The 56,837-nt window shown below is 61.9% G+C and carries 53 protein-coding genes and 1 pseudogene (2 of these 54 only partly in view); 33 read left to right on the top strand and 21 right to left on the bottom strand.

Features of this window, described 5'->3' with window-relative positions; genetic code table 11:
* Together NMB39_RS10945 and NMB39_RS10940 are read right to left on the bottom strand one after the other, a co-directional pair.
* Positions 1–1,040 carry the 5' portion of an NAD(P)/FAD-dependent oxidoreductase gene (locus tag NMB39_RS10945; protein ID WP_494339255.1) on the bottom strand. The gene continues 205 nt to the left of window position 1, outside the view, so the window shows 1,040 of its 1,245 coding nt (coding positions 1–1,040); the start codon lies at positions 1,038–1,040; its stop codon lies beyond the left edge, outside the window.
* Between the two features lie 51 nt (positions 1,041–1,091).
* A complete protein-coding gene (locus tag NMB39_RS10940; RefSeq protein WP_043048744.1) occupies positions 1,092–1,427 on the bottom strand; it encodes an ArsR/SmtB family transcription factor in 336 nt (111 codons plus the stop codon).
* A gap of 94 nt (positions 1,428–1,521) precedes the next feature.
* On the opposite strand from NMB39_RS10940, the gene NMB39_RS10935 reads away from it, so the two are divergent.
* Entirely contained in the window at positions 1,522–2,385 is an 864-nt protein-coding gene (locus NMB39_RS10935; protein WP_043048745.1) for an MBL fold metallo-hydrolase, read from the top strand.
* A 121-nt stretch (positions 2,386–2,506) separates the two neighbouring features.
* Here NMB39_RS10935 and bkdR read toward each other — a convergent pair whose 3' ends face one another.
* Entirely contained in the window at positions 2,507–2,995 is a 489-nt protein-coding gene (bkdR, locus tag NMB39_RS10930; protein ID WP_003174877.1) for a Bkd operon transcriptional regulator BkdR, read from the bottom strand.
* 195 nt (positions 2,996–3,190) lie between these two features.
* Between bkdR and NMB39_RS10925 the strand changes: the two genes are divergently transcribed.
* The 5 genes from NMB39_RS10925 (at position 3,191) to NMB39_RS10905 (ending at position 9,358) form a co-directional block, all read left to right on the top strand.
* Entirely contained in the window at positions 3,191–4,426 is a 1,236-nt protein-coding gene (locus NMB39_RS10925; RefSeq protein ID WP_494339256.1) for a 3-methyl-2-oxobutanoate dehydrogenase (2-methylpropanoyl-transferring) subunit alpha, read from the top strand.
* A 1-nt stretch (position 4,427) separates the two neighbouring features.
* Positions 4,428–5,486, top strand: coding sequence for an alpha-ketoacid dehydrogenase subunit beta (locus tag NMB39_RS10920; protein ID WP_005789444.1), 1,059 nt, complete (start codon positions 4,428–4,430; stop codon positions 5,484–5,486).
* On the top strand, positions 5,487–6,749 hold the full coding sequence (locus NMB39_RS10915) for a dihydrolipoamide acetyltransferase family protein (RefSeq protein ID WP_494339257.1): 1,263 nt from the start codon (positions 5,487–5,489) through the stop codon (positions 6,747–6,749).
* A 4-nt stretch (positions 6,750–6,753) separates the two neighbouring features.
* Complete coding sequence (gene lpdA / locus NMB39_RS10910; RefSeq protein WP_494339258.1) at positions 6,754–8,133, top strand: dihydrolipoyl dehydrogenase; 1,380 nt, start codon at positions 6,754–6,756, stop codon at positions 8,131–8,133.
* A 205-nt stretch (positions 8,134–8,338) separates the two neighbouring features.
* Positions 8,339–9,358: a branched-chain amino acid aminotransferase gene (locus tag NMB39_RS10905; protein WP_046068748.1), complete on the top strand. Its 1,020-nt coding sequence runs from the start codon at positions 8,339–8,341 to the stop codon at positions 9,356–9,358.
* A 128-nt stretch (positions 9,359–9,486) separates the two neighbouring features.
* Here NMB39_RS10905 and NMB39_RS10900 read toward each other — a convergent pair.
* Positions 9,487–9,633 (bottom strand): annotated as a pseudogene (locus NMB39_RS10900) (GNAT family acetyltransferase); the annotation flags it as partial.
* A gap of 226 nt (positions 9,634–9,859) precedes the next feature.
* Here NMB39_RS10900 and NMB39_RS10895 point away from each other — a divergent pair.
* Positions 9,860–10,138, top strand: a complete 279-nt coding sequence (locus NMB39_RS10895) for a hypothetical protein (RefSeq protein ID WP_057025199.1) — start codon at positions 9,860–9,862, stop codon at positions 10,136–10,138.
* A 43-nt stretch (positions 10,139–10,181) separates the two neighbouring features.
* Here the strand turns inward: NMB39_RS10895 and NMB39_RS10890 are convergent, their stop codons facing one another.
* A complete protein-coding gene (locus NMB39_RS10890) occupies positions 10,182–11,078 on the bottom strand; it encodes a GNAT family acetyltransferase (protein WP_082636725.1) in 897 nt (298 codons plus the stop codon).
* Positions 11,079–11,362: 284 nt separating this feature from the next.
* On the opposite strand from NMB39_RS10890, the gene ctlX reads away from it, so the two are divergent.
* The 8 genes from ctlX (at position 11,363) to NMB39_RS10850 (ending at position 17,890) form a co-directional block, all read left to right on the top strand.
* Entirely contained in the window at positions 11,363–12,289 is a 927-nt protein-coding gene (gene ctlX, locus NMB39_RS10885) for a citrulline utilization hydrolase CtlX (protein ID WP_198720774.1), read from the top strand.
* An 11-nt stretch (positions 12,290–12,300) separates the two neighbouring features.
* A complete protein-coding gene (gene ocd / locus NMB39_RS10880; RefSeq protein WP_046068750.1) occupies positions 12,301–13,347 on the top strand; it encodes an ornithine cyclodeaminase in 1,047 nt (348 codons plus the stop codon).
* A 226-nt stretch (positions 13,348–13,573) separates the two neighbouring features.
* Entirely contained in the window at positions 13,574–14,353 is a 780-nt protein-coding gene (locus tag NMB39_RS10875; protein WP_056846633.1) for an ABC transporter substrate-binding protein, read from the top strand.
* Between the two features lie 173 nt (positions 14,354–14,526).
* A complete protein-coding gene (locus NMB39_RS10870) occupies positions 14,527–15,228 on the top strand; it encodes an ABC transporter permease (RefSeq protein ID WP_046068752.1) in 702 nt (233 codons plus the stop codon).
* Entirely contained in the window at positions 15,225–15,938 is a 714-nt protein-coding gene (locus tag NMB39_RS10865) for an ABC transporter permease (protein ID WP_046068753.1), read from the top strand. The genes NMB39_RS10870 and NMB39_RS10865 overlap by 4 nt, the downstream gene beginning before the upstream one ends.
* A 3-nt stretch (positions 15,939–15,941) precedes the next feature.
* A complete protein-coding gene (locus tag NMB39_RS10860; protein WP_231989019.1) occupies positions 15,942–16,772 on the top strand; it encodes an ABC transporter ATP-binding protein in 831 nt (276 codons plus the stop codon).
* 4 nt (positions 16,773–16,776) lie between these two features.
* Complete coding sequence (locus NMB39_RS10855; protein WP_043048767.1) at positions 16,777–17,274, top strand: Lrp/AsnC family transcriptional regulator; 498 nt, start codon at positions 16,777–16,779, stop codon at positions 17,272–17,274.
* A 388-nt stretch (positions 17,275–17,662) separates the two neighbouring features.
* Positions 17,663–17,890 carry a hypothetical protein gene (locus NMB39_RS10850; RefSeq protein WP_494339259.1) on the top strand — a complete coding sequence of 76 codons (228 nt, stop codon included), beginning with the start codon at positions 17,663–17,665 and terminating at the stop codon, positions 17,888–17,890.
* A gap of 381 nt (positions 17,891–18,271) precedes the next feature.
* Here NMB39_RS10850 and NMB39_RS10845 read toward each other — a convergent pair whose 3' ends face one another.
* The 4 genes from NMB39_RS10845 to NMB39_RS10830 form a co-directional block, all read right to left on the bottom strand.
* Positions 18,272–19,105 (bottom strand): TIGR03915 family putative DNA repair protein, encoded by an 834-nt coding sequence (locus NMB39_RS10845; protein ID WP_124401169.1) that lies wholly within the window; start codon positions 19,103–19,105, stop codon positions 18,272–18,274.
* Complete coding sequence (locus tag NMB39_RS10840; RefSeq protein WP_043048769.1) at positions 19,102–20,322, bottom strand: putative DNA modification/repair radical SAM protein; 1,221 nt, start codon at positions 20,320–20,322, stop codon at positions 19,102–19,104. Before NMB39_RS10840 ends, NMB39_RS10845 begins: the two co-directional genes overlap by 4 nt.
* Before the next feature lie 76 nt (positions 20,323–20,398).
* Positions 20,399–21,736, bottom strand: a complete 1,338-nt coding sequence (locus NMB39_RS10835) for a lysine N(6)-hydroxylase/L-ornithine N(5)-oxygenase family protein (RefSeq protein ID WP_306958313.1) — start codon at positions 21,734–21,736, stop codon at positions 20,399–20,401.
* A 121-nt stretch (positions 21,737–21,857) separates the two neighbouring features.
* A complete protein-coding gene (locus NMB39_RS10830) occupies positions 21,858–22,340 on the bottom strand; it encodes a sigma-70 family RNA polymerase sigma factor (protein WP_057024905.1) in 483 nt (160 codons plus the stop codon).
* Positions 22,341–22,595: 255 nt separating this feature from the next.
* On the opposite strand from NMB39_RS10830, the gene NMB39_RS10825 reads away from it, so the two are divergent.
* The 14 genes from NMB39_RS10825 to NMB39_RS10760 all read left to right on the top strand — a co-directional run bounded on the left by NMB39_RS10825 (position 22,596) and on the right by NMB39_RS10760 (position 38,436).
* A complete protein-coding gene (locus NMB39_RS10825; RefSeq protein ID WP_198720098.1) occupies positions 22,596–23,765 on the top strand; it encodes an efflux RND transporter periplasmic adaptor subunit in 1,170 nt (389 codons plus the stop codon).
* A gap of 1 nt (position 23,766) precedes the next feature.
* Positions 23,767–25,737, top strand: a complete 1,971-nt coding sequence (locus NMB39_RS10820; protein ID WP_057024998.1) for a MacB family efflux pump subunit — start codon at positions 23,767–23,769, stop codon at positions 25,735–25,737.
* The gene (locus NMB39_RS10815; RefSeq protein ID WP_494339260.1) at positions 25,730–27,142 is read left to right on the top strand and encodes an efflux transporter outer membrane subunit; all 1,413 of its coding nucleotides are present in this window, start codon (positions 25,730–25,732) and stop codon (positions 27,140–27,142) included. The genes NMB39_RS10820 and NMB39_RS10815 overlap by 8 nt, the downstream gene beginning before the upstream one ends.
* Before the next feature lie 106 nt (positions 27,143–27,248).
* On the top strand, positions 27,249–27,995 hold the full coding sequence (locus NMB39_RS10810; protein ID WP_057024908.1) for an alpha/beta hydrolase family protein: 747 nt from the start codon (positions 27,249–27,251) through the stop codon (positions 27,993–27,995).
* Between the two features lie 108 nt (positions 27,996–28,103).
* Positions 28,104–28,871 carry a FadR/GntR family transcriptional regulator gene (locus NMB39_RS10805; RefSeq protein ID WP_217882454.1) on the top strand — a complete coding sequence of 256 codons (768 nt, stop codon included), beginning with the start codon at positions 28,104–28,106 and terminating at the stop codon, positions 28,869–28,871.
* 226 nt (positions 28,872–29,097) lie between these two features.
* Positions 29,098–30,300 (top strand): ABC transporter substrate-binding protein, encoded by a 1,203-nt coding sequence (locus NMB39_RS10800; RefSeq protein ID WP_057024910.1) that lies wholly within the window; start codon positions 29,098–29,100, stop codon positions 30,298–30,300.
* Positions 30,301–30,356: 56 nt separating this feature from the next.
* Positions 30,357–31,217: a branched-chain amino acid ABC transporter permease gene (locus NMB39_RS10795; protein ID WP_003215751.1), complete on the top strand. Its 861-nt coding sequence runs from the start codon at positions 30,357–30,359 to the stop codon at positions 31,215–31,217.
* A gap of 1 nt (position 31,218) precedes the next feature.
* Positions 31,219–32,229, top strand: a complete 1,011-nt coding sequence (locus tag NMB39_RS10790) for a branched-chain amino acid ABC transporter permease (protein ID WP_494339261.1) — start codon at positions 31,219–31,221, stop codon at positions 32,227–32,229.
* Positions 32,226–32,975: an ABC transporter ATP-binding protein gene (locus NMB39_RS10785; protein WP_494339262.1), complete on the top strand. Its 750-nt coding sequence runs from the start codon at positions 32,226–32,228 to the stop codon at positions 32,973–32,975. The genes NMB39_RS10790 and NMB39_RS10785 overlap by 4 nt, the downstream gene beginning before the upstream one ends.
* Positions 32,975–33,670: an ABC transporter ATP-binding protein gene (locus NMB39_RS10780; protein ID WP_032876431.1), complete on the top strand. Its 696-nt coding sequence runs from the start codon at positions 32,975–32,977 to the stop codon at positions 33,668–33,670. Before NMB39_RS10785 ends, NMB39_RS10780 begins: the two co-directional genes overlap by 1 nt.
* Positions 33,671–33,683: 13 nt before the next feature.
* On the top strand, positions 33,684–34,952 hold the full coding sequence (locus tag NMB39_RS10775) for a Zn-dependent hydrolase (protein WP_464005814.1): 1,269 nt from the start codon (positions 33,684–33,686) through the stop codon (positions 34,950–34,952).
* Positions 34,949–36,352 (top strand): amidase, encoded by a 1,404-nt coding sequence (locus NMB39_RS10770; protein WP_494339263.1) that lies wholly within the window; start codon positions 34,949–34,951, stop codon positions 36,350–36,352. The genes NMB39_RS10775 and NMB39_RS10770 overlap by 4 nt, the downstream gene beginning before the upstream one ends.
* A gap of 157 nt (positions 36,353–36,509) precedes the next feature.
* Positions 36,510–37,373: a LysR family transcriptional regulator gene (locus tag NMB39_RS10765; RefSeq protein WP_494339264.1), complete on the top strand. Its 864-nt coding sequence runs from the start codon at positions 36,510–36,512 to the stop codon at positions 37,371–37,373.
* A gap of 58 nt (positions 37,374–37,431) precedes the next feature.
* The gene (locus NMB39_RS10760; protein WP_124412622.1) at positions 37,432–38,436 is read left to right on the top strand and encodes a LacI family DNA-binding transcriptional regulator; all 1,005 of its coding nucleotides are present in this window, start codon (positions 37,432–37,434) and stop codon (positions 38,434–38,436) included.
* Here the strand turns inward: NMB39_RS10760 and NMB39_RS10755 are convergent.
* From NMB39_RS10755 to NMB39_RS10730, 6 genes are all read right to left on the bottom strand, one after another.
* The gene (locus tag NMB39_RS10755) at positions 38,433–39,158 is read right to left on the bottom strand and encodes an SDR family oxidoreductase (RefSeq protein WP_367236211.1); all 726 of its coding nucleotides are present in this window, start codon (positions 39,156–39,158) and stop codon (positions 38,433–38,435) included. The two genes, NMB39_RS10760 and NMB39_RS10755, sit on opposite strands and share 4 nt — an antisense overlap.
* A gap of 76 nt (positions 39,159–39,234) precedes the next feature.
* A complete protein-coding gene (locus NMB39_RS10750) occupies positions 39,235–40,767 on the bottom strand; it encodes an FGGY-family carbohydrate kinase (RefSeq protein ID WP_494339265.1) in 1,533 nt (510 codons plus the stop codon).
* Between the two features lie 4 nt (positions 40,768–40,771).
* Positions 40,772–41,863: an alcohol dehydrogenase catalytic domain-containing protein gene (locus NMB39_RS10745; RefSeq protein ID WP_494339266.1), complete on the bottom strand. Its 1,092-nt coding sequence runs from the start codon at positions 41,861–41,863 to the stop codon at positions 40,772–40,774.
* A 27-nt stretch (positions 41,864–41,890) separates the two neighbouring features.
* The gene (locus NMB39_RS10740) at positions 41,891–42,883 is read right to left on the bottom strand and encodes an ABC transporter permease (RefSeq protein WP_046068775.1); all 993 of its coding nucleotides are present in this window, start codon (positions 42,881–42,883) and stop codon (positions 41,891–41,893) included.
* Positions 42,849–44,357, bottom strand: a complete 1,509-nt coding sequence (locus NMB39_RS10735) for a sugar ABC transporter ATP-binding protein (RefSeq protein ID WP_494339267.1) — start codon at positions 44,355–44,357, stop codon at positions 42,849–42,851. The genes NMB39_RS10740 and NMB39_RS10735 overlap by 35 nt, the downstream gene beginning before the upstream one ends.
* Positions 44,358–44,420: 63 nt before the next feature.
* On the bottom strand, positions 44,421–45,341 hold the full coding sequence (locus NMB39_RS10730; RefSeq protein WP_046068777.1) for a substrate-binding domain-containing protein: 921 nt from the start codon (positions 45,339–45,341) through the stop codon (positions 44,421–44,423).
* 303 nt (positions 45,342–45,644) lie between these two features.
* On the opposite strand from NMB39_RS10730, the gene NMB39_RS10725 reads away from it, so the two are divergent.
* The gene (locus NMB39_RS10725; protein WP_494339268.1) at positions 45,645–46,346 is read left to right on the top strand and encodes a sterol desaturase family protein; all 702 of its coding nucleotides are present in this window, start codon (positions 45,645–45,647) and stop codon (positions 46,344–46,346) included.
* 5 nt (positions 46,347–46,351) lie between these two features.
* On the opposite strand, the gene NMB39_RS10720 is transcribed toward NMB39_RS10725, so the two are convergent.
* The 6 genes from NMB39_RS10720 to NMB39_RS10695 all read right to left on the bottom strand — a co-directional run bounded on the left by NMB39_RS10720 (position 46,352) and on the right by NMB39_RS10695 (position 53,610).
* The gene (locus tag NMB39_RS10720) at positions 46,352–47,797 is read right to left on the bottom strand and encodes a hypothetical protein (protein ID WP_306958324.1); all 1,446 of its coding nucleotides are present in this window, start codon (positions 47,795–47,797) and stop codon (positions 46,352–46,354) included.
* Between the two features lie 135 nt (positions 47,798–47,932).
* Complete coding sequence (locus tag NMB39_RS10715; protein WP_046068780.1) at positions 47,933–48,289, bottom strand: hypothetical protein; 357 nt, start codon at positions 48,287–48,289, stop codon at positions 47,933–47,935.
* A 2-nt stretch (positions 48,290–48,291) separates the two neighbouring features.
* A complete protein-coding gene (locus tag NMB39_RS10710) occupies positions 48,292–49,284 on the bottom strand; it encodes a hypothetical protein (RefSeq protein ID WP_494339269.1) in 993 nt (330 codons plus the stop codon).
* Between the two features lie 139 nt (positions 49,285–49,423).
* The gene (locus tag NMB39_RS10705) at positions 49,424–50,488 is read right to left on the bottom strand and encodes a lipocalin-like domain-containing protein (protein ID WP_494339270.1); all 1,065 of its coding nucleotides are present in this window, start codon (positions 50,486–50,488) and stop codon (positions 49,424–49,426) included.
* A complete protein-coding gene (locus NMB39_RS10700) occupies positions 50,478–52,940 on the bottom strand; it encodes an ABC transporter permease (RefSeq protein ID WP_494339271.1) in 2,463 nt (820 codons plus the stop codon). Before NMB39_RS10700 ends, NMB39_RS10705 begins: the two co-directional genes overlap by 11 nt.
* 1 nt (position 52,941) lies before the next feature.
* The gene (locus NMB39_RS10695) at positions 52,942–53,610 is read right to left on the bottom strand and encodes an ABC transporter ATP-binding protein (RefSeq protein WP_057024927.1); all 669 of its coding nucleotides are present in this window, start codon (positions 53,608–53,610) and stop codon (positions 52,942–52,944) included.
* A gap of 275 nt (positions 53,611–53,885) precedes the next feature.
* On the opposite strand from NMB39_RS10695, the gene pmrG reads away from it, so the two are divergent.
* The 3 genes from pmrG to NMB39_RS10680 all read left to right on the top strand — a co-directional run.
* Entirely contained in the window at positions 53,886–54,566 is a 681-nt protein-coding gene (gene pmrG / locus NMB39_RS10690) for a lipopolysaccharide core heptose(II)-phosphate phosphatase PmrG (protein WP_494339272.1), read from the top strand.
* A 182-nt stretch (positions 54,567–54,748) separates the two neighbouring features.
* The gene (gene arnT, locus NMB39_RS10685) at positions 54,749–56,404 is read left to right on the top strand and encodes a lipid IV(A) 4-amino-4-deoxy-L-arabinosyltransferase (protein WP_057024929.1); all 1,656 of its coding nucleotides are present in this window, start codon (positions 54,749–54,751) and stop codon (positions 56,402–56,404) included.
* Positions 56,405–56,430: 26 nt separating this feature from the next.
* Positions 56,431–56,837 carry the 5' portion of an ArnT family glycosyltransferase gene (locus NMB39_RS10680; protein ID WP_494339273.1) on the top strand. Its footprint extends 1,111 nt past the window's final position, so the window shows 407 of its 1,518 coding nt (coding positions 1–407); the start codon lies at positions 56,431–56,433; its stop codon lies beyond the right edge, outside the window.

The raw sequence follows: 56,837 nt of genomic DNA, 5'->3' as shown, positions 1-56,837 counted from the left end.
CCATAGCCGTCGTACTCGAGCGGCAGCGGCGCCTGTTTGCGCAGGGCCAGCAGGTTCTCGGCCACCACCACGATCTGCTTTCGCACGGCGGCGGCGGTCTTGGCGTTGCTGGTGCCGCACACATCGCCCAGGCCGAAGATGTGCGGGTAGCGCAGGTGCTGCAGGCTTTGGGGGTTCACTTCGCACCAGCCGGCGGCATCGGCCAGCGGGCTCTGGCGGATAAAATCCGGGGCCAGCTGCGGCGGCACGACGTGCAACATATCGAAGGTTTTCTCTTCGACGTTCACGTTGCCTTCGGCGTCCTTCACTTCGAACCAGGCCTTGCGCGCCGGGCCATCGACTTTCACCAGGTTGGAATTGAACGCCAGGCACGCGTTGTATTTCTCGACGTATTTCATCAACGGCGGCACAAAGGTCGGCACGCCGAACAGCGCGGCGCCGGCCAGGTTGAATTCGACGTCGATGTTGTTGAGATTGCCCTGCTTGAGCCAGTGGTCGCACGACAGATACATGGCTTTCTGCGGCGCGCCGGCGCATTTGATCGGCATGGCCGGCTGGGTGAACAGCGCCTTGCCGCCCTTGAGTTGCTGCACCAGTTGCCAGGTATAGGCGGCGTGCTCATAGCTGTAGTTGGAGGTCACGCCGTGGCGGCCGAGGGTGTCCTGCAGGCCCTCGATTTTCTCCCAGGCCAGGCGCAGGCCGGGGCAGACGATCAGGTTGTTCCAGGTCACGCGCTGGCCGCTGTCGAGCACCAGGGTTTGTTCGTCGGGCAGCAGCTCGCTGACGGCGGCCTGTACCCAACTGACGCCGTTGGGCAACACGTCGGCCAGCGGGCGGCGGGTCTTTGCCAGGTCGTAGGCGCCACCGCCCACCAGGGTCCAGGCCGGCTGGTAACAGTGGTAGTCGTTGGGTTCGATCAGGGTGATGTTCAGGTGCGGGTCGCGCTTGAGCAGGCTGGCCACCAGGCCGATGCCTGCCGAGCCGGCGCCGATAACGACGATATCGCCACTGATGGTGGGTCCCCAGTGTTGTTCGGTCATTGTCTACTGCCTTTTTGAGTCAATGCACACAAGGGTCGCTGCCGGATGGCGTCACGCCCAGCTTTTTATGACCGCGCCGCAATACAGGCCGGACAGGGTCTTCATTACTTGAATCACTTCGTGGCTGGCCAGGCCGTAGAAAATGTATTTGCCTTCACGACGGGTTGCGACCAGCCCTTCATCGCGCAGGATGCCCAACTGTTGGGACAGGGTGGGCTGGCGCACGCCAGTCAAGGCTTCGAGCTCGCCGACGTTGCGCTCGCCCTGGGTCAACTGGCACAGGATCAACAGCCGGTCTTCATTGGCCAGGGCCTTGAGCAGGCAGCAGGCCTTGGACGCCGACGCACGCAACTGGGCGACTTCGCCCTCACTCAAGGTAGATTCCATTTGCTTCGGGTCCTTTATGTCACTTAAGCTCAAGACATTATGTTTAAACATAAACTGATTGTAACCACTTTTTTCTTCATCGGGGACAGCCGCCATGCCAGCGTTGATTCAAGCCTTTCTGGATGACGCATCGTCGACCTACACCTATATCGTCTATGAAGCGGATGGCGGCCCCTGCGCCATCGTCGACTCGGTGCTCAATTACGACCCGGCGTCCGGGCGTACCGACACCGCCCAGGCTGACAAGGTCATTGCCTTTGTGCGCGAGCACGGCTTGCAGGTGCAGTGGTTGCTCGAAACCCACGCCCATGCCGACCACCTGTCCGCCGCGCCCTACCTTCGTCGCACGTTGGGCGGCAAGATCGCGATCGGCGAGTCGATCAGCAAGGTACAGGGTGTGTTCAAGCACCTGTTCAACCTGGAGCCGGAATTTCGCGTCGACGGTTCACAGTTCGATCACCTGTTTGCGCCGGATGAAATCTTTCATATCGGCGGTTTGAAAGCCCAGGCCCTGCATGTGCCGGGACACACCCCGGCCGACATGGCCTACTTGATCGACGGCCGCTTGATCCTGGTGGGCGACACGCTGTTCATGCCCGACGTCGGCACCGCCCGCTGCGACTTTCCCGGCGGTGATGCGCGGCAGTTGTACGCATCGATGCGCAAGCTGCTGGCGTTCCCTTCGGATACCAAGCTGTATGTGTGCCATGACTATCCACCTGAGGGGCGTGAGGCCAAGTGCCTGACGACGGTGGCGGAACAACGGGCGGGGAATATCCACGTGCATGACGGGGTGGATGAAGCGACGTTTGTAGAGATGCGCACCACCCGTGATGCCGGGCTGGGCATGCCGACGCTGTTGTTGCCGGCAATCCAGGTGAATGTGCGGGCGGGGAACATGCCGCCAGCGGAAGAGAATGGCGTGACCTACCTGAAGATCCCCCTCAACCAACTTTGAAATGCGGTAAAAAAATGTGGGAGGGGGCTTGCTCCCGATAGCAGTGGATCAGCTACACATAAGTTGACTGACACACCGCTATCGGGAGCAAGCCCCCTCCCACATTTTGTCCTGTGTTGAATCAGGAACCGAGGCTGATGCCGTTGGCCGGCAATGGCAGTGCGGTTTTGTAGCGCACTTGCTTCAAGGCAAAGCTGGAGCGAATGTTCGCCACCCCCGGCACCTTGGTCAAAAAGTCCATCATGAAGCGCTCCAGCGACTGGATCGTCGGCACCAGCACGCGGATCAGATAATCCGGATCACCCGCCATCAGATAGCACTCCATCACTTCCGGCCGGTCGGAGATCGCCCCTTCGAATTGCTGCAATGCCAGCTCATTTTGCTTTTCCAGGCTCACATGGATGAACACATTGACGTGCAGCCCCAACAGGTCGGCATCCAGCAGCGTGACCTGCTCACGAATCAGGCCCAGCTCTTCCATGGCCTTGACCCGATTGAAACACGGCGTCGGCGACAAGTTGACCGAGCGGGCCAGGTCGGCGTTGGTGATCCGTGCATTCTCCTGCAGGGCGTTGAGAATGCCGATATCGGTACGGTCCAGTTTGCGCATGAGACAAAATCACCTGTTTATTATGTTTATGCAGTTTTTTTATCCGCAAATGGTCCCGGGCGCAATGAAACACAGATAAATATTCTTCTACGCCACGCCTATGATTGTTGTAGGACAGGATTTCTTCTACCCGAAGACTGACTGTCAGCTAGCGCGCCCACTACAAGAAATTCACAAGATAGAGCGTAGAAAGCCATGACCCAGCCGTATGCACCGCTGCGCCTGCACGTTCCCGAACCCTCGGGCCGCCCGGGCTGCAAGACCGATTTCACCTACCTGCGCCTGACCGACGCCGGCCTGGTACGCAAACCCGCCATCGACGTAGAACCCGCCGACACCGCCGACCTGGCCAAGGGCCTGATCCGTGTGCTCGACGACCAGGGCCAGGCCCTTGGCCCGTGGGCCGAAGGCGTGCCTGTCGAGATCATGCGCCGCGGTATGCGCGCCATGCTCAAGACGCGCATCTTCGACAACCGCATGGTGGTCGCCCAACGTCAGAAAAAGATGTCGTTCTATATGCAAAGCCTTGGCGAAGAAGCCATCGGCAGCGCCCAGGCCCTGGCCTTGAATATCGACGACATGTGCTTCCCTACCTATCGCCAGCAAAGCATCCTGATGGCCCGCGATGTGCCGCTGATAGACCTGATCTGCCAACTGCTGTCCAACGAGCGCGACCCGCTCAAGGGCCGCCAGTTGCCGATCATGTATTCGGTCAAGGATGCGGGTTTCTTCACCATTTCCGGCAACCTCGCCACCCAATTCGTCCAGGGCGTGGGCTGGGGCATGGCCTCGGCGATCAAGGGCGATACCAAGATCGCCTCGGCCTGGATCGGCGACGGCGCCACGGCTGAATCAGACTTCCACACCGCCCTCACCTTCGCCCACGTCTACCGCGCGCCGGTGATACTCAACGTGGTCAACAACCAATGGGCCATCTCTACTTTCCAAGCCATCGCCGGCGGTGAAGCCACCACCTTCGCCGGACGCGGCGTCGGTTGCGGCATCGCCTCCCTGCGGGTGGACGGCAACGATTTTATCGCGGTGTACGCCGCCTCGGCCTGGGCTGCCGAGCGTGCGCGCCGCAACCTTGGGCCAACCCTGATCGAATGGGTCACCTACCGCGCCGGTCCGCATTCCACCTCCGATGACCCATCCAAATACCGCCCCGCCGACGACTGGAGCCACTTCCCCCTGGGCGACCCGATTGCCCGCCTCAAGCAGCACCTGATCAAGATTGGCCAGTGGTCCGAAGAGGAACACGCGGCGGTCAGTGCCGAGCTGGAAGCCGAAGTGGTCAAGGCGCAGAAGGAAGCCGAGCAGTACGGCACCCTGCCCGGCGGCCAGATCCCAAGCGCCGCGACCATGTTCGAGGACGTCTATAAAGAGATGCCGGAGCATTTGAAGCGCCAGCGTCAAGAGTTGGGGGTGTGACATGAACGACCACAACAACAGCATCGAACTGGAAACCGCCATGACCACCACCACCATGACCATGATCCAGGCCCTGCGCTCGGCCATGGATGTGATGCTTGAACGTGACGACAATGTGGTGGTGTTCGGCCAGGACGTCGGCTACTTTGGCGGCGTGTTCCGTTGCACCGAAGGTCTGCAGACCAAGTACGGCAGCTCGCGGGTATTCGACGCACCGATCTCGGAAAGCGGCATTGTCGGCGTGGCCGTGGGCATGGGTGCCTACGGCTTGCGCCCGGTGGCTGAAATCCAGTTCGCCGACTACGTCTACCCGGCCACCGACCAGATCATCTCCGAAGCGGCACGCCTGCGCTATCGTTCGGCCGGCCAGTTCACTGCGCCCCTGACCATGCGCATGCCCTGCGGCGGCGGCATCTACGGTGGCCAGACCCACAGCCAGAGTATCGAAGCGGTGTTCACCCAGGTCTGTGGCCTGCGTACAGTGATGCCGTCCAACCCCTATGACGCCAAGGGCCTGCTGATCGCCTCCATCGAGAACGATGACCCGGTGATCTTCCTTGAGCCCAAGCGCCTGTACAACGGCCCGTTCGACGGCCACCACGACCGCCCGGTAACGCCGTGGTCGAAACACCCGCAAGCCCAGGTTCCGGACGGTTACTACACCGTGCCGCTGGACGTGGCCGCCATCGTGCGCCCAGGTTCGGCCGTGACCGTGCTGACCTACGGCACCACCGTGTACGTCTCCCAAGTCGCCGCCGAAGAAACCGGCATTGACGCCGAAGTCATCGACCTGCGCAGCCTGTGGCCGCTGGACCTGGAAACCATCGTCAAGTCGGTGAAAAAGACCGGCCGTTGCGTGGTGGTGCATGAAGCCACCCGCACCTGCGGCTTTGGTGCCGAGCTGGTGTCGCTGGTGCAAGAGCATTGCTTCCACCACCTGGAAGCGCCAATCGAGCGCGTCACCGGTTGGGACACCCCCTACCCGCACGCGCAGGAATGGGCGTATTTCCCAGGCCCGTCCCGAGTGGGCGCGGCGTTGAAACGGGTCATGGAGGTCTGAATGGGTACGCACGTTATCAAGATGCCGGACATCGGCGAAGGCATCGCGGAAGTTGAATTGTCGCAATGGCATGTGAAGGTCGGCGACCTGGTGGTTGAAGACCAGGTGCTGGCGGATGTAATGACCGACAAGGCGATGGTGGATATTCCCTCGCCGGTCCACGGCAAGGTGATTTCCCTCGGCGGCGAGCCGGGTGAAGTCATGGCGGTGGGCAGTATTTTGATCAGCATTGAAGTGGAAGGCGCGGGCAATACCAGGGATGTGCCGGCGGCCGCCGAACCGGTAAAGGCCGCGCCTGTGGCCGAAGCCAAACCTGCACCGGCACCGGTGGAAAGCAAACCCGCGCCTGCCGTGAAAGCGCCGCAAGCCCCCGTGGCCCGTGAAGCCAGTGAGCGCCCCCTGGCCTCCCCCGCCGTGCGCAAGCACGCGCTGGATGCGGGGATTCAACTGCGCCTGGTCCAGGGCACGGGCCCGGCGGGCCGGATTCTTCACGAAGATCTGGAGGCGTACCTGCAGCAGGGTCCGGCCGCCGGTACGAGTGCAGTCAACCCTTACACCGAGCGCAATGACGAACACCAGATCCCGGTGATCGGCATGCGTCGCAAGATCGCCCAGCGCATGCAGGACGCCACCCGTCGCGCCGCGCATTTCAGCTACGTGGAAGAAATCGACGTCACCGCCCTCGACGAGTTGCGCGTGCACCTCAATGAGAAGCACGCTGCCACACGCGGCAAGCTGACCCTGCTGCCGTTCATCGTGCGCGCCATGGTGGTGGCGCTGCGCGAGTTCCCGCAGATCAACGCCCGCTATGACGACGAAGCCCAGGTCATCACCCGTCTCGGCGCGGTGCATGTGGGCGTCGCCACCCAGAGCGACGTTGGCCTGATGGTGCCAGTGGTACGCCACGCCGAAGCCCGCAGCCTGTGGGGCACTGCCGAGGAAATCGCACGCCTGGCCAACGCTGCACGCACGGGCAAGGCCAGCCGTGATGAACTGTCCGGTTCGACCATCACCCTGACCAGCCTTGGCGCCTTGGGCGGCATTGTCAGCACGCCGGTATTGAACCTGCCGGAAGTGGCCATCGTCGGTGTCAACCGCATCGTCGAACGGCCCATGGTGATCAGGGGCCAGATCGTGGTACGCAAGATGATGAACCTCTCCAGCTCCTTCGATCACCGCGTGGTCGATGGCATGGACGCGGCGCAATTCATCCAGGCCATCCGCGGCCTGCTCGAACAACCCGCCAGCCTGTTCCTGGAGTAAAGGCATGACTCAGACATTGCACACTACGCTGCTGATTATCGGCGGCGGCCCGGGCGGTTATGTGGCGGCGATTCGCGCCGGTCAATTGGGTATCCCCACCATCCTGGTGGAAGGCCAGGCACTGGGCGGCACCTGCCTGAACATCGGCTGCATTCCGTCCAAGGCCCTGATTCATGTGGCCGAACAGTTCCAGCAAACCGTGCACCACAGCCAGGGCTCGCAACTGGGTATCGAAGTGGATGTGCCGACCCTGGACATCCGCAAAAGCGTGGAATGGAAAGACGGTATCGTCGACCGCCTGACCACCGGCGTCGCAGCGCTGCTGAAAAAACACAAGGTGCAGGTGATCCACGGTTGGGCCAAGGTGGTCGACGGCAAGACCGTCGAGGTGGGCGACCAGCGCATCCAGTGCGAGCACCTGCTGCTGGCCACCGGTTCGAAAAGCGTCAACCTGCCGATGCTGCCGATTGGCGGGCCGATCATCTCCTCCACCGAAGCCCTGGCGCCAACCCGCGTGCCCAGGCGCCTGATCGTGGTGGGCGGCGGTTATATCGGCCTGGAACTGGGCATTGCCTATCGCAAGCTCGGTGCCGAAGTGAGTGTGGTCGAGGCTCAGGAACATATCCTGCCCGCCTACGATGCCGAGCTGACCTTACCGGTGGCCGAGTCCCTGAAGAAACTCGGGGTGAAGCTGTACCTCGGGCACAGTGTCACCGGCTTTGCCGACAACAAACTGCAAGTGCGCACGCCCGACGGCGACTCTCTCGCGCTGGACACCGACCAGGTGCTGGTGGCCGTGGGCCGCAAGCCCAACACCCAGGGCTGGAATCTCGAAGCGCTGAACCTGGACATGAACGGCGCAGCGATCAAGATCGACAGCCGCTGCCAGACCAGCATGCGCAATGTGTACGCCATCGGCGACCTCAGCGGCGAACCGATGCTGGCGCACCGGGCCATGGCCCAGGGTGAGATGGTTGCCGAGCTGATCAGCGGTAAAGCCCGCGAATTCAACCCGGCTGCGATTCCGGCGGTGTGCTTTACCGACCCGGAGCTGGTGGTAGTCGGCAAGACCCCGGACGACGCCAAGGCCGCCGGCCTGGACTGCATCGTGTCGAGCTTCCCGTTCGCCGCCAATGGCCGGGCCATGACCCTGGAGTCCAAAGCCGGCTTCGTGCGGGTGGTGGCGCGACGTGACAATCACCTGATTGTCGGTTGGCAAGCCGTGGGTGCCGGGGTCTCCGAGCTGTCCGCCGCTTTTGGCCTGAGCCTGGAAATGGGCGCGCGCCTGGAGGATGTGGCCGGCACCATTCATGCCCACCCGACCCTGGGTGAAGCGGTACAGGAAGCGGCGTTGCGGGCATTGGGGCATGCGTTGCATATGTAAAACCGTGGCGTGGCCATCGGGGGCAAGCCCACCTCCCACAGGGAAATGCATTCCAAATGTGGGAGGGGGCTTGCCCCCGATAGCGGTGGATCGGTCAATACAGAGGCTGAAGGCGTCCACTCAGTGGCTCCCACACAAGCCAAGAATGCAGTATTGTTGCTCCCATCCAGAAAAAAATCCGACTTGACCAGAGATAGAGGGTGTCATGGGTAACGAAAGCATCAATTGGGACAAGCTGGGTTTTGACTACATCAAGACCGACAAGCGGTTTCTCCAGGTCTGGAAAAACGGCGAATGGCAGGAAGGCACCCTGACCGACGACAACGTGCTGCACATCAGCGAGGGCTCCACCGCCCTGCACTATGGGCAGCAGTGCTTCGAGGGCTTGAAGGCCTATCGTTGCAAGGACGGTTCGATCAACCTGTTCCGCCCGGACCAGAACGCTGCGCGCATGCAGCGCAGCTGCGGCCGCCTGCTGATGCCGCAAGTACCGACCGAAGCCTTCATCGACGCCTGTAGACAAGTGGTCAAGGCCAACGAGCGCTTCATCCCGCCGTACGGCAGCGGCGGCGCGCTGTACCTGCGTCCGTTCGTGATCGGTACCGGTGACAACATCGGCGTGCGCACTGCGCCGGAGTTCATCTTCTCGGTGTTCTGCATCCCGGTCGGTGCCTACTTCAAGGGCGGCCTGGTGCCGCACAACTTCCAGATCTCCGGCTACGACCGCGCCGCGCCGCAAGGCACCGGCGCCGCCAAGGTCGGTGGCAACTACGCCGCCAGCCTGATGCCGGGCTCGGAAGCGAAGAAATCCGGCTTCGCTGACGCGATCTACCTGGACCCGATGACCCACTCGAAAATCGAAGAAGTCGGTTCGGCCAACTTCTTCGGGATCACCCACGACAACCAGTTCATCACACCGAAGTCGCCTTCGGTACTGCCAGGCATCACCCGCCTGTCGCTGATCGAACTGGCCCAGACCCGCCTGGGCCTGGAAGTGGTCGAGGGCGAAGTGTTCATCGACAAGCTGGACCAGTTCAAGGAAGCCGGCGCCTGCGGTACCGCGGCAGTGATTTCGCCGATCGGCGGCATCCAGTACAACGGCAAGCTGCACGTGTTCCACAGCGAGACCGAAGTCGGCCCGATCACCCAGAAGCTCTATAAGGAGCTGACGGGTGTGCAGACCGGTGATGTTGAAGCGCCGGCGGGTTGGATCGTCAAGGTATAAGCCAGCGACACCGCAATACCCTGTGGGAGGGGGCTTGCTCCCGATGGCGGCAGGTCAGTCAACATTTTCATCGACTGACACTCCACTATCGGGAGCAAGCCCCCTCCCACATTGGATCTCCAGTATTTTCAGGATTGAGGGATATTCCCGACAATCTTCTTGCCCAGCTCCACCCCATACCCCAACGCGTCGTAGAACCCCACAACTACGTCATTGCCGCCAGTGATCTGCAGGTTGATCTTCATGCAGCCCAGCGCCGTCACCGCCTGCTCGGCAGGTTATGCGTCGCGCCATGCTGATCGTTCCCACGCTCCGCGTCATCTACCGACATTTAAGTTGTCCGGCGGGACGCGGAGCGTCCCTGGCGGCATTCCCACGCAGAGCGTGGGAACGATCAACTGTAAATGCATCCACCCTGTCAAGTTTGACAGTAGAGATGCGCAGGGATCGAGATTATAAATGCAGAGGCTGGATTCTCACCAAACCTCAAGGAGACACCTCATGGGCAAATTTATCATTCACCTCACGACAGATGACTTCGAAGGTGACGCAAGCAAAGAAATATTGATGGAAGTATTGAATGCCCCCAACGATCCCGACCCTCTTCTGGTGTATGCCAGTTCCAGCGAAAAAAATGGTTTTTATGACCGTTCCTCAAACCCGGGGGATGCCGACGGTGACGGCGATGTCGAAGGGGATATTGACGACAAGATCCTGTTTCTGAACTTGGCGAATGCTTTTGCGGCAATGAAAGGCTATACCGCGAAGCGGAAAAAATAAGCGTAAGCCTTAAAGGCTAGACGGATGATCAGATTGCTGTCGGTCATCTACTCTGTCCTGGAATACACTCAACGATCCTCTTACCCATACTGATCCTCGGCTCCACCCCATACCCCAGCGCCTCATAAAACCCCACCACCACGTCATTGCCGCCGGTGATCTGCAGGTTGATCTTCATGCAACCCAACGCCGTCAACGCCTGCTCGGCATGGCGCACCAGCGACGATCCCAAACCATGGCGACGATAGTCGGCATGCACAGCCACGGAGTACAGCCAGCCACGGTGACCGTCATAACCGGCGAGTATCGTGCCGATCACGGCTTTCTTGTCGGTGGCGACGAAGAACAACCCATCGTTGACCGCCAGCTTCTTGTCAATCGCCAGGCTCGGCAAGTTATGCGCAGTGTCGTAAGCAAAGGCCTCTTCCCACAGCGCAACCACCTGCGCACGGTGCTGACGGTCACGGTACAGGCCGATGGGGTGCCGGGATGACAGCGCCTTTTCCATCACCAGCGTGCGCTCGTTGCCATGGTAGACATCGCGCACGGTATGAAAACCCAGCCTGGTGTAGAAGGATTCCGCAGTCAGCGAGGATGGCACGCTCAATACCGTTACGCCCGCCTCCCGGGCACGCAATTCGATCTCGATCATCAACAACCGGCCAATGCCCTGCCCTTGCAGCGCCGGATTGACGAACACCGAACGCACTACGTTGGCGTCAAGGGCAGCGGTGGCAACGATCACCTGGTCCTGGGTGGCCACCAGCACGACACGGCGCTTGAGCAATTCCAGCACAGCCTCAGGGGAAAAATTGCTGGCGACTCGCGCAATCACATCCGCCGGATAATCCCGCGCATTACTGCTGTGCAAGGCGGCCAGGATGACCTGGCTGATGCCCTCGGCATCGGCTGGCTGGGCGAGGCGAACGGCGGTAGACATAATTCCTCCTGGCGGACACAACGATAACAATCACCACAATACCAATGTGGGAGCTGGCTTGCCTGCGATAGCGGTGTATCAGCCAGATTAATGGGGCTGACACACCGCTATCGCAGGCAAGCCAGCTCCCACAGGTTGATCGCATTTCAATCTGGCAGCCGATTCGGCTGCATCACTGCCCTTTTCAGCTTTCCCGGCTGGGCCGCCCTGCTGTTTCAGCCGAGATACTTCCCCGACAACGCACAAAATAGCGCTACAAGATCACCCCATGGACCCGTGCCCCCATGCAAACCACCAACACCGTCCTGATGATCCGCCCGGCGCGCTTTGCCTTCAACCCGGACACCGCGATCAACAACCGTTTTCAACGCCCGCCGCTGGACCCACTCAGTGCACAGCACAAAGCGCTGGAAGAGTTCGACGGCTATGTCGACACCCTGCGCAATCACGGCGTGGAAGTACTGGTGGTGCAGGACACCCCGGCGCCCCACACTCCGGACTCGATCTTCCCCAACAACTGGTGGAGCAGCCACGCCGACGGCAGCCTGGTGCTCTACCCCATGGAGGGCCAGAACCGCCGCCTGGAGCGCAACAAAGGCGTACTGCAGGTACTGGAGCAACGCTTTGCGATAAAAGACACCATCGACCTGAGTCACCTTGAACAACAGAACATCTTCCTCGAAGGCACCGGCAGCATGGTGCTCGACCGCCAGCACCGCATCAGCTACGCCTGCCACTCCGGGCGCACCCACCACGCCGCCCTGCGCCAGTTCGCCGAACGCCTCGACTACCAGCTCTGCGTGTTCCACGCCCTCGACCGCCACCACGCGCCGATCTACCACAGCAACGTAATGATGAGCGTCGGCCGCGACCTCGCGGTGGTGTGCCTGCAGGCGCTGCCTGATGAGGGCGAGCGCCTGACGTTGGAGCGCTCCCTGCGCGACACCGGCAAAGACATCCTCGCCCTCGACTTCGACCAGTTGGAAGCCTTCGCCGGCAACATGCTCGAAGTCCACGACCGTGACGGTCAGCCGCTGCTGGTGATGTCCGCCAGCGCCTGGGGCGCGCTGCAACCTGCCCAGCGCCAGCATGTGGAGCGCCACACGCGGCCGGTGGTGGTGAATATCGACAACATCGAACGCATCGGCGGCGGCAGTGCCCGCTGCATGCTGGCCGAAGTGCATCTGCCAGCACGTCCCTCATTTCAATAAGGAGTCTTGCCATGACCCGTTACATCGACGTCAACGACCTCAGCTACCTGGTCTCGCAGAAAGGCCTGCAAACCTGCATCACCGAGATGGCCGACTATATCCGCGCCGACTACCTGCGCTGGCAGGATTTCGAGAAATGCGCGCGCCTGGCCAACCATTCACCAGATGGTGTGATCGAGCTGATGCCGGTGTCCGACGCTTCGCTATACGCCTTCAAATACGTCAACGGCCATCCGAAAAACACCCTGGCCGGCATGCTCACGGTGATGGCTTTCGGCGCCCTGGGCGATGTGGACACCGGCAAACCGGTGCTGCTGGCGGAAATGACCCTGACCACCGCGATCCGCACCGCCGCCACCTCGGCCCTGGTTGCCCGCTACCTGGCCCGCGCCGACAGCCGCAGCATGGCGCTGATCGGCAACGGCTGCCAGAGCGAATTCCAGGCCCTGGCCTTCCACGCCATGCTCGGCATCACTGAAATCCGCTTGTTCGATATCGACCCCAAGGCCACCGCCAAGCTCGCCGCCAACCTCAAGGCGTTTCCGGCGATCAAGGTGGTCCTGGCCGGCAGCGTCGCCGAAGCGGTCAAAGGCGCGGATATCGTCACCACCGTCACCGCCGACAAGGCCTACGCCACCATCCTGACGGACGAGATGATCGAGCCCGGCATGCACCTCAACGCCGTGGGAGGCGATTGCCCAGGCAAGACCGAGCTGGACCGACGCATCGTCGAGCGCGCCCGCGTGATCGTCGAGTACGAACCGCAAAGCCGTATCGAGGGCGAGATCCAGCACATGCCGGAAGACTCGCCAGTCACCGAGCTATGGCAGGTGATCAACGGCCAGAAACCCGGCCGCGAGAATGAGCGCCAAGTCACCCTGTTCGACTCGGTGGGTTTTGCCATCGAAGACTATTCGGCCTTGCGCTATGTGCTGGACGTGGCCAAGGCCCTCGATGTAGGCAGCGAACTGGAACTGGTACCCGACCTGGCCGACCCGAAAGACCTGTTTGCCCGCCTGGCCCAGCAGCCGGCCGCACAGCAGAAAAAGCGCGCCTGAGACCGCTCTGGCCTGCCGCTTTGCGCCAAGGGCAGGCCGGATTTTTACCGATGAAAAGCCGATTCAGCGGGTGTCACAGCCGATTCAGCTGCATTGCTCGTTTTAACAGCGCAATTTGCGCTTTGTGCACCGGGTAAACGACACAAAAAACGCACCATCATGAAGCATTCTCTGCTCCCAGTTATTCACTGCCCTGACATCAATTACAAAATAAAGGGACCTCCACATGACTCCACTGCGATCACTTTTCGCTGCTTTGCTGTTGCCACTGTGCGCTACTGCGGCCCACGCTCAGGAGTGGAAAGAAATCCGCTTCGGCGTGTTCCCCGAATACCCACCCTTCGAATCCGTAGCCGCCGACGGCAGCCTGCAAGGCTTCGATATCGAATTGGGCAACGCCATCTGCGCCAAGCTCGAGGTCAAATGCACCTGGGTGCACAACGAGTTCGACGGCATGATCCCGGCCCTGCGGGCGCGCAAGTTCGATGCGATCATGTCCTCCATGGCGGTGACCCCGGCGCGGGAAAAAGTCATCGATTTCACCGATCGGCTGTTCCTCAGTCCGACGTCGGTGATCACTCGCAAAGGCGCGGATTTCGGCGACACGCCCGAATCGCTCAATGGCAAGCAAGTCGGCGTATTGCAAGGCTCGCTGCAGGAAGCCTACGCGCGGGCACACCTGGCCAAGCTTGGCGCGCAGATCAAGGCGTACCAATCCCAGGAGCAGAACTACGCCGACCTGCAGAACGGTCGCCTCGACGCTACCTTGACCGACAAGCTCGAAGCCCAGCTCAACTTCCTGTCCAAGCCCGAAGGCGCCGACTTCAAGACCGGCCCGGCCTTCAAGGACCCGACCTTGCCCCTGGACATCGCCATGGGCCTGCGCAAGAACGACCAGGCACTGCGTGAGCTGATCAACAAGGGCATCGCCGCCGTCCAGGCCGATGGCACCTACGCCAAGATCCAGAAGAAATACTTCGGCGATCAAGACATCTACAACGAATAACTAAGCCATCGCCTGCCCTGTGGAACACGCTTGTGTGGGAGGGGGCTTGCTCCCGATAGCAGTGTGTCAGTCATTGAAAATATTGACTGAACCACCGCTATCGGGAGCAAGCCCCCTCCCACACAAGTCGGTTCCCACAGAGATTGAGTGTGTGCCTTTTAGAGATCTTCCCCATGAACGAACTCTTCAACCTGCAAGGCTACGGCCCGATGCTGGCCCAAGGTGCCTGGATGACGCTCAAGCTGGCCTTCCTGGCCCTGGCCCTGAGCCTCACCTTGGGCCTGGTCGCCGCCGGCGCCAAGCTTTCCAGCGCCAAATGGCTGCGCGTACCGGCCACGCTGTACACCACGCTGATCCGCAGCGTGCCGGACCTGGTGCTGATCCTGCTGATCTTCTACAGCCTGCAACTGTGGCTCAATGACCTGACCGAAGTGTTCGGCTGGGAGTATTTCGAAATCGACCCGTTTACCGCCGGGGTGGTCACCCTGGGGTTTATCTATGGAGCGTATTTCACCGAGAACTTCCGGGGCGCGATCCTCAGCGTGCCGGTAGGCCAATTGGAAGCCGCTACCGCCTATGGCTTGAGCCGCTGGCAGCGCTTTCACCTGGTGCTGTTCCCGCAACTGATGCGCTTTGCCCTGCCGGGCCTTGGCAATAACTGGCTGGTGCTGCTCAAGTCCACGGCGCTGGTGTCGATCATCGGCCTGTCAGACTTGGTCAAGGCCGCGCAGAACGCCGGCAAGTCCACCAGCGAGCCGCTGTACTTCCTGATCCTTGCGGGGCTGGTGTACCTGGTGATCACCACCCTCTCCAACCGCATCTTCAAGCGCCTCGAACGGCGCTACAACCTGGGCATCAAGGGGATGGCGCGATGATCGAACTGTTCCAGCAATACGGCCTGGCCTATCTGTTCAGCGATGGTACGGGGTTGTCCGGCGTGGCCATGACCTTGTGGCTGTTCATCATCTCGGTGGTGCTCGGCTTTTGCCTGTCGATCCCCCTGGCGCTGGCGCGGGTTTCGCAGCACTTTTGGCTGCGCTGGCCGGTGGAGGTCTACACCTACCTGTTCCGTGGCACACCGCTGTATATCCAATTGCTGATTTGCTACACCGGGCTGTACAGCCTGGAGGTGGTGCAGGACAACGCCCTGCTCAACCAGTTTTTCCGCAATGCGCTGAACTGCACCCTGTTGGCGTTTGTGCTCAACACCTGCGCCTACACCGTGGAAATCTTCGCCGGGGCGATCCGCAATATTCCCCACGGCGAAATCGAAGCGGCACGCGCCTATGGCCTGCACGGCTGGCGGCTGAACCTGTATGTGGTGGTGCCCGCCGCCTTGCGCCGCGCGCTGCCGGCCTACAGCAATGAAATGATCCTGATGCTGCACGCCACCTCGCTGGCGTTCACCGCCACGGTTGCCGACATCCTCAAGGTCGCCCGTGACGCAAATGCCGAGACATTCCTGACCTTCCAGGCCTTCGGCATCGCCGCCCTGCTCTACATGCTGCTGTCCTTTGCACTGGTGGGCCTGTTTCGACTGGCCGAACGTCGCTGGATGCGTTTTCTTGTTCCTACCCGAGGCTAACCCATGAATCAGTCCGCGCAGGCCCTGGCCGCTTATCCGGTGGATGTACCCGTGACCAACGCTGCAACTGCCGCGATCAAGCTGCAAGTCGAAGGCATCCATAAACGCTACGGCGACCATGAAGTGCTCAAGGGCGTGTCCCTCAATGCGCGCCAGGGCGATGTGATCAGCCTGATCGGCGCCAGCGGTTCGGGCAAGAGCACCATGTTGCGTTGTATCAATTTTCTCGAACAACCCGACGCCGGGGTTATCACCCTGGATGGAATCAGCATCCAGATGCAGCAAGGCCGCGCCGGCAGCCGCGCACCGCATCAGGCGCAACTGCAAAACCTGCGCACGCGCCTGGCCATGGTGTTCCAGCACTTCAACCTGTGGAGCCACATGACCGTGCTGGAAAACATCACCATGGCCCCGCGCCGGGTGCTGGACGTGAGCGCCGCCGAAGCGGAAAAACGCGCACGCCTGTACTTGGACAAGGTTGGCCTGCCAAGCCGGGTGGCGGACCAGTACCCGGCGTTCCTGTCCGGTGGCCAGCAGCAGCGCGTGGCGATTGCCCGGGCGCTGGCAATGGAGCCGGAGATTATCCTGTTCGATGAACCGACTTCTGCCCTCGACCCAGAACTTGTAGGAGAAGTCCTCAAAGTCATACAGACGTTGGCCGAGGAAGGTCGTACCATGCTGATGGTCACCCACGAAATGGGCTTTGCCCGCCAGGTGTCCAGCCAAGTGCTGTTCTTGCATCAGGGCCGGGTCGAGGAACACGGCGGCGCCGAGATCCTCGACCATCCCAACAGCGAACGCTTGCAGCAATTTCTTTCCAACCGTTTGAAGTGAACCCATGGATACCAAGGCCAACGGACCCCATTCTTCCCCTGCGCTGGATCGCATCGACGAAGCGATCATCGACGTGCTGCGGCACCAGGGGCGTATCACCTACGAAAGGCTCTCATCGCTGGTGCACCTCACCCCCAGGCCCTGCCTGGAGCGGGTGCGCAAGCTGGAGCGACGCGGGGTGATCCGTGGGTATGGGGCGATCATCGACGTGCAAATGGTCTCACCGGGGCTGTCGCTGCTGGTGCTGGTGGCCTTGTCCAACCAGAGCGGGCGTTCGGCACAAAAGGCCTTCGAAGCCTGTGTGAAGGCCTGCCCGCAGGTGTTCGAATGCCAGCTGATCAGCGGGCCGTTCGACTACAGCCTGCGCATGCGCTGCCGGGACATGGAGCATTACCGGGTGCTGACCGAGACCTGGTTGAATAATGATGAGTTGCACATTGATAAGTTGGTGGCGCATCCGGAGTTGGCGGTGGTCAAGAACACTGCTACCGAACTGGCCTGATCCCTCTTCCCCAAGCCAATGAAGATCCAATGTGGGAGGGGCGGTGCGACGATTCGACTTGCTCCCGATAGCAGTGTGTCAGTCAGCTCATCTTTCACTGACCCACCGCTATCGGGAGCAAGCCCCCTCAAACAACAAGTAAGCTACTGATTTTAAAGAGTTAAAATTTAGTCTTAACGCCGGATATTTTGGTGGCGGCCCAGGTTGCTGCGCGACGGCGCCACGTCGACGATGTGACCGGGTTGTTGGGTTGTTGGGGCGAGTACATATCCGTTGCTTAGGTAACGGCCACTATAGGTTCCGCCCTTACGGCGGCTCACTTTTGAAAAGAGCCCAAAAGTAACCAAAGGCTCTCGCCCCACCACTCGGCACCTCGCCTAGACTCGGTGTGCCAGAGATCAAGATCAAAGGCGACTCGCTGCGCATCGCAGATACGCTGGCGGTGCTTCTGCTTTTCTGTAGGAGCGAGCTTGCTCGCGAAAAACCTGAGAACGCGAGTTCTTTCTGGTTTCCCGCGTCATCGTTAACCACCTTCGCGGGCAAGCCCGCTCCCACAGGGGTACGCGCAAGCTTCAACGATCAGGTCGGCTATAAGGCCGCCTCGCTGTGTTTTTGATCTTAGGCGCCCCGTTAAACCACGCTGGCCGGAATTCGACAGGGATTTGGGGGGTAAACCGGCAGGGATGCCGGTTTAGCCGCCCCGCGCCATGGATGGCGCGTGGCGGCGGCCCCCCAAATCAATGTCGGATTACGGGCACACCGAGCCTGGGCGAGGTGCCGAGTGGTGGGGCAAGAGCCTTTTGGTTACTTTTGGACTCTTTTCAAAAGTGACCCGCTGTAAAAGCGGAACCAATAGTGGCCGTAACCTAAATAACGGATATGTACTCGGTCTGATCCAACATCCCGGTCGGCTGTCAGGCCGCCACGGGAGCAAGCTCCCTAGTTTGCTGCGCGACAGCGTCACATCGAAGATGTGGTGGAGGCTCCCACATTTTTTTCAACCGTGCCCGCTTGCAATACGCTTGCCGGGTTTAGTACCCACCAGCTTCGCTTGCCCATCCTTCTGCTTGCCCGTCCGCGCCTCGCTGATCAACCCCGGTATCAACTTGCCCTCCGGCAGATTCTTCCAGAATCGACTCGGCAGGTGCCCCTCCATCACCTTGGGGTTCAACCGCGCCGGGTTGAAGATGTGGCTGTAGTAGGTCAGCCACATCGCGCTGTGGGGGTCCTCGACATTCTGCGCCAGTTGCTGCCAGGCCTCGGGGCACCGGCGTTGATGAATCAACTGCTCGCCGTCGTAATACACCCCGTCCAGGGGCGTCGCGATCATCCAGCGATGGCGGCCCATGCGCCCGACAAAGTGCTGGCTGGCGCTTTTGAGAATGTCGTGGGCCGGCTCATGCCAGGCCACGTACTCCGGCAGTTCCGGCCCCGCCTCGGCCGGCAGGGCAATAAAGCGTACAAACGCATGCAGGTGATGGGCTTCACGGCTGACCTGCTTGATGCGCCGCTGCAACTCGCTGCCCAGCTTGTCCCCCGCCAACATCGCGGTGCGATCACCATGGCTGACCCGCCACAGCACCTCGTACAACAAACTCCAACGCTGATCGCCGTGGTAACAGGCGGCCGACTCCAGCAATTCCAACAGCGCCTTGGGGATCCGTGCCTGGAACGGCCCCAGCCCTGGCGGGATCGGCTCATCGGTGGCGAACAGGTCCGCCGCCTGCGTCTGGCCCCAACTCACCTGGCTCGGGTCGACCTGATGGCTGAGCAGCCAGCGCGCCTGTTCGCGCCAGGTGCTGAACAGGTTGTCGCATTCCAGGCTGATCATCCCCACAACCCCATCTGTTGTGGCTGCGGGCGGTCGCGCAATTGCTCGCGCAACAACACGCTGGTGCTGTCGGCCTGTTGCGGGTGGTAGTCGCTGGTGATGAAAAAAGGCTTGGCCTTGGCCAGCACGCAGCGCATGCGTGCAAGGTCTTCGAAGCGGATCTTGCGTTCGCGGCGCAGGTCCACCAGGCGCTGGGTGGTGCGCAGGCCGATGCCGGGAATACGCGCAATCAGGGTCGGCTCGGCGCGGTTCAGGTCCAGCGGGAACACCTCGCGGTGCTCAAGGGCCCAGGCCAGCTTGGGGTCGATATCCAGGGCCAGGTGGCCGGGGCCTGTAAACAGTTCGTTGGCGCTGAAACCATAGCTGCGCAGGAGGAAATCGGCCTGGTACAAGCGGTGTTCGCGCATCAGCGGCGGCGCGGCCAGGGGTACGCTTTTCGGGCTGTTGGGGATGGGGCTGAACGCCGAGTAATACACGCGGCGCAGCTTGAAATTGCCATACAACGCCTCGGCACCGTGGAGGATGGTGCTGTCATCGGTGTCGTCGGCGCCAACGATCATCTGCGTGCTCTGCCCGGCCGGGGCGAAACGCGGGGCACGGGGTTCGTTCAGCACCGTCTGCTCGCCGGTATAAATGGTCTGCATGGCCTGCTTGATCGAGACGATCTGTTTCTCCGGCGCCAGGGTTTGCAGGCTGGCGTCGGTGGGCAATTCGATATTGACGCTGAGACGGTCGGCATAGCGCCCCGCCTCGGCGATCAGCGCCGGGTCGGCCTCGGGGATGGTCTTGAGGTGGATATAGCCACGAAAGTCATGCTCTTCGCGCAGCAGCTTGGCCACCCGCACCAGTTGTTCCATGGTGTAGTCGGCCGAACGGATGATGCCGGAACTGAGGAACAGCCCGCTGACGCAGTTGCGCTTGTAGAAATCCAGGGTCAGGGTCACCACCTCTTCCGGGCTGAAACGCGCACGGGGCACGTCGCTGGAACGGCGATTGACGCAGTATTGGCAGTCGTACAGGCAGAAGTTGGTGAGCAACACCTTGAGCAACGACACGCAGCGCCCGTCAGGTGTGTAGCTGTGGCAAATGCCCATGCCATCGGTGGACCCCAGCCCCGCCTTGCCCTCGGAACTGCGCTTGGGCGCGCCACTGCTGGCGCAGGATGCGTCGTACTTGGCGGCGTCAGCGAGGATGCTGAGTTTTTCGATCAACTGCATGGCGGGCTACCGATACTGGTTTTTTGTACAGTACCAATAGCCACACCTTGTCACAAGTGCCGTCTGTAGGAACGGCTCAGCTGGCGGTGGCCAGCAGCAGGTCCTGCACCGAACGGCCCTTGTCACGATTTCGATCGTTCTCATACAACGACGCCGCAATCTCATCGGCGCGAATCGGCAGCACCGACAGCAAGGTATCGCTCAAGCCATGGCTGGCCTGGCTGAAGCCCTGGATGTAGATGCCGGCCTTGCAGCGCTCGTCGGTGACGATGCGGTAGTCGCGGGCCACTTCGAAATCGCCCATATAGGCCTGCAGCGGCGCCAACAGTTCGCGGTGCATCTGGCGCTCGTAGCCGGTGGCCAGGATCACTGCGTCGTAATGGTTGAGGCTGGTTTCGCCAGTGGCGTTGTTGCGCAGCACCAGTTCGATACCCAGCGGGCCGGCGGTGGCTTTCTCCACCACGGTCATGGTGCGGAACGCCTGGCGCGCGATGCCGGAGACTTTCTGGCGATAGAAAATGCCGTAGATGCGCTCGATCAGGTCCAGGTCCACCACCGAATAGTTGGTGTTGCGGTACTCGGCGACCAGGCGCTCGCGCTCAGCACCGACTTGCTGAAACACCAGGTCGGTGAAGGCCGGCGAGAACACTTCGTTGACGAACGGGCTGTCATCGGCCGGCTTGAGGGCCGAGCCGCGCAGGATCATATCGACCTGCACCGACGGGAAGCTGTCATTGAGGTCAATAAACGCTTCAGCCGCGCTCTGGCCGCCGCCGATCACCGCAATGCGCATGGCCTTGCCGCTCACGCAGGGCTGGCTGGCCATGCGCTCCAGGTAGTGGGAGTGGTGGAACACCCGGCTGTCACCCTTGAGCGCCTGGAACGCCTCGGGAATACGCGGCGTGCCACCGGCGCTGACGACCACCGAGCGAGTGGTGCGCACATGCTGCTCACCCTGGGCATCACGGGAGATCACCCGCAACGCCTCGACCTGCTGCTGGTGCAGGATCGGCTCGATGGCCAGCACTTCCTCACCGTAGCTCGCCTGGGCCTGAAACTGCCCCGCGACCCAGCGCAGGTAGTCGTTGTACTCCATGCGGCAGGGGTAGAAGGTGCCCATGTTGATGAAGTCCACCAGGCGGTCATGGGCCTTGAGGTAATTGACGAAGGAATATGGGCTGGTGGGGTTGCGCAGGGTCACCAGGTCCTTGAGGAAGGAAATCTGCAGTTCACTCTGGGTCACCAGGGTGTTGCCGTGCCAGCGGTAGTCGGCTTGCTTGTCGAGAAACAGCACGTCCAGCTTGCCCTGGGCCTTTTCACGTTCCTGCAGGGCGATGGCCAGCGCCAGGTTCGAGGGGCCGAAGCCGATCCCGATCAAGTCATGAACCGCGGGCGAAGCAATTGCCTGTGTCATTCCAGTGTCCTCTGGATAAGCCCCTTGGCGGTGGGGGCGGGAATACCTTTCATGGCCTGAACAACCGGCCGTGTGTTGATAGGAAACGAGGACAGTGAAATAAAATTTAACCAACAGCTGATCAGTGCGCTTCCCACTCGCGCATGCGCACTCGGCAATGCTTCATCGCGTTGACGATGTGTTTTTCCACCAGGCTGCGGGAAATGCCCAGGCGCGCGGCGATCTGCAGGTGGGACAGGCCTTCGAGTTTGCGCAGCAGGAAGCTGTCGCGACAGGCGGCCGGCAACTCGGCCAGGGCGCGCTCGAGCATCTCCAGGCGTTGGCGCTGGTCGTGGCTGGTGTGGGGTGAACAAGGGGCGAAACGCTCTTCGCTGTCCAGCACCTCAAGGGGTTCGGTCTGACGCAAGGCATTGCGTCGGTGGCCGTCAATCACCAGGTTCAAGGCCGTGCGGTAAAGAAACGCACGGGGCTGCTCGATCGGCGTATCGCTGGCGCGCTCCAGCACCCGCACATAAGCGTCATGCACCACATCTTCGGCCACCTGACGGTTGCCCAGCTTGGCGTTGAGGAAACACACCAGCTCGCGATAGTAGTTTTCCAACATGACTCCTGGCCCCATGGCCGTGGTGCTGACGATGCCCGCCCGAGCAGGAACGAGGCCATCGATGATGGCAGTTTGAGTGTGTGCAATTTATAGTAATTCTCATCTACTTTTAAAGAAGTCTTGCATCAACGTAGGTTTTTTTTCTCCGCAGACCTGTTTCTGCGTGTGTAACAGCCTAAATCCTTGGGGCTTTTTCTCGTTTAACTGTCAGCTCTGCGCAACTGCGCCCCGATCTTTCCTGGCTGGAACCTACCCATGAAACGCCCTCGACCTGCCCGACGCGCCCTGCTAGCAGTAGCGTGCCTGATTCCCATTGTTGCGTTCGCCACCTGGCAGGGCCTGGCGCCGGGCCGCGACGCCCTGGCGACCGTCACCGTGACCCGCGGCGACATCGAAAACAGCGTCACCGCCCTGGGCACCCTGCAACCGCGACGGTATGTGGACGTCGGCGCCCAGGCCTCCGGGCAGATCCGCAAGATCCATGTCGAGGCCGGTGACCAGGTGAAGGAAGGCCAGTTGCTGGTGGAGATCGACCCCTCGACGCAACAAGCCAAGCTCGATGCCAGCCGCTACGCCATCGAAAACCTCGAGGCCCAATTGCAGGAGCAAAAAGCCCAGCACGCGCTGGCCCGCCAGAAGTATCAGCGCCAGCAGCGCCTGAGCGCCGGCAATGCCACCCGCGAAGAAGACGTGCAGACCGCCCAGGCCGAACTCAGCGCGACCCAGGCCCGGGTCGACATGTTCCAGGCCCAGATCCGCCAGGCCCGGGCCAGCCTGCGCAGCGATGAAGCCGAGCTGGGCTACACGCGCATCTATGCACCGATGACCGGCACCGTGGTAGCCGTGGATGCGCGGGTCGGCCAGACCCTCAACGCACAACAACAAACCCCGCTGATCCTGCGCATCGCCAAGCTGTCGCCGATGACCGTATGGGCCGAAGTTTCCGAAGCCGACATCGGCCACGTCAAACCCGGCATGCGTGCGTATTTCACCACGTTGAGCGGCGGCAGCCGACGCTGGGCCAGTACCGTGCGCCAGATCCTGCCGATCCCGCCCAAGCCCCTGAACGAAACCCAGGGCAGCGGCAGCCCGAGCAGCTCCAGCAAGAGCGGGACCGGCCGAGTGGTGCTCTACACCGTGCTGCTGGACGTGGACAACGCCGACAACGCGCTGATGGCGGAAATGACCACCCAGGTATTTTTCGTCTCAGGCCAAGTCAAGGACACCCTGACCGTGCCCGTCGCCGCCCTGCAGGGCACGCCCGGCGCAGACACACAGATCGCCCGGGTCGTGGCGCAAAACGGCGCCATCGAAGAGCGCAAAGTGCGCCTGGGTATCAGCGACCGCCTGCGCATCGAGGTGCTCGAGGGTCTCAATGAGGGCGATCACCTGTTGATCGGCCCGTCCGACAGCAGTGGGGGTTGACGTGGCCACGCCGCTGATCGAACTCAAGCACATCTGCAAATCCTACGGCGGCGGCGACAGCCCGCAGGTCGACGTGTTGCGCGGCATCGACCTGTCGATCCAGGCCGGGGAGTTCGTCGCCATTGTCGGTGCCTCCGGTTCCGGCAAGTCGACGCTGATGAATATCCTTGGCTGCCTCGACCGACCGACCGAAGGCGACTACCTCTTCGCCGGGGAAAACGTCGCCCACCTGGGCAGCGACGAGCTGGCCTGGCTGCGCCGTGAAGCCTTCGGGTTTGTGTTCCAAGGCTACCATTTGATTCCCTCAGGCTCGGCCCAGGAAAACGTCGAGATGCCGGCGATCTATGCCGGCATCAGCGCTGCCCAACGGCATGCCCGCGCCAACGCCCTGCTCACCCGCCTGGGGCTGGCCGAACGCACCGGCAATCGCCCGCACCAGCTTTCCGGTGGGCAACAGCAACGGGTATCCATCGCCCGCGCCCTGATGAACGGCGGGCATATCATCCTCGCCGACGAACCCACCGGCGCCCTCGACAGCCACAGCGGCGCCGAGGTCATGACCTTGCTCGACGAACTGGCGGGCCAGGGCCATGTGGTCATCCTGATCACCCACGACCGCGAAGTGGCGGCGCGGGCCAACCGTATCATCGAGATCCGCGACGGCCAGATCATCAGCGACTCGGCCGACACCTGCACGGTCAAGCCAGCCCTGGCGGCCGGCGCCCTGCAGGCCGTGGACCTGCGCCAGCGCCTGGCCGACGGCGCCGAGCACAACGGCGCATGGAAGGCCGAGTTGCTGGACGCGGTGCAAGCCGCCTGGCGAGTGATGTGGGTCAACCGCTTCCGCACCGCCCTGACCTTGCTGGGGATCATCATCGGCGTGGCGTCGGTGGTGGTGATGCTAGCGGTGGGCGAAGGCAGCAAACGCCAGGTCATGGCGCAGATGGGCGCGTTCGGCTCCAATATCATCTACCTCAGCGGCTCTTCGCCCAACCCGCGTACGCCATCGGGTATCGTGACCCTCAAGGATGTCGAGGCCCTGGCGGCGTTGCCCCAGGTCAAGCGCATCATGCCGGTCAACGGCGCCGAAGCCGGCGTGCGCTTCGCCAATGTCGACTACATGGCCTACGTGGGTGGCAACGACACCAACTTCCCGCACCTCTTCAACTGGCCGGTGGTCGAGGGCAGCTACTTCACCGAGGCCGACGAACAGGCTGCCGCCACGGTCGCCGTGATCGGCGCGCGCATCCGTCAGAAACTGTTCAAGGACGTGCCCAACCCAATCGGCCAGTACATTCTGATCGAGAATGTGCCGTTCCAGGTGATCGGCGTGCTCGCGGAAAAAGGCTCCAGCTCTGGCGACAAGGACAGTGACGACCGTATCGCCATTCCATATAGCGCCGCCAGTGTTCGCCTGTTCGGCAGCTATAACCCCGAATACGTGGTGATTGGCACCACCGATGCACGCAAGGTGCATGAAGCCGAAGTGGCGATCGACCAGCTGATGTTGAAGCTGCACAACGGCAAGCGTGACTACGAGCTGACCAACAACGCCGCGATGATCCAGGCCGAAGCTCGGACCCAGAATTCCCTGTCGTTGATGCTCGGCTCGATTGCCGCGATTTCCCTGCTGGTCGGCGGTATCGGCGTGATGAACATCATGTTGATGACCGTGCGTGAGCGTACCCGCGAAATCGGCATTCGCATGGCCACCGGGGCGCGCCAGCGCGACATCCTGCGCCAATTTCTCACCGAGGCGGTGATGCTCTCGGTGGTCGGCGGCCTGTTCGGTATCGCCCTGGCGTTGCTGGTGGGCGGCGTGCTGGTGCTGGCCGAAGTGGCGGTACAGTTTTCCCTGGTGGCCGTGTTCGGTGCGTTTGGCTGTGCACTGGTCACCGGCGTCGTATTCGGCTTTATGCCGGCCCGTAAAGCTGCCCGGCTCGATCCGGTTAAGGCGTTGACCAGTGAATAATCGATCCATTCCAGCGCAGCTGTCAGCGCTCAGTCTGTGCCTGCTGCTTAGCGCCTGTACCGGCAACCCGCCCACACTCGCCAGCGGCATCGCCCCGCCCGCCGCCTGGCAATACGCCGAACGCGAGGCGACCCAGGCCACCAACCAGCGCTGGTGGACGCAGTTTGGCAGCCCGGCGTTGAACCGCCTGATCGACCAGGCCCGGCGCGACAGTTTCGACGTGGCTGCCGCCATGGCCCGGGTGCGGCAGGCCCAGGCCACGGCAGTGATCGCTGGCGCGCCACTGTTGCCGGAGGTGAAATTCAACCTCGCCAGCAGTCACCAGAGGCTGCTGCGCGGCCAGGGCGGGCCGGACCTGGACGCCTCGCAAAGCGACGAAACGGTGAATAATTTCGGCGCAAACTTCAGCGCCAGCTATGAAGTGGACTTCTGGGGCGGCCGCGCTGCCGCCCGCGACAGCGCACTCTACAGCCTGCGCGCCAGTGAGTCGGACCAGGCCACGGTGGAGCTGACCTTGCTCAGCAACGTGGCCGACCGCTATGCGCAAACCCTGGCCGCGCAGCAACGCCAACACATTGCCGAACTCAACCTGGCCAATGCGCGCAACGTCCTCGGCCTGGTGCAGACCCGCTACGACGCAGGCTCCGCCACCGCCCTGGAGCTGGCCCAGCAGAAAAGCCTGGTGGCCGGCCAGCAACGGCAATTGCCGCTGATCCAACAGGTGGCCGAAGAGGCGCGGATCACCCTCGCCGCCCTCCTCGGCCAGCCGGTGCAGGCCCTCGACCTGGGCCATGAAGCCTTCCAGACGCTCACCTGGCCATCCATAGGCCCGGGCGTACCGAGCCAACTGCTGAGCCGGCGCCCCGACCTGGCCAAGGCCGAAGCCGAGCTGGCCGCTGCCCAGGCGGATGTCAGCGTGGCCCGCGCCGCCATGCTGCCCGCCGTGACCCTCGGCGCCACGCTCGGCTCCGACGCCTATAAGGCTGGGCAAATCCTGCGTAGCCCCTACTACACCCTGACCGCTGGCCTGGTCGCACCCATCTTCAACAACGGCCGTTTAAGCGCCGAGCGCGACAAGGCCCGGGCGCGCCAGGATGAGCTGCTGCAAACCTATCGAGGAGCGATCATCAACGGCTTTGCCGATGTAGAAAAAGGCCTGAGCAGCATCACCCGCCTGGACCAGCAACGCCAGTGGCAGACCGAAGAGCTGCAACAGGCGCAGGCGGCATTCCAGATTGCACAAAACCGCTATGAGGCCGGGGCCGAGGACTTGCTCACGGTGCTGGAGACCCAACGCACCCTCTACGCCGCCCAAGACTTGAACGTGCAATTGCGCCTGTCGCGTATGCAAGCCAGCATCGCCCTGTACAAGGCATTAGGGGGGGGTTGGAACACCGAAAGCTGATAAACAAACTCTCATTTCATACACGAGCTGTTTCTTCACCTTACATTTTCCAACCCAAGGTCCTTGGTAAAAAAGCCGTTATCACACGGCTCCCCGGGACCTCTTGATGAAACCCAGCGTTTTCGTAAAAAGCCTGGCCTGCCTCTGCTGCTGGCTGATACCCAACCTGGCGCTGGCCGAGCCCTTGATTGCCCCTACTGCGATCGACTGGCTGCTGGACTGCCCCCTGCCCACGACGGCGCGCCTGGACCCAGAGGTCGTAGAACGCACCCAATGCGGCCTGGTCAGCGTACCCCGCGACCATGCCGCTCCAGAACGCGGCCGTATACGCCTGAGCGTAACCCGCGTCGGCGCACGGCAACCGCTCGACCGCGAAGGTGTGGTGTTTATCCAGGCCGGCGAGCCCTCTCCGGCCAGGGAAGCGCCTTTCGCCCTGCATCTGGCCAGCCGCTGGGAATCCCTTGCCACCCGCGCCTATCGCACATTGGTTGACCGTTATGACGTCATCGAACTGAGCGCCCGCGACCTACGGCAGATGAATGCGGTCGAGCAAGCCGCACGGGACATGGAGTTTGTACGCGTGCAACTCGGCGAGGCACGCCTCAACTACCTGGGCAACGCCACCGCCGCCCGCCTCGGCAGCCGCTACGGCGCGCTGTATCCCGAGCGCGTGGCGCGCATGGTGCTGATCAATGCCGAGCCTGGCGAACCTATCGCCATGGGCGTCGAGCAACTCCTGCTCAAGGAGTCGAACGCCGACGGCTGTGTCAGCCGCTGGCTGGGGGATTTCCTTGCCTTCGGCAAACAGCCACCGCCGTCCGCCCGTTGCCTCGACCTCGGCACCTGGCGTTGATCAGCACATTTACGACCTCTTGCCACCGAAAACGACACCCTGCGTTGACGCTCAAGCTCAATCGTTATTAAGTGCTATTTATCCGCATTAATACGATAAATCGCACCCATGCTGACTCGTCCGCTGCGCCGCAAACGCCAGAAGCTTTCCGATGTGATTGTCGAATCGGTCAAGCGCTCCATCGTCACCGATGCCTTGAAGCCCGGCGACCGCCTGCCCACTGAGCGCGAGCTGATGGAGAGCTTCCAGTGCTCCAAGGGCTCGGCCCGTGAAGCGCTCAAGGCGCTGGAGGTCGAGGGCCTGGTGAGCACGCGCACCGGCCCCAGTGGTGGCGCCTATCTGAACCAGGCCGGCACCGAGCCGGCCAGCCGCGCCTTGCGCAACTACCTGCACTTCCAGCATCTGGATGGCGAGCAGGTCTATCAATTGCGCAAGGTCATCGAAGTGGAACTGGCGGTGTCAGTACTCGGGCGCTTGAGCGAAGACGACTATCAAGCCCTGCAAGCCAACGTGGATTTCTGCAGCGCCCCCGAAGACAGCGAAGCCGGCCAGCGCGAACAGCGCCTGGCGGAACTGGAATTCCACAACCTGCTGGCCAGGGCCTGCCCCAACCCGCTGCTGAGCTTTATGGCGCAGTTTCTCAACGACCTGCTGCGCGACCTGGTGGTGCTGAAAAAAGCCTACAAGCCCAAGCGCAAGCAGTTCGACGCGGCCAACCTCGATTATCACAAGCAACTGCTGATCGCTTTTCGTGCAGGTGATGAGGGCGCGGTGCGCAGCTTGATGCATGAGCATATGTGCGATGCCGAACACCACATGACCGCCCTTGAAGGCCAAGTCAGCCCCCACTTCCTTCTGGAGTTCGATCACTCTTAAGCACACCGACAATCCAATGTGGGAGGGGGCTTGCCCGCGATAAGGCGGGCACATTCAACAGGGATGTCGACAGGCACACCGCTATCGGGAGCAAGCCCCCTCCCACAGTTTGACCCTGTTCCAACCAAGCTAGCACGTCGTCCCAATAACAAGCCTGCCCACAGGCCCTTGCACCACCGTATCGCCCTTGCCGCTCCTGCCAATAACTAAACCAGGGAGTCACCCCATGCAGCGTCGTACGTTATTGAAAGCCAGCCTCACCGCGGCCGCCGCCCTCAGCTTGCCGCTGAGCGTGCGTTCGGCATTCGCCGCCGAGCCCTTTACCTTTTACGGCCTCAAGTCCATGTCTGGTGCCTTTGCCAGCTATGGCAAATTTGCCGACATGGGTTCGCGCCTGGCAGTGGACCAGCACCCCGAGCTGCTCGGGCGCCCGCTGAACTACAAGGTCATCGACACCGAAGGCAACGCCGGCAAGGCGGTGCGCAAGGTGCAGGAGGCGATTCAGCAAGACGGCGCACGGTTCTTCCAGGGTTGCACCTTGTCCTCCTCCGCCCTCGCGGTGGCCAAGGAAGTCGACAAGGTCGGCGGCGTGTTCATGACCCCGGTGGGCGCCGATGAAGTCACCGGTAAAGACTGCAACAAGGCGACCTTCCGCTGGTCGGTGCCCACCTACGGCGCGATCCGCGAAACCATGGTGCCGCTGATCAAGCTGCTGCCGGACGCCAAGCGCTGGTACACCATCACCCCGCAATACGTGTTCGGCGAAGCCTTGCTCGAAGGCGCCAGGAACGTGCTCAAGGAGCACGGCCTGGAACACGTCGGCAACAGCTATCACTCGCTGCAGGAGCAGGAGTTCTCCGGTTACCTGACCAATGCCATTTCCACCCGGCCCGATGTGCTGGTGCTGCTCAACTTCGGCAGCCAGTCGTCCAACACCCTGCGCCAGGCAGTGAACTTCGGCATCAAGGAGCGCATGAAGGTACTGCTGGTGTGGTCGGCCGGCCTCGACCAGTTCCAGGAACTGGGCAGCGATGTGCTCGAAGGCGTGTACCTCGGCGCGCAGTACTGGCACCAGGTCGACACCCCGCTCAATCGTGAACTGGTCAAGCTGACCCAGGCCAAATACGGGATCAACCCCACCTACCCGCTGGCCGCCGACTACATCAGTACCAAGGTCATGCTCGACACCATCATTGCCACCGGCAGCTTCGACGGTGCAACCGTGGCCAAGGCCATGCAGGGCTTGAGCTACGAAGGCCCGACCGGCAAAGAGTCGATCCGTGCCGGCGACCATCAGGTGATCAAGGATTACTACCTGCTGATCGGCAAGGCCAGCGGCGACATGGCCGACAAGGACGACCTGGCCAAAGTGCTCAGCGCCGGCCAATCGTTCCCTGCGGTCGAGGCGACGGGCTGCTCGCTCGGCTGATCCCCTGAATATGTAGCGCAGGGCCGCGCAAGCGGCGTCCTGCCGAGGGTTCCTGCATGCTTAATCTTTACCTGTTCCAGATCCTCAACGGCCTTGGGCTGGGGATGATCTATTTCCTGATTGCGGTCGGGCTGACGATCATTTTCGGCCTGCTCAACTTCGTCAACTTTGCCCACGGCGCGTTCTTCCTGCTGGGGGCCTACATCTGCTACACCGCCGTCAGCCTCACCGGCAGCTTCTGGCTGGCGCTGCTGATCGCGCCGCTGGTGGTCGCCGCACTGGCCTGGGTGATCGAGCGCTTGCTGATCCAACGGATCTACCACTTGCCGCACATGTTCCAGATCCTGGTGACCCTGGGCATCGCACTGATCATCCAGGAAGCCAGCGTGATGATCTGGGGCCCGGTGGGCAAGAGCGTCGCGGTACCGGAACTGCTGCGCGGCGTGCTGGTGGTGGGGGATTTCGTCTACCCCTACTACCGCCTGTTCCTCATCGTGTTTTCCGGGCTGGTTGGCCTCGGCCTGTGGCTGCTGCTGGAACGCACGCGCTTCGGCGCCCTGGTGCGCGCCGGCAGTGAGAGCACCGAAACCGTGTCGCTGCTGGGCACCAATATCTTCCGCCTGTTCTCCATGACCTTCGCCCTCGGCGTAGCCCTGGCCGGTGTCGCCGGCGTGCTGTTCGCACCGTTGCGCGGCGCCCAGCCCTTTGTCGGCCCTGAAATTCTCGGGGTGGCGTTCGTGGTGGTGGTGATCGGCGGCATGGGTTCCTTCAGCGGTGCGCTGGTCGGCGGTTTGCTGGTGGGCGTGGTGCAAAGCCTGATGACCACACTCTGGCCCCAGGGTGCGAGCCTGATGATCTACGGCGCGATGGCCGTGGTGATTCTGGTGCGCCCCTACGGCCTGTTCGGGAGAGCCTGACATGAGCGAGAAAAACCCCCTGCCGTTTGCCAAGACGCAATCCAAAGCCATGCTGCTGTGGGTATTGGCGGTGCTGGTCGGCCTGCCGTTGCTATTGCCCTCGGCGACCCTGGCCACCGAGATCCTGATCTTTGCCATGGCTGCCCTGGCGTGCAACCTGCTGCTGGGCTACACCGGGCTGTTGTCGTTCGGCCAAGGCATCTTCTTTGGCGCCGGTGCCTATTGCGCAGCACTGCTGATGATTCACCTGCAACTGGGGTTGTTCACCGCACTGCTGGGTGCCGCCATCGCCGGCGGTTTCCTGGCGTTGCTGGTGGGCGCCCTGGCGATTCGTCGCACCGGCATCTACTTCGTGATGCTGACCTTGGCGTTCAGCCAGATGGCCTACTTCGTCGCCTACACCTTGAGCGATTGGACCGGCGGCGACAACGGCCTGCTCAGCGTGCCACGCCCGGAAATCCGTATCGGTGACACCGTACTGTTATCGCTGGCCGACGCTCGGGCCTTCTATGCTTTTGTCGCGGTGCTGTTCCTGCTGATCTTTATCGGCGCACGCCGGGTGATCGCTTCGCCGTTCGGCAGCACGCTGATGGCGATCCGCGAAAACGAAACCCGCGCCTCGGCCATCGGCTACGACACGCGGCACTTCAAGATCCTGGTGTTCGTGCTGTCCGGCGCGGTCACCGGAATTGCCGGAGCGCTGTACGCCATGTTGCTGCACTTTGTGCCGCTGTCGAACATCGACCTGGCGATGTCCGAGAACATCCTGATCATGACCATTGTCGGCGGTACGGGCTCGCTGTTCGGCTCCCTGCTTGGTGCCGGTTCCATCGTGCTGCTGGGGGATTTCCTCTCCGACCTGTGGCCGCGCTGGCTGATGCTGCTGGGGGTGATCCTGATCCTGGTGGTGATCTTCATGCGTGGTGGTTTATGGGGCGGCCTGGCGTCGCTGTTCGAGAAGGTGCGTGGCAGCCGCAAACCCGCCGTCGTCACCAAGGAGCAAGAGCTATGAGCATCCTGCTGGAAACACGGAACCTGGAACTGGCCTACGGCGCGTTCCATGCAGTCAATGGCGTCAACCTCAAGGTCGAGGCCGGCACCATCCACACCATCATCGGCCCCAACGGCGCCGGCAAGACCAGCCTGTTCCACTGCCTGACCGGCGAACGCCAGGCCACCGCCGGGGCAATGCATTTCGACGGCAAGAACCTGATGCGCAAACCGGCCCACGCCCGTGTCGGCCTGGGCATGGCGCGCTCGTTCCAGCTCACCAGCCTGTTCCAGAACCTCAGCGTGCGCGAAAACCTGCGCCTGGCCGCCCAGGGCCGTGACGGTGCGCGCGCCCTGAATTTCTGGCGCCGTGTGGACAGCAAGCGCGAACACCTGGAGATGTCCGACCAGGTGCTGGAACGCCTGCAACTCACCGCCCGTGCCGACACCTTGGCCGGCGAGTTGTCCCACGGCCAGCAGCGGGTACTGGAAGTGGGCATGTCGATCTGTTCCAAACCGAAACTGCTGATGCTCGACGAGCCCACTTCGGGCATGGGCATCGACGACATCCCGATCATGACCCAACTGATCAGCGACCTCGGCCGCGACCACACGGTGCTGCTGATCGAACACAACATGAGCATTGTCATGTCCATCAGCCAACGCATCACGGTGATGAGCCACGGCCAGATCCTGGTGGAAGGCACGCCGGATTTCGTGCGTGCCGATGAGCGTGTGCGTACTGCGTACCTTGGGGAGGCTGCCTGATGCTGATCGTCGAGAATATCCATTCCTACTACGACAAGAGCCATGTGCTGGAGGGCGTGTCATTGACCGTCAACCCCGGCGAGCTGGTGACCCTGCTGGGTCGCAATGGCGCCGGCAAGACCACCACTTTGCGCAGCATCCTGGGCATCATCTGCCCGCGCCAGGGCCAGATTCACTTCAACGGCCAGGCACTGGTGGGGCAGAAGATCTTTGAAATCGCACGTCAGGGCTTGGCGCTGGTGCCGGAGAACCGTGGGATTTTCCGTCTGCTGACCGTTGAGGAAAACCTGCGCATCGCCGCCCGCAAGAACAGCCGCTGGCAGCTGGAAGACGTCTACGCCATGTTCCCGCGCCTCAAGGAACGGCGCAAAAACGCCGGCCATGCGTTGTCCGGTGGCGAACAACAGATGCTCGCCATTGCCCGCGCCCTGCTGAACGATCCCAAGCTGCTGATCCTCGACGAACCCACCGAGGGTTTGGCGCCGGTGATTGTCGACGAATTGGTGAAGATCCTGCGCAAGGTCAAGGACGACGGCCTGCCGGTGCTGCTGGTGGAACAGAACCTGATGGTCTGCGACAAGCTCGCCGACCGCCATTACGTACTCGAACAGGGCCGCGTGGTGTACGAAGGCAGCGCTGCTGACTTCCGTGCCGACCCGTCGATCAAGAACCGCTATCTGGCCCTGAGTGCCTGACCGGAGAATGCCCATGAATAGTTTTGCGCAACCGCTGCAGAGCAACGCCCCGCTGATCAACCGCGACCGCCTGTGGCAATCGCTGATGGACCTGGCCCGACTCGGCGCCACCGCCAAGGGTGGCGTGTGCCGCCTGGCCCTCACCGATCTGGACCGCCAGGCCCGTGACCTGTTTGTGCAGTGGTGCGAAGCGGCCGGGTGCAGCGTCACTGTCGACGCCATCGGCAATATCTTTGCGCGTCGTGCCGGAAGCAACCCCGCCCTGCCCCCGGTGATGACCGGCAGCCACATCGACACTCAACCCACCGGCGGCAAGTTCGACGGTTGCTACGGGGTGATGGCCGGACTGGAAGTGATCCGTACCTTGAATGACTTGCAGATCGAGACCCAAGCGCCGATTGAAGTGGTGGTGTGGACCAACGAAGAAGGCTCGCGCTTCCCGCCGTGCATGATGGGTTCCGGGGTATTTGCCGGGAAGTTCGACTTGCAGGACACCCTCGACAAACGCGACGACCAGGGCCTGTCGGTAGGCGCCGAATTGCAGCGCATCGGCTATGCCGGTTCCCGTGCGGTTTTGGGCCATCCGGTCGGCGCCTACTTCGAAGCGCATATCGAGCAAGGCCCGGTACTGGAAGACCAGGCCACCACTATCGGCGTGGTCATGGGCTGCCTGGGCCAGAAATGGTTCGACCTGACCCTCACCGGCGTCGAAGCCCACGCCGGCCCCACCCCGATGCACCTGCGCAAGGACGCCCTGGTCGGCGCCGCCGAGGTGGTCAGCGCAGTCAACCGTATCGCCCATCAGCAACAACCCCATGCCTGCGGCACCGTTGGTTGCCTGAGCCTGCACCCGGGTTCGCGCAATGTGATTCCAGGCCAGGTGCAGATGACCATCGACTTGCGCCACCTGCATGCCGACAAGTTGCAAGCCATGGTCGATGAAGTGCGCGGCGTGATCGAAACCACGGCCGCCCGCCACGGCTTGACCTTTGAACTGACGCCCACCGCCGACTTCCCGCCGCTGGACTTCCACCCGACCTGCGTCAATGCCGTGCGCGAGGCTGCGAGCACCTTGGGCTTGAGCCATATGGACATCGTCAGCGGCGCTGGGCATGACGCGATTTTCGTCGCCGAACTGGGCCCGGCCGGGATGATCTTTGTGCCGTGCGAAGGTGGCATCAGCCATAACGAAATCGAAAACGCCACACCGGATGACCTGGCGGCAGGTTGCGCAGTGTTGCTGCGGGCCATGGTGAATGCGGCACAGGGGGATCTGGCATGAGTGAGATTGGCCAACTGACAGCGGTGCAACTGTTGCAGCATTTTCGCGACAAAAGCTTGTCACCGGTGGAGGTCACCGAAGATGCGTTGCTGCGCATCGAGCGCTACAACCCGGTGGTGAACGCCTACTGCCATGTCGATCCTGAGGGTGCATTGAACGCGGCGCGTGCCTCGGAACAACGCTGGTTAAAAGGTGCCCCTTGCGGCGCCCTGGACGGCGTGCCGGCGTCGATCAAAGACCTGACCCTGACCCTCGGCATGCCTACGCGCAAGGGCTCGCGCACCTCATCCGCCGAGGGATCGTGGGATGTGGACGCGCCCTTCTCGCACTTCATGCGCAAGGCCGGCGCGGTGCTGCTGGGCAAGACCACCACCCCCGAGTTCGGCTGGAAAGGCGTCACCGACAACCCGCTGTACGGCATTACCCGCAACCCGTGGGACACCCGCACCACGGCGGGCGGTTCCTCCGGTGGCGCCGGTGCGGCAGCGGCGCTGAACCTGGGTGTGCTGCACCAGGGCAGCGATGCCGGCGGCTCGATCCGCATCCCCTGTGCCTTCACCGGCACTTTCGGGATCAAGCCGACCTTCGGTTATGTGCCGCAGTGGCCGGCCAGTTCCATGACCATCCTGTCGCATCTGGGGCCCATGACCCGCACCGTGGAAGACAGCGTGCTGATGCTGCAGACCGTGGCACAAATGGATGTGCGTGATGGCCTGATCGGGGCGCCAAGGACCACGCCCTGGCTTACCCCTGGGGCGGATTTGAAAGGCTTGCGCGTGGCTTATAGCCCCTCGTTCGGCTATGTGGATGTCGACCCGCAAGTCGCCAAGGTCGTCGCCCAGGCGGTGGAGGGCCTGGTGCAATTGGGCGCCCATGTCGAGCAGATCGACCCGGGTTTCAGCGACCCGCTTGAGGTGTTCAGCACCCTTTGGTCCGCCGGCGCCGCACGCCTGACCAGTTCCATGAGCGACGCGCAAAAGCAACTGTTGGACCCGGGGCTGCTGCGTATTGCGCAACGGGGCGAGCATCTGAGCCTGGACGACTTCAACGTCGCCTTGGAAGCGCGGGCCGCACTGGTTGCGCGCATGGCGGAGTTCCATGAGCACTACGACGTGCTGGTGTCGCCGATGATGCCAATCACCGCATTCGAAGCCGGGCACAACGTCCCGCCGGGTTCAGGGATGAGCCAGTGGATGGAATGGACGCCGTTTACCTACCCCTTCAACCTGACCCAGCAACCAGCGGCGTCGGTGCCCTGTGGGTTGGCGGCGAATGGGCTGCCGGTGGGGTTGCACGTGGTGGGCGCACGGTTTGCCGATGAACAGGTGTTGAGGGTTTGCCACGCGTACGCCAAGGCATTCCCTACCGAGCACTTGCAAGCACCAAAAACCCTGAGCTGAAATGCAACCACAAAAATGTGGGAGGGGGCTTGCTCCCGATGGCGGCGAGTCAGTCACCGCTGCATTTGCTGAAACTCCCTCATCGGGAGCAAGCCCCCTCCCACAGTTTTTACCGCATTCCACTACAATGCCCTCCATTCATCTTCCGGGGGGCTTCATGGACATCGAACTGGCACGCACTTTCCTGGAAATCACCCGCTGCGGCAGCCTGGCCGCAGCGGCCGAGAAACTGCACGTCACCCAGACCGCCATCACCGCCCGGGTGAAGAACCTGGAGAGCCAGCTGGGCAGCACGCTGTTTATCCGCAACCGTGCCGGTGCGCGCCTGACCGCCGATGGCGAAGCCTTTGTGGTGTACGCCAACCAGCTGCTGCAAACCTGGGAGGCTGCACGCCGTGATCTGCCGTTGCCCGATGGCTATCGCAATGTGCTGCATATCGGCGGTGAGGTGAGCCTGTGCAACCCGTTGATGCTCGGCTGGGCACAGGCCCTGCGCCAGCAGATTCCCGGCCATGCGCTACGTACTGAAATCCGAGAGGGCGAGTACCTGCTGCGCCAACTCGAGCTGGGCGTGCTGGACGCCGCCCTGGTGTTTCAGCCTCAGTATTGGCCGGGCTTGCAGGTGGAGCAGGTGCTGGAAGAAAAACTGATCCTGGTGCAACTGGTGAGCAAACCCGAGCCCTACGTGTATATCGACTGGGGCCAGGGTTTTCGCCAGCAACATGACGCCGCCCTGCCCGACAAGGCCCGCGCCGCGCTGAGCTTCAACCTCGGGCCGTTGGCGTTGCAGTACATCCTGGAAAATGGCGGTGCCGGCTATTTCCGCACGCGAGTGGTGCAGAGCTACCTGGACAGCGGCGTGATGCAACGGGTGGCCAAGGCACCGGAATTCAGCTTCCCTACCTACCTGGTGTATTCACGGGCGCGGGACTCGGCGGTGCTGCAACAGGCATTGGCGCTGTTGCGCGAAGTGGTCAAGGCTGAAAGTGACTGGTCGCAACGTTGGGATCCGCTGATTTGAAGCACCGGATGCCGCCGCGCATGCTAGCCTGCGGGTGTGTCCTTTTGCAGCCTTACCGATGAACAAGAAAAAGTCCGTCACCATCAGCGACATCGCCAAACGCGTCGGCATGACCACCATCACGGTGTCCCGGGCGCTGAGCAAACCCGACCTGGTCAAACCCGCCACCCTGGCGCGCATCCTGGAGGTAGCGCGGGAGCTGGACTATGTGCCCAACGCCTTCGCCCGTGGACTCAAGCGCAGTGAGAGCCTGATCATCGGGGTGATTACCGCGTCGGTGGACAACCCGTTCTACAGCGAGATGATCAAGGCGATTTCCCGCGAGGCGAAAAAGCACGGCTACACCATCATGCTGGTGGACACCGATGAGCTGGAGGAACTCGAGAGCAAAGCGGTGGATACCCTGCTGGGCTACCGCGTGGCGGGGATCATCCTGTCGCCGGTCTCCGATGAACCGAGCTACCAGCCCGATTACCTGGAACGCCTGGGCAACGGCAAGACCCCGGTGGTGCTGCTTGATCGCACGATCCACGACAGCCCGTTCAGCCGCGTGGTGCTGGACAACTACCACAGCGGCCTGCAAGCAGCACACTACCTGCTGCGCCAGACCCCGAACTTCAAGCGCCTGCTGGTGCTGACCGGCCCCGAGCATTCGCGTATCACGGTGGAGCGCCTCAAGGGCCTGCGCGAAGTGCTGGCCGAACACCCGCACATTCAGGTCGAGGTGCAGGCCGGCGACTACACCTTGATGCCGGCGTATTTGCACACCCTCGACTACCTGGCCACTCACTCGGCGCCGGACGCGATCATGGGTTTCAACCAATTGATTACCCTGGGAGCCTTGCGCGCATTGCGCATGCACGACATCCCCCACGACAGCCTGACCATCTGCGGTATCGACCGCCTGCCCTTCGCCGATATCTTTGGCGTGCCCATCGCCTGCGTGGCCCACGATGCCTCCCTGGCCGGCAGCAGCGCGGTACGCCTGCTGCTCGACCGGCTGGAAGATCCCTACAAGCCACGGGACAAGGTTGTGATCGCCGGGCAATTGGAAAACGGCTAGCGGCTGGTGTAGCCACCGTCGATAGGCAAACTCACGCCGCTGATCATGCTTGCCGCGTCGCTCAGCAGGAACAGCACCGGCAACGCCACTTCCGCCGGTTGCGCAAAACGCCCCAGGGGGATCGCCGCCAACGCCGGGTCGCGCTTGGCCGGGTCGGACCAGGCCATGCTTGCCATCGGCGTCAGCGTCACGGTGGGGTTGACGCTGTTGACCCGCAGGCCAAACCGCCCCCATTCGGCGCATTGCACACGGGTGATTGCATCCAGGGCCGCCTTGGAGGCGCAGTAGCCGAGATGGTCATCCAACGCCACCAACGACGCCTGGCTGGACACATTGACGATACGGCCGGCGATGTCCGCCGCGATCATCTTGGCCGCGACACGGCTGGCCACCTGGGCGGCAGCACGAGCGTTGACGTTCATCACCTGGTCGAAGGCGTCTGCGCTGATGGCAGCGGCGGGCTCCAGGCGCGAGATGCCGGCGCAATTGACCAGGCCGTGCAGGGGCGGCAGGTCTTGCAGCACTTTATCGAGGGCCGCGCTGTCAGCAATGTCCACACACAGGGAGTGGCAGCCCAGTTCGGCCAAGGCTTGGGCGTCGCGGCCGAGGGCAAAGACTTCGGCGCCGCTGGCAATCAACTGCCGGGCGATTTCCCGGCCGATACCGCTGCTGGCGCCGGTGACGAGGATGCGGTGGTGGGTGAAGTTGAAGACTGCGTTCATAGATAAAAATCTCAAGAACAATGAAGATCCACTGTGGGAGGGGGCTTGTCCCCTCCCACATTTTTTCTGTGTTGAATCAGGTAACTTGCAGGTTGTGCATGATCGGTTTCAGCGCCGGGTATAGCTTCAGGTACTCGGCAAACGCTTGATCATAGGCCAGGACATTCTCGCGCTTGGGCTGCGCCCGTTGCTCCAGTTTCACCCAGCCCGTGTCCATGGCTTCATCACTCACCAACCCCACCGTATGCGCCGCCAATAACGCCGCGCCCAGGGCCGCTTCAACCTCTTGAACAATGGTGTAGACGGGGTAGCGAGTGACATCCGCAATAATCTGCATCCACAGGTCCGAATGGCTCGCCCCGCCCACTACAATCAAGCGCGGATCCAGGGAGTGTGCGCCCTGGGTGCCCGCTTCGATATTGTGGCGCAGGGCAAAACTCACCCCTTCCAGCACTGCGCGATACAGGTGGATGCGGCTGTGATACAGGTTGAGCCCGACAAAACTGCCGCTGGCGCGGTCGTCCCATACCGGGCTGCGCTCACCCATCAGGTACGGCAGGAACAACAGGCCTTCACTGCCCGCCGGAATCTTCGTCGCGCTCTGCTCCAGCAGCACCAGGCTGTCTTGCCCCGTCGCCTGGGCCTGTTGCTCTTCGGCCTGGCAGAACTGCTCGCGAAACCAGCTGACCGAGGCCCCGGCGGTGATCGCGCCGCCGAAGATGTACAGGTCGCGGTGACCGTTGTAGACATGGGGCATGCTGACCAAGCCATGGCGGGCATCCACCTGCTGGTTGAGGTAACCCCAGCACATGCTGGTGCCGATCATTGCCACATGATTGCCCGGCTGGGTGACGCCTGCGGCCAGGGTGGCCATGGCCGCGTCCACACCGCCGGCAAGGATCGGCATGCCCGCCTGCAAACCCAGGCGCGCCGCCCAGTCCGGCAACAGCCCACCCACCACCTCGCCGGAATACAACAGGCGCTCGGGCATCATGGCCAGGGGGATTTCCAGCGCCGCGAGCATCTCTTCGGACCAGCCGCGTTGGGCCACGTCATACACCCCGCCGATATTGCCGGCGCTGCTGTGGTCCACCGCCAGCTCACCGGTCAGGCACCAGTTGATATAGCTGTTGGGCGGCAGCAGGTAGCGGGTGTTCGCCCACGCCTGCGGCTGATGCTGCTTGAGCCAGAGCATCTTGGTGAAGCCGTAGTAGCTGTCCACCGAGTTGCCGGTCACCGCAAACAGCCGGTCCAGGTCCACGTGCTCACGCACCCACTCGACCTGCTCGCCGGCGCGGCGATCCATCCAGATCAGGCACGGGTGCAGCGGCGTCATCTGTGCATCCACGGCAATCCCCGAGCCGCCGTACAGGCTGCTGATGCACAGCGCCTTGACCTGCTGCGCCGGCACGTCGGCCTTGGTCATGCACTGGGCCACGCACGCCTCGACTGCATCCAGCCACACCTGCGGCCATTGCTCGGCCCAACGCACTTTCGGGGTATCCACGCGATAGCCCTGGCTGTGCTGGGCGATGATCGTGCCTTGGGCATCCACCAACAGCGCCTTGGTGCTCTGGGTGCCGATGTCGACACCCATGACGTAGTGCATGCCGTTACTCATGGGCGGGCAGCACCGGCTTCAACAGCACCTTGATCGACTTGGTGGAGTTGGCCAGTTCGAAGGCTTCGGCGAAGTCGTCCAGCGGGAAATCATGGGTGACAATGCCTTTGGAGGTGACCAGGCCGCGTTCGAACAGATCGATGGCGATCGGGTAGCAATACGGCCCAAGGTGCGCACCACGCACGTCGAGTTCCTTGCGGTCGCCGATGATCGACCAGTCGACGCTGGTCTCGGCGCCAAACACGCTGAACTCGACAAAGCGCCCGAGCTTGCGGATCAGGTCCAGGCCCTGGGTGACGCCGGCCGGTACGCCGGTGGTTTCGATGTAGACGTCACAACCGTAGTTGTCAGTGAGGCCGTTGATGATCTCGCGAGCATTGTCACGGGCCGGGTTGATCACCACATCGGCGCCGAATTTTTTCGCCAGTTCCAGGCGCTCGTCGACCATGTCGATCACCACCAGTTTTTTCGGGGTCTTCAGCGCCGCCACCTGGACCATGCACAGGCCGAGGGTGCCCGCGCCGGCAATCACCACCACGTCGTCGAGCTGGATATCGCCACGGTTGACGGTATGGATCGAGCAGGCCATCGGCTCCACCAGCGCCGAATCCTCCAGGGACACTGCCTCGGGAATCCTGTGCACGATGGCAGTCTTGGGGATGCGCATGTACTGGGCCATGCCGCCTTCGGCCACTTCGCGCTGGAAGCCGAAGATGTTGTGCACTTCGCACATCCAGTATTTGCCCGATTTGCAGAAGCGGCACTTGGCACAGGGCACGATCTGTTCGGCGATGACCTTGTCACCGACCTTGACCTCAAAGTGCTCCTCGGCGCCCTCGCCCGCTTCCACCACGTAGCCGAAAAATTCGTGGCCGGGCACCACCGGCGCCTTGACCCAGGGGTTGTCGCCACCCCAGAACATCACCGCGCCCGAGTGGCACTTGCAGTCGCTGGCGCAGATGCCACAGGCGGCGATGCGGATCACCAGCTCATTGGCGCGGGCCTGGGGCTTGCCGATGCGTTCCAGGCGGTAGTCTTTCGGGCCGTGGCAGACGACGGCTTGCATGTGGGTGTGCTTGTCCATGGTGTTCAGTCCTGTGTGATGAGGTATTTATCGATGGCGCTGACGGCTGATAAAGATCGCCAGCAAAATGATCCCGCCCTTGATCACGCTCTGCACGTAAGGCGATACGCCAAGCATGTTCAAGCCGTTGTTCAACACGCCCAGCAGCATGGCGCCGAGCAAGGTACCGACGATCACCCCGCGTCCGCCGGCAATCGACGCGCCGCCAAGCACCACGGCGGCAATCGCATCCAGCTCAAACGACACGCCGGCATTCGGCTGGCCGCTCATCAGGCGCGAGGTGAGCACCAGCCCGGCAATCGCCGCGGTGAAGCCGCTGATGCCATACACCAGAAGCTTGAAGCGCGCTGCGCGCACCCCGGACAAACGCACTGCTTCTTCATTGCCGCCGATGGCGTAGATATAGCGGCCGATGCGCGTGTGTTGCAGCAGCACATAGGCCGCCAGATAAGTGAGCAGCATGATCAGGATCGGCACCTGCATGCCGAACACACTGGCGCGACCGAAAAAGGCGAACCACTCCGGCAACCCGGAAATCGGGTAGCCGTCGGTGTACATCAGCCCGAACCCACGGGCGATGCCCATGGTCGCCAGGGTGACAATGATCGGCGGCATGTGCAGGTAAGCCACGAACAAGCCGTTGCCGATGCCGAACGCCACGCCCACCAGCAACCCGGCGCCAATCGCCAGGCCGGGCGGCACACCCGCGACCATCAACCCGGCAGTCAAGGTGCCGGACAGCGCCATCACCGGCCCCACCGACAAATCGATGCCACCGGTAAGAATCACGCAGGTCATGCCCACCGCGATAATCGCGTTGATCGACACCTGGCGGGCGATGTTGGACAGGTTGCTGGTGGTAAGAAACGTGTCGCTGGCAAGGATCATCACCAGGGTCACCACCACCAGCCCGACAAACGGATAAAACGCTGGCGAGCGCAGCAGCCGCGCCAGGTTCAGGCGCAAGCGGCTGGTGCCTGCGGTGTTAATGGACGTATTCACTTGAGCCCCCTGTTGCATGGCGCATGACCTCTTGAGGATTGACGGCGGACGCTTCCAGCACCTTGACGATCGCGCCCTTGTGGAACACCGCGACGCGGTCGCACATGCCGATGACTTCGGGCAGTTCGGAGGAAATCATGATGATGGCGTAGCCCTGTTCGGTGAGGCTGCGCATCAAGGCGTAGATCTGCGCCTTGGCGCCGACGTCGATACCGCGTGTGGGTTCGTCGAACACCAGCACATCGCAGTGGTGGTTGATCCAGCGGGCGATCACGACTTTTTGCTGGTTGCCGCCGCTGAGGTTAAGCACCCGGCTTTCGCCGCTGGGCGCCTTGATCGACAGCTGGCGCATCAGCGCTTCGACGCTGGCGCATTCCTTGGCCGTGTCGATCAGCCCGCTGGCGTTCTGGTACTTGGGCAGGTTGTTCAGGGAGATGTTTTCGCGAATGCTGAAATCGGTGATCAGCCCTTCGCTCTTGCGGCTTTCCGGCAGCAGGCCGATGCCATGGGCGAGTGCCTCGGCCGGGTCATCGAGGCTGACCTTTTCGCCGCGCAGCCACACCTCTTTGCTCACCGACGGCAACGCGCCCATCATGCCCAGGGCCAGTTCAGTGCGGCCCGAGCCCACCAGCCCGGCGAAGCCGAGGATCTCGCCCTTGTGCAGTTGGAAGCTGTTATGCGGGCCGTTGCGTACCAACTGGATGTCCTTGACCTCCAGTAACAGCGGGCCGCGCTCGCCGGTGGGCTTGGGTGGGAAACTGCATGCCAGGCGCCGCCCCACCATCATTTCCACCAGGCGGTCGATATCGCTGTCGGCCACATCGGTAACGCCCACATTGCCGCCGTCGCGCAACACGCTGATGCGGTCGCACACCCGGAAAATCTCTTCCAGATGGTGCGAGATAAAAATCACCGCCACGCCCTGGCGCTTGAGTTCGCGCATGATCTCGAACAGCAGCTCGGCTTCGCTGGGGGTCAGGGTTGCGGTGGGTTCGTCGAGTACCAGCAAGCGCGCATCCAGGGCCAGGGCCTTGGCAATTTCGACGAACTGCTGCTCGGCTACGCTCAGGTGCTTGACCGCGCAATGCAGGTCGATACTCACCCCGAGACGCTGGAACAACGCCTGCGCCGCCTCGACCATTTCGCGCTTGCGCAACAGGCCGAAACGGTTGCTCAACTCATGGCCCAGGAAGATGTTTTCTACGGCTGTGAGGTAGGGAATCAAGCTGAATTCCTGGAACACGATGCCGATACCGGCGGCAATCGCGTCACGGTAAGTCGCAAATTGCCGGGCCTGGCCATCGATGAGGATCTGCCCTTCGTCCTGATGCTCGACACCGCCGAGGATCTTCATCAGGGTGGATTTACCCGCGCCGTTTTCCCCAAGCAAGGCGTGGATTTCGCCGCGCTCCACTTGCAGGTTGATCGACTTGAGGGCCTGCACGCCCGGGTACCGCTTACAGATGTTTTCCAGCTTCAGAAGACTGCTCATACCGCCGACCTCGCGTTCAGAAGGTTTGCCTGGGCCCCACGGCGAGCGTGGGACTTGAGGGGTTTACCAGCTGAAATCCTTGGCCTTGGCCTGGTCGATCAGGGTGATGTCCACTGGAATGGTGGCGGGTACTTGCGAGCCCCACTTCTTGGCCAGGGCAATGCCCAGTGCCAGGCGGATCTGGTCACGGGGGTATTGGGCCGAGGTGGCGATGAAATGACTGCCGGGCTTCTGGATCGCCTTGATCGCTTCCGGCGCGCCATCGACGCTGACCAGTTTCACATCCATGCCGCTGGCTTCGATGGCCGAGAGTGCACCGAGGGAGCCGTTGTCATTGACGCTGAAAATGCCCTTGAGGGTGGGCTGGGCCTGCAACATGTTTTCGGTGACGGTCAGCGCCTGGTCACGTTCCTGCTTGCCATTCTGGATGCTCACGATCTTGATGTCCGGGTGCTTGGCCACCGCCTCTTTGCAACCGCGCACACGTTCGAGGATCGGCACCACGGCAATGCCGTCGAGGATGGCGATATTGCCTTTGTCACCGATGTTTTTCGCCAGGTATTCACACGCCTGGAAGCCGGCGTCGAAGTTCTTCGAGCCGACGAACGAATCCAGCGGGCCGTCCGCCTGGGCGTCCACCGCCACCACCACGACGCCCGCGGCATGGGCCGACTTCACGGCCGATTGCACACCGACCGAATCGGTAGGGTTGATCAGCAGAATATCGATGCCTTTTTGCAGCATGTCTTCGACATCACTGACCTGCTTGGACACGTCGTGGCGGGCGTCGGTAATGATGAGCTTTGCACCGATGGTCGCGCCGGCTTCTTCCAGGGCGTTTTTCATGGTGACGAAATAGGGGTTATTGATTTCCTGGAACGACGCACCGATGCGGATGGGCGCAGGTGACGTGGCGGCAAATGCCTGAGTGCCGAGGGTGATGCCGGCAGCCAGTAAACACAGGGTCTTCGGGAGCATTTTCATGGCGTGGGTCTCTGTTTTGTTTTTATTTTTAGAGCAAATGTTATCGTTAACATTTCGTCAGAAACTAACAAGTAAATCGGACCTGCGCAAGCCTCCACTGGTCGGTCTCGATCAAAATGTGGGAGGGGGCTTGCCCCCGATAGCTGTGAGTCAGTCAATGATGTATCACTCAGATTCCGCCATCGGGGGCAAGCCCCCTCCCACATTGGCTCGCCGTCACTGGCGCAAATCCCCAGCAAAAACTCGCACATTGCGCCCCATCCACTAAGCTCAGTCCCTGACAAAAAGACCGAGCAGCCCACCATGCCCCACCCCACCGAAACCTTCCGCGCCCACTACCGCGCCAACGTGCACCGCCACTACAACCCCTGGCTGCACGCCATGTTCGTCCTCGGCTACGGCATCGCCTGCATGACCCTGGCCTGGTCCGCCACCGCCGACATCACCGCGCTAGAGTGGCTGACCGTGCCCTTGACCCTGGTGTTCTTCAACCTGTGCATCTACCTCGTTCACCGCCACCTCGGCCATCACAAACATGGGTTCGCTCGGCTGTTCTACGCACGCCACACCGGCGACCACCACAGCTTCTTCACCCCTGGGCACATGACCTACGACAGCCCCCGGGACTGGCGCGTCATTCTGTTCCCCGCCTGGCTGATCGTACTGCACAGCCTGGCCATCACCCTCCCCGCCTGGTGGCTGCTCAAGCAATTGAGCCCCAACGTCGCCGGGCTGTTTGCCGGGTGCATGATCCTCGGCTACCTGCTCTACGAAGTGTTTCACGCCTGCGAACACCTGCCCGCTGAACACGCGGTGGCGCGTCTGCCGTGGATTCGCCAGATGCACCGCCTGCACGCCCTGCACCACCGTCGCGAGCTGATGCAAGGGCGTAATTTCAATATCGTGCTGCCGTTGATGGACTATCTGTTTGGCACTTTGCATTGGGAACCCACGGTAAAAAAAAGGGGCAGTCCAACTGGACTGCCCCCCGCGTCACACACATAGATCAATCAGTGCACGATGGTCTGGCTGCAGATGTGGCCGAGGCTGACGTATTGGACGGTATTGCCACCCACGCCCACACCAGGGAACTCCCTGAGCTCGATGCGCCAGCCGCCCTCGTTGAACCAGGTTTCCCAGTTGTAGGTCTGGCCCGAGGCGCTGTCCGGGTACCGCACTTTGTAGTCGCCAGAGCAGGTGCCCAGCGCGACATTCCCCGAGGCTGCACCGGTGATGCCGGTCTTGGCCTCATAGTCGACCCAGTTGTAAGTGGCGCCGAAATGCTTGTCGACACGCAGTACAGGGGTGACGCCGCGCAGGGGCTCGCCAGTGCTGTCTGACCACTGGGTGCTCCAGCTCAGATTGCGGGCCGCCTGGGTGGCCAGTTGGAAGATCGAGCTGGGGATGCGTACCACGTTATCGCCGTTCACATCGTGCTGGTTCAGGCGTGGCGCCGAACCGAGGGTCAGCTTGTATTGAGCCTGAGGGTTCAGTGCCACCGCTGGATTGGCCCGTACACGCACCTTGACCGTGTAGCCCGGCGTCAGGTTGGGATAGGTGGAGGTGGAGCCCTGCGGGACTTCCACCCACTTGGTGCCATCGAACCGTTCGAAGATCCACTGGTTACGCGTGCCCGCACCGTCATCGCCCAGGAACATGCCCACACCTTGGCCACGCAACGAGACGAAGGAGAAGTAATCCACGTCATTGACGCTGTCGAGGTTACCAGTCACCTGGTTCAAGGCATCCGGCAGCGCGAACGCGGTTTGCTCAGTGTCATTGGGCTCGTAGGCATCAATGTTGCTGTCCACCGCCACGCCGAAACTGAACTGCGCGTTACTCGCGGTATTGGCCACCATGAACCAGTAGTAGTCACCCGCCGGCAACACGCCGTTGAGGTATTCATCGGCACTGCCAGGGTTATCCGAGGTGCCCAGTGGCGTCAGGTTACCCTGGCCGTCGTCGTGGAACAGGGTCAACGACATGTCCGTACCGGCGCTCTGGTTCAGCAGTTGCACCTGGATTCGCGAGTTTTTCGGCAGGTTGAAGTGGTAAGCGATTTGCGCGCCGGTCTCTACCCCGGTGAGGGTGTAGAGGGTATTGATATCCAGGGTCGGAAACAGCGGCGTGAATTCAGCGATCGCAGCCTGTTTCATTTGCGCCGGGTCAGGTTTTTGCAGCTCGCTGATCTTGGTGTCAACCGCCACATTGCTGGCCACTGGTTTGCCCTTGACGACCTTGGTCTGCCCCGCCTTGGCCGCATTGAGCTTTTGCTTGAGTGCATCCGACAGGCTGTTTTTTTCCAACGTACCGCCGGGTTTCAACGCTTTATCCACGGCCTGTTTGACCGTCTGCGCACTGAGTTTCAGCGGGGCTTGCTCGGCCAGGGCGAAGGCCGAAACGAAGCAGGAGGCCGCCATGGCCGCGCCCAGCATAAAGGCTTTTTTCGATTTCATTTTTTATCCATCCATAGTTAAAAAATTGAAGCTCAGGTAACCGGTGACATCCGGTCACCTGGGATGGACTGTAGGACAATGCTGTATGGATGTACAGTATTTTTTTATAATGTGAGCTCCAGGAATTCAGGTCCTCTAAAGCCAGGTGCACCAATAGCCCCAACTGATAGCCCAAATCATCGCAAGACGATAGGGCCAGACAGCCCAACGCTTGAGCGCTGACGGAATGGCGGCTAACTCTGCCTCAGTCATAAAGCCTTCTTTTACGGAGCGTTCTGGCTCGCGGAGGATATCAATCATCAGACACATACGATGAAACCTGATAAACCGCTGGTTTCGTCCCCAGCGTTGCTGATATTCACGGACCTGCACGTTTTCACTGAAGTAACCTTCCATCTCGTCGAGTTTTGTTCGTTCGACAAAAAGTATCAGTCCCAAAACCACAAACGTCCCGATAACCATCACAGCGGTATAGGCGAGAAAAAAATCCATGCTTAAGCCCCCCCTGGCTGGAATATCAAATCACCGTCGTTCTCTATGATTTTTCCACCCAGGAACGCCCCACCATCCCCGCCCTTCTTACCTCCTAGATACCCTGCCGTCGCGCCCCCAATGATTGCGCAGGCCAGAGCACCGGATCCTCTCGTCGCGACACCTAGAAAAATGTTGCATGCACGCCGTGTTAATTCAGCACCCAGCCCCCCTGCGCCAGCAGCCCCTACCACCCCACCCACCAACCTTCCCGTCTCCACATACTTCGCTCTTCTGCATTGCACCTCCCTTCCCGCCACACACGCCTCCTTGATTTCCAAACCTGCCACGCCCACATCCAACGCCATCCCAAGATACGTTCCTTGCTTCAACCACTGCGACATCTGCGTAATCGCCCGAACCCGCTGCGCATACCCCGCAATCTCACCTTGATGCAGATAGCTTTTGGTCGAGATCCCAAGCGTTCCCTTCAGCGGTTGATTGCCACGCAACCCTGAGCCAAATCGTGCGGCCCCTTGCAGTTGCGAATCCAAAACGCCAAACATTTGTTGGCGTTGGCGTATAAACGTCTCTCTGTCTACACCACCGTCCTTCAATCGCCGATGCAGTTGCTCGATGTCCTCCAAAGTGTGTGCGACCTCCTTCAGGTGCCGGTTCCAAGCCGATGTCGCACTGCCTATCCCAATCGAGCCATACCCCAGAATGCTCTGCGCCAGGTCATAATTTTTATTTCCAGTTCCGTCGAGCGGCATATCCTGGTTCAGCCGGCGACTAATCTCTTCAGCGTGGCGCATCAACCAGGCTTCTTCGATTGTGCAATGGGCACCGGGCGCTTCTGGAACGATCACCAACTCGCCCGGCCTCACCAACCCGCGGCTCAGGTGTTGGTTCAGCACATCGAAATGATCTCGGCCCTGCAACAAACCTGCATGCCACAGCTGTGATTTCAAAAATGCGTACGGTAAAGCCTGTTGATTGATGTAGCCGTACGCCATGTCCTGGATTCCGATACCGAGAGGGATGGCATCGAAAGATAAGCAAGCGCCTACAGCCTGGACACAAGCAGGAGGGGTCAAAAAATAAGTTTGGGAAGTTGCCTACACAGCAAAAGATAAGAACCTACGGAAAGCGCCCCTAATACCCCGTCATCTCCAAATACCCCACCCCACCCTCGAACTTCACTGGACCTTCCCAGTAGGGAATCCCCAGGTTCATCCACGCCTTTGGATTGACCGCCTGGGTAGTGATATCCAGCTGTTTGCCAGGAATTTTCAGCGACCAGCGCGTAGGAATGCTGCGCCCGTCGATGCCCGTGGTGGCGAGCGGTGTGAGTTGGATATCGACATTGTGCAGGGTCTCGGTGTGGCCTTGGGCGTCGATCCAGGTGCCGGTGAGGTAACCGCCACCGTCTTTTTGCCGCACGCGAAACAGCATCAGTTGCTCGCCCCGGTCCAGGTGCAGGGAGAACCAGTCCCAACCGGTCTGGCTGGCGGCCAGGGGTTGGCTGCTCCATTCGCGGTCGAGCCAGGCCGGGCCGCTGACCTGGTAGACCTGGCCGTCGAGACTGACGCTGCCATTGGCGGTGAAGAAAGGCTGGCTGTAGTAGTACGACGCCTGGCCCTGGTCGGATTTGCGGCTGTAGCCCTTGTCACCTTGCAGCACCAATGGGCGGTTGGAGGTCAGGCGCAGGTCGTAGGCGAATTGGGCACCGCTGGCCTTGAGTTGCATGTCAGCCAGGGGGCTGGCAGCGCCGGGTTGGGTGGCAAAGTTCCAGTCGTCGATCCAGGCGTTGAACGGCACCGCCTGGGCGCCGGCCTGGCCGACGCCGCCGCGGGCCAGACGTTCGGCGGCGTAGTGGCGGGTGGCCGAAGTGACGGCGGCGTGACCGAGCCACACCGTTGAATCGTGCCAGCCCGGTTGCGTGGAGCCGGCCTTCAGCGCATTGCGAAACAGCGTCCATTGCACACCGAAGAGATTGCCCTGGGCATCCTTGAGGTTGGCGGTGACGTACCACCATTCGATACGAAAGCCTGGGTGCGGGCCATGGTCCTCGGGAAAGCTGAAGACCTTGCCGGGCACAACCTGAGTAAAGTCCGCCGCCTCACTGCCCAGGCCGGCGAAGCTGGTCTCGGGCGCAGGCGTCTTGTCGCATGCGCTCAGCAGTAACAAGGCGGCGCAGCACAACGCCTTAATCTTCATGGGCAAAGGTCCTCAACAAATCCGCCGGGCGGCTGCGGTACAACTGCCACAAGGGCCAGGCAGACGCCAGCAACGTGGCAACCATCGCCAGCCCCAGCAATTGCGCAAGCTGCCACGGGAATACCTGCAACGGCAGACGCCAACCGAAGGCCTGGACATTGATCACCGCATCCAGGCACCACGCCAGCAGCAGCCCCAACGGTAACGCCAGGATCAGTGTGAGCAACGCCAGCAGCCAGGTCTGGCCCAGGTTGAGCAACATCAGTTGGCGCCGTGTCACACCCAATGCCCACAGCGGCGCGAGTTGGCCGAGGCGGCTCTGGCTCTGGGTCAGCAGGCTGATGAACAACGCCACGCCAGCCACGCCCAGCGTAAGGCTGTTCAACGCGGCGGTGGCGGCGAAGGTGCGTTCGAAGACCTGGCTGGACCAGCCCTTGAGTTGCTGTTGATCGACAATGCGGCTGTCTTCGAGGGCAAATTGACGCTGCACCTCACCCACCAGCGCCGGCACGTTCTGGGGCGCCACCCGCAGGTTGAAACGCGCCGGTGACAGTGTCGGCCAGTGCGCCAGCAAGTGCCGGGCATTGACCAGCAGATGGCCCTTGGGGTTGCCGTAGTCGGCGTAGATCCCGACGATCTGCGGCGCCCAGCTTCCTTGTGGCGTTGGGATCGAGAGGGTATCGCCCAACTGAACGTTCAAGCGTCGCGCCAGTTGCTCGCTGAGCATCACGCTGTCATCTTGCAGCAAGCGGTCCCAGGGTGCGTTTGCAGCCTCAAGCAACGGCCAGTGCTGGCGATAGGTGGGGTCGTCGACCACGCCAAACACGTCTGCCGGCCAGCCTTGCAGTTGCACCGCTGCCTGCCAGGTAGGCAACACGGCCTGCACCAGCGGCTGGCGTGCCAGCCAGGCATTCAGTTGCTCGGCCTGGGCCGGGTTCTGCGGGTTGAGGTACAGCTCGGCGGTCAGGCGCTGCTCCAACCAATGATTGAAAGTCTGGCGGAAACCCGAGGTCATGGAACCGGCCCCGATATTCGCCGCCAGGGCCAACAGCAGCGCCATCAACGCCAGGCTCAGGGCCGGCAGTTGCTGGCGGCAATCGGCGAGGAACCATTGGCCGAGCACAGCGCGACTGCGGCCCAGCACGATTTTCAACAGCCCGTTGAGCAGCACCGGTAACCCCAGCGCGGCGCCCAGCAGCAACGCCGCCATCAGCACAAAACCGGCGGCCAGGCTATCGCCCAGCCACAGCGCCAGCAGCGCGATCAGCAGTGCCGCGCACGCCACCCAGCCCTGGCGCCGCAACCAGCGCCCGTGGGCCTCATGCCAGGCTTGGGCGTTAGCCAGCGCCAGTAAGGGCAAGCGCGCGGCACGCCACAGGCTGCTGGCCCCGGCGAGCAGTGCGCCAAGCAGGCTCAAGCCCAGCCCGGCGAGCCACCACCAGGGGCTCAAGCTCAGTTGGCCCGGGACTTCAGCGCCATACAGGCCACGCAAACTGGCAGCCACATCCGGCAGCAACAGGCTGGCCAACACATATCCGCTGGCGATGCCGAGCAAGCCGCCCAACAACGATAAAACCCCCAGTTCAACGCCCAGGCTCAGGATCAGCATCCGCGCGCTGACGCCACAGGCGCGCAAGGTGCGCAGCAGGCCACGGCGTTGTTCCAGGGCCAGGCCGATGGCCGCATGCACGATAAACAGCCCCACCACAAAGGACAGAAAGCCCAACGCATCAAGGTTCAGGTGAAAGCTCTCGGTGAGGCGCGCGAGGTTGTTGTCCTCGCCCTGCTTGAGTTGCAGCGCGGCGGGTGGCGTGGGGTGGCGGGCGGCGAAGGTGTTGTCCAGCAACAAGCGTGACAGTTGCCCCTGCATGTCGAGCAAGGGTTGGGCAAACGCGATATCGGTCAACAGCAAACCCGGCGCCATGTCCGCCTGTACCTGCAATGGCGGCAGGGAGTGCCCGTTGAGTGTCTGCGGCTGATCGCCCTCGTGCAACCCGAGCGCCTGCAAGGTTTGCGCAGCCACCCAGGTACGCCCTGGCGGGGTGAAAAACGCCAGCATTTGCGCCTGGCTCAAGCGTTGCCCCGCCACACTGCCACTGCCGGGCAACGACACCGGGTCGATGCCCATCAGTTGCAGGCGCTGTTGCTCATGCCCCTTGAGTACCAACCGTCCCTGCACCACCGGGGAAACCGGCCACCCGGCGCGGCGCAGTTGGGCAAACAGCACTTGCGGGAAACTGGCGGCGTCCGGCGCACTCAGGCTGGCTTGGGGCTCACCACCGATCAACTGGCTGGCGCGTGCATAGCTGTCCCGTGCCTGGCTGTTGAGGGCCTGCACGCCGGTCAATAAAGCCGTGGCCAGCCACAGACCGGTGAGCACGCTGAAAAACTGCACTGGGTGACGTCGCCAATGGCTTACCAACGCACGCAATGTCCAGTAGAACAGCGCCATCTCAGCGCGCTTCCATCGGCACGACACGGCCGTGATGCAGCACCACCTGGCGGTCCAGGCGTGCGGCCAGGCGTGGGCTGTGGGTGACCATCAACAGGCTCGTAGGGCTGTCGTGCAGCAGGTCCAACAGCAGTTGCAGCACTTCATCGCTGGTGGTTTCGTCGAGGTTGCCGGTGGGCTCATCGGCCAACAGCAAGCCCGGGCGCGAGGCCAGTGCTCGCCCTACCGCCACCCGTTGCTGCTGGCCGCCAGACAGTTGCTCAGGGTATCGCTTGAGCAAATCGCCCAGGCCCAGGCGCTCCACCAACTGCGCCTGCCACTGCGGATCGAAACGCCCGGCCAACCGCGCCTGGAACGCCAGGTTGTCCTCCACGCGCAAGCTGCCGATCAGGTTGAACTGCTGGAACACCAGGCCGATTTCAGTGCGGCGCCAATGGGCCAGTTGCGCCTCCGTCAATTGGTCGAGGCGCTGCGCGCCGATTTGAATGCTGCCGCCATCCACACGGTCCAGCCCAGCCACCAGGTGCAAAAGCGTACTTTTGCCGCTGCCCGATTCGCCCATCAGCGCCAGGCTGCTGCGTTCCCCCAGGTAGAGGTCGACACCCGCCAGGACGGCCAGCGGGCCTTGGGGGGTGGCGTAGTTTTTTACAACACCTTGCACCTGCAACATAAAAACGCTCACTGGAAGGACTGCCAACGAGAATAACGGCTGATTGTGCAGCCCATGCAAATTTTTCACATGGATTTCACTGCTTGCCCATCCTCGGCACTTTAGATTGCGCGTCAAATGGCGATAAGCCGCAACTTATTAGTTAGTACACATGGCGTTTTTTAATAGGCACGCGTTCAGCAAAAAGACAGCAACGCTATGACAGGCTCCTGTTCCACAACGGGCAACTGCCCATTAACTGTGCGTGTTTATAAACACAACAATAGTGCCGAATGGTGAACAGCGTGGCAGATATGACCCTGGCCAATCCTAAACCCAAACGGGCACGGTTAAAGCGCCTGAAAAAATACCGCCTGCATTTGCTCGGTATCACTGTTACCGCCGCTCTTCTGACGGGCTTCCTGTTATGGCCGGCCTCGCCGCTGGACCTGGGCGTCGGCAACCGGCTGGTAACCTCGGGGGTGCTCGCCAGTTGGCGCAATGGTGACGTGGTAGTGCTGGTGCGCCATGAAGAGCGTTGCGACCGCTCCACCAACCCGTGCTTCGGCCCCGCCGGCGGCCTCACGGTCCAGGGCAGCCAACGCGCCGCGCAACTGGGCAAAGCCTTTGATTCACTGGGCATGGAGCTTACCGACGTGCTCAGCAGCCCCACCACGCGCACCGCCCAGACGTCACTGTTCATGTTCGGCAAGACCAAGCTTTCGCCGGGGCCCCTGGCCATCTGCGGTGACGCCATGGGCGAGGAAATCCTCGGCCACAAACGCAGCGGTCGCAACCTGATGCTGATCACCCACAGTGCCTGCATGAGCGACTTTCAAAAGTCGCTTGGCTTTCCCCACGCTGCCGCCGCCGAATACGGCAGCGCGCTGTTCGTCAAGGTATTGCCCAACGGCGAATTCGAAACATTAGGCACTATGAACATGCAGCAATGGAAGGTCGCACTAAAACAACTTTAAACACACTTTTTCACATATACCACGGCTATTACGTTCAGCAAAACGACAGCCCTGTTATGGCATGTTCGCTTGCACCTGTTAGTTAAGTTCCCCTTCAATGGTTCAGTGAACATCGTGATTCTTCGCCCCGCTTATTTAATTGCCTCATTGCCCCTTGTTGAACGTCAAGGAGCGACGTATTCATGACCCGCTTCAATCCCCTGCCCTGGTTACTACTCGGCTTTGCCGTCTTCTTCCTGCTGCCCTTGGGCTTGCATGGTTTATGGACCCCGGATGAAACCCGCTATGCCCAGGTCAGCCAGGAAATGCTGATGAGCGGCAATTGGGTGGCGCCGCACTTCATGGGGGTGCGTTACTTCGAGAAGCCCGCCGCCGGGTATTGGCTGATAGCCCTCGGCCAAGCGGTGTTCGGTGAAAACCTGTTTGGGGTGCGCATCGCCTCGGTCCTGAGCACCGGGCTGAGTGTGCTGCTGGCCTACCTGCTCGCCCGGCGCTTGTGGAACGATCCGCGCAAGAGCTTCGCCTGCGCCCTGCTGTACATGAGCTTTGGCCTGGTGGCCGGGCAAGCGGGGTATTCCAACCTCGACCCGCAATTCACCTTGTGGGTGAACCTGAGCCTGGTGGCGCTGTGGTTTGCCTTGGACAGCCGCACACCTCGCGAGCGCCTGGGGGCCTGGGCAGTGTTGGGGTTGGCCTGCGCCATGGGGTTTATGACCAAGGGTTTCCTGGCATGGCTGCTGCCGGTACTGATCGCTGTGCCTTACGTGCTCTGGCAGCGCCGCGTGGGCGAGCTGATGCGCTACGGGCCGCTGGCAGTGCTGGTCGCCGTGCTGGTGTGCCTGCCGTGGGCCCTGGCGATCCACGTGCGGGAACCGGATTACTGGCATTTTTTCTTCTGGCATGAACACATCCGCCGCTTTGCTGCCGACAACGCACAACATGCGCGGCCGATGTGGTTCTTCCTGCCAATCATGGTGGTGGCGTGCCTGCCGTGGGCCGCCTTGTTACCCACCACATTGCTCAAGACCTGGCAGGAAAAGCGCCAGCCGGCGATTGCCTTTCTCGCCCTGTGGCTGCTGCTGCCCCTGGGCTTTTTCAGCCTGAGCAAAGGCAAGCTGCCGACCTACATCATGCCGTGCCTGTTGCCCCTGGCATTGCTGATGGGCCACGGGTTGATCGACCTGATCAAGCAAGGCAGGGTGCGCACGATCGTGATCAACGGCGCGGTCAATTTCACCCTTGGCATGGCCGCCATGGTGCTGCTGATCTACCTGCAAATCACCGACCCGCTGTATGGCAACAGCCATGCCGAGATGTTCAGCCTGTCCCTGGTGTTTATCGTGCTGCTGGGCTGGATCCTCGCCAACCTGCTGCAAGCAGTACGGCCAATGACGTTATGGGCGATGCCGGCGCTGGGCATCGGCCTGCTGGTGGCATTGTTGCCGGCGGGCATGCCGGCGCTGATCGCGGATAACGAAATGCCCGACCAGTTCGTGCTTGAACACCTGGACGAACTGCAGCAAACCCAGGCTTTGCTGAGCAACGAACTGGGGGCTGCGTCGGCCTTGTCATGGCGCTTGCGGCGGCCGCAAGTGGCCTTCTACAGCACCGTGGGCGAGCTGCGCTACGGCCTGCATTACCAAGACTCGGCACACCGCAAGATCACGCTGGATAACGTCCAGGCCTGGTTGGCCGAGGCTCGCCAGCAGGGTTCGGTCGGCGTGCTGATGCGGGTCAGGAGCACCAGCGAACATCGCGAAGAAGGGCAACTGCCTCTCGGCGGCAAGCGTTATCGCAAAGGCAACCTGGTGCTGACGATTTACCCACGACAACCTTAATGCAGCGCCTGCCACAGGGAAAACCCATGAGCTTCTGGAGAACCGAACGCGGCGCCTTGGCTTTATTGCTGGGCACCTCGGCCTTGCTGTTGCTGCTGGGCCTAGGCAGCCGCGACCTGTGGGGGCCGGAAACCCGCTGGGCGAACATCGCCTTGCAGATGCTGCAAAGCGGTGACTACATCGATCCCTATCTCAAAGGCACGCCCTACTACGACAAACCCCTGCCCTCCTACTGGTTGATTGCAGGCTTCGCCCACCTGATGGGCGGCCTGGGGCCGTGGTCGCTGCGCCTGTCATCGGTAATTGCCGCATGGCTGAGTATCTGGCTGATTTACCTGATTGGCGAACGCCTGTTCCGCAAGGGCACCGGGTTGATTGCCGGCTGGATGCTCGCTACCACCTTCTACTTCCTGTTCTGGGGGCGAGTAGCCAC

The sequence above is a fragment of the Pseudomonas sp. FBCC-B545 genome (assembly GCF_059134095.1).
Note: the sequence above shows the minus strand (reverse complement) of the source record. Positions and strands in the feature narration are given on the sequence as shown.

Excerpts from the sequence above, each read along its gene's own strand:
- NMB39_RS10940 (WP_043048744.1), bottom strand. The coding sequence starts at position 1,427 with ATGGAATCTACCTTGAGTGAGGGCGAAGTCGCCCAGTTGCGTGCGTCG.
- NMB39_RS10935 (WP_043048745.1), top strand. The coding sequence starts at position 1,522 with ATGCCAGCGTTGATTCAAGCCTTTCTGGATGACGCATCGTCGACCTAC.
- bkdR (WP_003174877.1), bottom strand. The coding sequence starts at position 2,995 with ATGCGCAAACTGGACCGTACCGATATCGGCATTCTCAACGCCCTGCAG.
- NMB39_RS10925 (WP_494339256.1), top strand. The coding sequence starts at position 3,191 with ATGACCCAGCCGTATGCACCGCTGCGCCTGCACGTTCCCGAACCCTCG.
- NMB39_RS10920 (WP_005789444.1), top strand. The coding sequence starts at position 4,428 with ATGAACGACCACAACAACAGCATCGAACTGGAAACCGCCATGACCACC.
- NMB39_RS10915 (WP_494339257.1), top strand. The coding sequence starts at position 5,487 with ATGGGTACGCACGTTATCAAGATGCCGGACATCGGCGAAGGCATCGCG.
- lpdA (WP_494339258.1), top strand. The coding sequence starts at position 6,754 with ATGACTCAGACATTGCACACTACGCTGCTGATTATCGGCGGCGGCCCG.
- NMB39_RS10905 (WP_046068748.1), top strand. The coding sequence starts at position 8,339 with ATGGGTAACGAAAGCATCAATTGGGACAAGCTGGGTTTTGACTACATC.
- NMB39_RS10895 (WP_057025199.1), top strand. The coding sequence starts at position 9,860 with ATGGGCAAATTTATCATTCACCTCACGACAGATGACTTCGAAGGTGAC.
- NMB39_RS10890 (WP_082636725.1), bottom strand. The coding sequence starts at position 11,078 with ATGTCTACCGCCGTTCGCCTCGCCCAGCCAGCCGATGCCGAGGGCATC.
- ctlX (WP_198720774.1), top strand. The coding sequence starts at position 11,363 with ATGCAAACCACCAACACCGTCCTGATGATCCGCCCGGCGCGCTTTGCC.
- ocd (WP_046068750.1), top strand. The coding sequence starts at position 12,301 with ATGACCCGTTACATCGACGTCAACGACCTCAGCTACCTGGTCTCGCAG.
- NMB39_RS10875 (WP_056846633.1), top strand. The coding sequence starts at position 13,574 with ATGACTCCACTGCGATCACTTTTCGCTGCTTTGCTGTTGCCACTGTGC.
- NMB39_RS10870 (WP_046068752.1), top strand. The coding sequence starts at position 14,527 with ATGAACGAACTCTTCAACCTGCAAGGCTACGGCCCGATGCTGGCCCAA.
- NMB39_RS10865 (WP_046068753.1), top strand. The coding sequence starts at position 15,225 with ATGATCGAACTGTTCCAGCAATACGGCCTGGCCTATCTGTTCAGCGAT.
- NMB39_RS10860 (WP_231989019.1), top strand. The coding sequence starts at position 15,942 with ATGAATCAGTCCGCGCAGGCCCTGGCCGCTTATCCGGTGGATGTACCC.
- NMB39_RS10855 (WP_043048767.1), top strand. The coding sequence starts at position 16,777 with ATGGATACCAAGGCCAACGGACCCCATTCTTCCCCTGCGCTGGATCGC.
- NMB39_RS10845 (WP_124401169.1), bottom strand. The coding sequence starts at position 19,105 with ATGATCAGCCTGGAATGCGACAACCTGTTCAGCACCTGGCGCGAACAG.
- NMB39_RS10840 (WP_043048769.1), bottom strand. The coding sequence starts at position 20,322 with ATGCAGTTGATCGAAAAACTCAGCATCCTCGCTGACGCCGCCAAGTAC.
- NMB39_RS10835 (WP_306958313.1), bottom strand. The coding sequence starts at position 21,736 with ATGACACAGGCAATTGCTTCGCCCGCGGTTCATGACTTGATCGGGATC.
- NMB39_RS10830 (WP_057024905.1), bottom strand. The coding sequence starts at position 22,340 with ATGTTGGAAAACTACTATCGCGAGCTGGTGTGTTTCCTCAACGCCAAG.
- NMB39_RS10825 (WP_198720098.1), top strand. The coding sequence starts at position 22,596 with ATGAAACGCCCTCGACCTGCCCGACGCGCCCTGCTAGCAGTAGCGTGC.
- NMB39_RS10810 (WP_057024908.1), top strand. The coding sequence starts at position 27,249 with ATGAAACCCAGCGTTTTCGTAAAAAGCCTGGCCTGCCTCTGCTGCTGG.
- NMB39_RS10805 (WP_217882454.1), top strand. The coding sequence starts at position 28,104 with ATGCTGACTCGTCCGCTGCGCCGCAAACGCCAGAAGCTTTCCGATGTG.
- NMB39_RS10800 (WP_057024910.1), top strand. The coding sequence starts at position 29,098 with ATGCAGCGTCGTACGTTATTGAAAGCCAGCCTCACCGCGGCCGCCGCC.
- NMB39_RS10795 (WP_003215751.1), top strand. The coding sequence starts at position 30,357 with ATGCTTAATCTTTACCTGTTCCAGATCCTCAACGGCCTTGGGCTGGGG.
- NMB39_RS10790 (WP_494339261.1), top strand. The coding sequence starts at position 31,219 with ATGAGCGAGAAAAACCCCCTGCCGTTTGCCAAGACGCAATCCAAAGCC.
- NMB39_RS10785 (WP_494339262.1), top strand. The coding sequence starts at position 32,226 with ATGAGCATCCTGCTGGAAACACGGAACCTGGAACTGGCCTACGGCGCG.
- NMB39_RS10780 (WP_032876431.1), top strand. The coding sequence starts at position 32,975 with ATGCTGATCGTCGAGAATATCCATTCCTACTACGACAAGAGCCATGTG.
- NMB39_RS10775 (WP_464005814.1), top strand. The coding sequence starts at position 33,684 with ATGAATAGTTTTGCGCAACCGCTGCAGAGCAACGCCCCGCTGATCAAC.
- NMB39_RS10770 (WP_494339263.1), top strand. The coding sequence starts at position 34,949 with ATGAGTGAGATTGGCCAACTGACAGCGGTGCAACTGTTGCAGCATTTT.
- NMB39_RS10765 (WP_494339264.1), top strand. The coding sequence starts at position 36,510 with ATGGACATCGAACTGGCACGCACTTTCCTGGAAATCACCCGCTGCGGC.
- NMB39_RS10760 (WP_124412622.1), top strand. The coding sequence starts at position 37,432 with ATGAACAAGAAAAAGTCCGTCACCATCAGCGACATCGCCAAACGCGTC.
- NMB39_RS10755 (WP_367236211.1), bottom strand. The coding sequence starts at position 39,158 with ATGAACGCAGTCTTCAACTTCACCCACCACCGCATCCTCGTCACCGGC.
- NMB39_RS10750 (WP_494339265.1), bottom strand. The coding sequence starts at position 40,767 with ATGCACTACGTCATGGGTGTCGACATCGGCACCCAGAGCACCAAGGCG.
- NMB39_RS10745 (WP_494339266.1), bottom strand. The coding sequence starts at position 41,863 with ATGGACAAGCACACCCACATGCAAGCCGTCGTCTGCCACGGCCCGAAA.
- NMB39_RS10740 (WP_046068775.1), bottom strand. The coding sequence starts at position 42,883 with ATGCAACAGGGGGCTCAAGTGAATACGTCCATTAACACCGCAGGCACC.
- NMB39_RS10735 (WP_494339267.1), bottom strand. The coding sequence starts at position 44,357 with ATGAGCAGTCTTCTGAAGCTGGAAAACATCTGTAAGCGGTACCCGGGC.
- NMB39_RS10730 (WP_046068777.1), bottom strand. The coding sequence starts at position 45,341 with ATGAAAATGCTCCCGAAGACCCTGTGTTTACTGGCTGCCGGCATCACC.
- NMB39_RS10725 (WP_494339268.1), top strand. The coding sequence starts at position 45,645 with ATGCCCCACCCCACCGAAACCTTCCGCGCCCACTACCGCGCCAACGTG.
- NMB39_RS10720 (WP_306958324.1), bottom strand. The coding sequence starts at position 47,797 with ATGAAATCGAAAAAAGCCTTTATGCTGGGCGCGGCCATGGCGGCCTCC.
- NMB39_RS10715 (WP_046068780.1), bottom strand. The coding sequence starts at position 48,289 with ATGGATTTTTTTCTCGCCTATACCGCTGTGATGGTTATCGGGACGTTT.
- NMB39_RS10710 (WP_494339269.1), bottom strand. The coding sequence starts at position 49,284 with ATGGCGTACGGCTACATCAATCAACAGGCTTTACCGTACGCATTTTTG.
- NMB39_RS10705 (WP_494339270.1), bottom strand. The coding sequence starts at position 50,488 with ATGAAGATTAAGGCGTTGTGCTGCGCCGCCTTGTTACTGCTGAGCGCA.
- NMB39_RS10700 (WP_494339271.1), bottom strand. The coding sequence starts at position 52,940 with ATGGCGCTGTTCTACTGGACATTGCGTGCGTTGGTAAGCCATTGGCGA.
- NMB39_RS10695 (WP_057024927.1), bottom strand. The coding sequence starts at position 53,610 with ATGTTGCAGGTGCAAGGTGTTGTAAAAAACTACGCCACCCCCCAAGGC.
- arnT (WP_057024929.1), top strand. The coding sequence starts at position 54,749 with ATGACCCGCTTCAATCCCCTGCCCTGGTTACTACTCGGCTTTGCCGTC.